The 57,671-nt window shown below is 35.5% G+C and carries 46 protein-coding genes and 1 tRNA gene (2 of these 47 only partly in view); 25 read left to right on the top strand and 22 right to left on the bottom strand.

Annotated elements, in window-relative coordinates; translation table 11 throughout:
* Together rpoC and C1H87_RS05790 are read left to right on the top strand one after the other, a co-directional pair.
* Positions 1-1,715, top strand: partial view of a DNA-directed RNA polymerase subunit beta' gene (gene rpoC / locus C1H87_RS05795; RefSeq protein WP_102754912.1) — the 3' portion only. 2,587 nt of this gene lie to the left of the window's left edge; only the last 1,715 of its 4,302 coding nucleotides appear in the window; its start codon lies beyond the left edge, outside the window; the stop codon is at positions 1,713-1,715.
* A gap of 94 nt (positions 1,716-1,809) precedes the next feature.
* Positions 1,810-2,127: a DUF3467 domain-containing protein gene (locus C1H87_RS05790; RefSeq protein WP_102754911.1), complete on the top strand. Its 318-nt coding sequence runs from the start codon at positions 1,810-1,812 to the stop codon at positions 2,125-2,127.
* A 141-nt stretch (positions 2,128-2,268) separates the two neighbouring features.
* Here C1H87_RS05790 and C1H87_RS05785 read toward each other — a convergent pair whose 3' ends face one another.
* Positions 2,269-2,505, bottom strand: coding sequence for a (4Fe-4S)-binding protein (locus C1H87_RS05785; protein WP_102754910.1), 237 nt, complete (start codon positions 2,503-2,505; stop codon positions 2,269-2,271).
* Between the two features lie 143 nt (positions 2,506-2,648).
* Positions 2,649-4,238 carry a peptide chain release factor 3 gene (locus C1H87_RS05780; protein WP_102754909.1) on the bottom strand — a complete coding sequence of 530 codons (1,590 nt, stop codon included), beginning with the start codon at positions 4,236-4,238 and terminating at the stop codon, positions 2,649-2,651.
* Between the two features lie 1,239 nt (positions 4,239-5,477).
* Here C1H87_RS05780 and C1H87_RS05775 point away from each other — a divergent pair.
* From C1H87_RS05775 to C1H87_RS05740, 8 genes are all read left to right on the top strand, one after another.
* Positions 5,478-19,616 (top strand): T9SS type B sorting domain-containing protein, encoded by a 14,139-nt coding sequence (locus tag C1H87_RS05775; protein ID WP_102754908.1) that lies wholly within the window; start codon positions 5,478-5,480, stop codon positions 19,614-19,616.
* Positions 19,617-19,647: 31 nt separating this feature from the next.
* Positions 19,648-20,580: a PorP/SprF family type IX secretion system membrane protein gene (locus C1H87_RS05770; RefSeq protein ID WP_102758185.1), complete on the top strand. Its 933-nt coding sequence runs from the start codon at positions 19,648-19,650 to the stop codon at positions 20,578-20,580.
* Positions 20,581-20,594: 14 nt separating this feature from the next.
* Complete coding sequence (locus C1H87_RS05765) at positions 20,595-22,490, top strand: OmpA family protein (RefSeq protein ID WP_102754907.1); 1,896 nt, start codon at positions 20,595-20,597, stop codon at positions 22,488-22,490.
* Between the two features lie 131 nt (positions 22,491-22,621).
* Positions 22,622-23,143, top strand: a complete 522-nt coding sequence (gene idi, locus C1H87_RS05760) for an isopentenyl-diphosphate Delta-isomerase (protein WP_102754906.1) — start codon at positions 22,622-22,624, stop codon at positions 23,141-23,143.
* The gene (locus C1H87_RS05755) at positions 23,140-23,550 is read left to right on the top strand and encodes a 6-pyruvoyl trahydropterin synthase family protein (protein WP_102754905.1); all 411 of its coding nucleotides are present in this window, start codon (positions 23,140-23,142) and stop codon (positions 23,548-23,550) included. Before idi ends, C1H87_RS05755 begins: the two co-directional genes overlap by 4 nt.
* Positions 23,550-24,521, top strand: coding sequence for a type I phosphomannose isomerase catalytic subunit (locus C1H87_RS05750; protein WP_102754904.1), 972 nt, complete (start codon positions 23,550-23,552; stop codon positions 24,519-24,521). The genes C1H87_RS05755 and C1H87_RS05750 overlap by 1 nt, the downstream gene beginning before the upstream one ends.
* Before the next feature lie 27 nt (positions 24,522-24,548).
* Positions 24,549-24,818: a hypothetical protein gene (locus C1H87_RS05745; protein WP_102754903.1), complete on the top strand. Its 270-nt coding sequence runs from the start codon at positions 24,549-24,551 to the stop codon at positions 24,816-24,818.
* Between the two features lie 62 nt (positions 24,819-24,880).
* Positions 24,881-24,954, top strand: a tRNA-Thr gene (locus tag C1H87_RS05740).
* Between the two features lie 204 nt (positions 24,955-25,158).
* Here C1H87_RS05740 and C1H87_RS05735 read toward each other — a convergent pair.
* Entirely contained in the window at positions 25,159-25,857 is a 699-nt protein-coding gene (locus tag C1H87_RS05735; RefSeq protein ID WP_102754902.1) for a DUF4369 domain-containing protein, read from the bottom strand.
* A gap of 47 nt (positions 25,858-25,904) precedes the next feature.
* Positions 25,905-27,173, bottom strand: coding sequence for a DUF819 family protein (locus tag C1H87_RS05730; protein ID WP_102754901.1), 1,269 nt, complete (start codon positions 27,171-27,173; stop codon positions 25,905-25,907).
* 1,020 nt (positions 27,174-28,193) lie between these two features.
* On the opposite strand from C1H87_RS05730, the gene C1H87_RS05720 reads away from it, so the two are divergent.
* A complete protein-coding gene (locus tag C1H87_RS05720) occupies positions 28,194-28,859 on the top strand; it encodes a M15 family metallopeptidase (protein ID WP_102754900.1) in 666 nt (221 codons plus the stop codon).
* Positions 28,860-28,866: 7 nt separating this feature from the next.
* Here the strand turns inward: C1H87_RS05720 and C1H87_RS05715 are convergent, their stop codons facing one another.
* Positions 28,867-29,535: a YIP1 family protein gene (locus tag C1H87_RS05715; protein WP_102754899.1), complete on the bottom strand. Its 669-nt coding sequence runs from the start codon at positions 29,533-29,535 to the stop codon at positions 28,867-28,869.
* A 97-nt stretch (positions 29,536-29,632) separates the two neighbouring features.
* Entirely contained in the window at positions 29,633-29,986 is a 354-nt protein-coding gene (locus C1H87_RS05710; protein ID WP_102754898.1) for a DUF6249 domain-containing protein, read from the bottom strand.
* A 140-nt stretch (positions 29,987-30,126) separates the two neighbouring features.
* On the opposite strand from C1H87_RS05710, the gene C1H87_RS05705 reads away from it, so the two are divergent.
* Positions 30,127-30,714, top strand: a complete 588-nt coding sequence (locus C1H87_RS05705; protein WP_102754897.1) for an RNA polymerase sigma factor — start codon at positions 30,127-30,129, stop codon at positions 30,712-30,714.
* A complete protein-coding gene (locus C1H87_RS05700; protein WP_102754896.1) occupies positions 30,695-31,108 on the top strand; it encodes a hypothetical protein in 414 nt (137 codons plus the stop codon). Before C1H87_RS05705 ends, C1H87_RS05700 begins: the two co-directional genes overlap by 20 nt.
* Here the strand turns inward: C1H87_RS05700 and C1H87_RS05695 are convergent.
* From C1H87_RS05695 to C1H87_RS05675, 5 genes are all read right to left on the bottom strand, one after another.
* Entirely contained in the window at positions 31,105-31,608 is a 504-nt protein-coding gene (locus tag C1H87_RS05695) for a cupin domain-containing protein (protein WP_102754895.1), read from the bottom strand. The two genes, C1H87_RS05700 and C1H87_RS05695, sit on opposite strands and share 4 nt — an antisense overlap.
* A 12-nt stretch (positions 31,609-31,620) precedes the next feature.
* Positions 31,621-32,862 (bottom strand): DEAD/DEAH box helicase, encoded by a 1,242-nt coding sequence (locus C1H87_RS05690; RefSeq protein ID WP_102754894.1) that lies wholly within the window; start codon positions 32,860-32,862, stop codon positions 31,621-31,623.
* A 42-nt stretch (positions 32,863-32,904) separates the two neighbouring features.
* Positions 32,905-33,540, bottom strand: coding sequence for an MOSC domain-containing protein (locus tag C1H87_RS05685; protein WP_102754893.1), 636 nt, complete (start codon positions 33,538-33,540; stop codon positions 32,905-32,907).
* Positions 33,541-33,597: 57 nt separating this feature from the next.
* Positions 33,598-34,290: a helix-turn-helix transcriptional regulator gene (locus C1H87_RS05680; RefSeq protein ID WP_102754892.1), complete on the bottom strand. Its 693-nt coding sequence runs from the start codon at positions 34,288-34,290 to the stop codon at positions 33,598-33,600.
* A 109-nt stretch (positions 34,291-34,399) separates the two neighbouring features.
* A complete protein-coding gene (locus C1H87_RS05675) occupies positions 34,400-34,777 on the bottom strand; it encodes a VOC family protein (RefSeq protein WP_102754891.1) in 378 nt (125 codons plus the stop codon).
* Positions 34,778-34,899: 122 nt separating this feature from the next.
* Between C1H87_RS05675 and C1H87_RS05670 the strand changes: the two genes are divergently transcribed.
* Both C1H87_RS05670 and C1H87_RS05665 read left to right on the top strand, forming a co-directional pair.
* On the top strand, positions 34,900-35,310 hold the full coding sequence (locus C1H87_RS05670; RefSeq protein WP_102754890.1) for a hypothetical protein: 411 nt from the start codon (positions 34,900-34,902) through the stop codon (positions 35,308-35,310).
* Between the two features lie 359 nt (positions 35,311-35,669).
* Complete coding sequence (locus C1H87_RS05665) at positions 35,670-35,999, top strand: hypothetical protein (RefSeq protein WP_102754889.1); 330 nt, start codon at positions 35,670-35,672, stop codon at positions 35,997-35,999.
* Positions 36,000-36,090: 91 nt separating this feature from the next.
* Here C1H87_RS05665 and C1H87_RS05660 read toward each other — a convergent pair whose 3' ends face one another.
* Entirely contained in the window at positions 36,091-36,444 is a 354-nt protein-coding gene (locus C1H87_RS05660) for a hypothetical protein (RefSeq protein WP_102754888.1), read from the bottom strand.
* A gap of 492 nt (positions 36,445-36,936) precedes the next feature.
* Between C1H87_RS05660 and C1H87_RS05655 the strand changes: the two genes are divergently transcribed.
* The gene (locus C1H87_RS05655) at positions 36,937-37,164 is read left to right on the top strand and encodes a helix-turn-helix transcriptional regulator (RefSeq protein WP_102754887.1); all 228 of its coding nucleotides are present in this window, start codon (positions 36,937-36,939) and stop codon (positions 37,162-37,164) included.
* Positions 37,165-37,196: 32 nt separating this feature from the next.
* Complete coding sequence (locus C1H87_RS05650) at positions 37,197-37,436, top strand: helix-turn-helix domain-containing protein (RefSeq protein WP_102754886.1); 240 nt, start codon at positions 37,197-37,199, stop codon at positions 37,434-37,436.
* Positions 37,437-37,894: 458 nt separating this feature from the next.
* Here the strand turns inward: C1H87_RS05650 and C1H87_RS05640 are convergent, their stop codons facing one another.
* From C1H87_RS05640 to htpG, 8 genes are all read right to left on the bottom strand, one after another.
* Positions 37,895-38,236 carry a hypothetical protein gene (locus tag C1H87_RS05640; RefSeq protein ID WP_158655134.1) on the bottom strand — a complete coding sequence of 114 codons (342 nt, stop codon included), beginning with the start codon at positions 38,234-38,236 and terminating at the stop codon, positions 37,895-37,897.
* A gap of 188 nt (positions 38,237-38,424) precedes the next feature.
* Entirely contained in the window at positions 38,425-40,272 is a 1,848-nt protein-coding gene (locus tag C1H87_RS05635; protein WP_102754883.1) for a hypothetical protein, read from the bottom strand.
* A 281-nt stretch (positions 40,273-40,553) separates the two neighbouring features.
* Positions 40,554-40,952 (bottom strand): hypothetical protein, encoded by a 399-nt coding sequence (locus C1H87_RS05630; protein WP_102754882.1) that lies wholly within the window; start codon positions 40,950-40,952, stop codon positions 40,554-40,556.
* A 310-nt stretch (positions 40,953-41,262) separates the two neighbouring features.
* The gene (locus C1H87_RS05625; protein WP_102754881.1) at positions 41,263-41,712 is read right to left on the bottom strand and encodes a GNAT family N-acetyltransferase; all 450 of its coding nucleotides are present in this window, start codon (positions 41,710-41,712) and stop codon (positions 41,263-41,265) included.
* A gap of 245 nt (positions 41,713-41,957) precedes the next feature.
* Positions 41,958-42,347, bottom strand: a complete 390-nt coding sequence (locus C1H87_RS05620) for a hypothetical protein (RefSeq protein WP_102754880.1) — start codon at positions 42,345-42,347, stop codon at positions 41,958-41,960.
* Between the two features lie 178 nt (positions 42,348-42,525).
* Positions 42,526-43,269 carry a myosin/kinesin family protein gene (locus tag C1H87_RS05615; protein ID WP_102754879.1) on the bottom strand — a complete coding sequence of 248 codons (744 nt, stop codon included), beginning with the start codon at positions 43,267-43,269 and terminating at the stop codon, positions 42,526-42,528.
* Positions 43,270-43,540: 271 nt separating this feature from the next.
* The gene (locus C1H87_RS05610) at positions 43,541-44,350 is read right to left on the bottom strand and encodes a T9SS type A sorting domain-containing protein (RefSeq protein WP_158655133.1); all 810 of its coding nucleotides are present in this window, start codon (positions 44,348-44,350) and stop codon (positions 43,541-43,543) included.
* Positions 44,351-44,724: 374 nt separating this feature from the next.
* Positions 44,725-46,635, bottom strand: coding sequence for a molecular chaperone HtpG (gene htpG, locus C1H87_RS05605; protein WP_102754877.1), 1,911 nt, complete (start codon positions 46,633-46,635; stop codon positions 44,725-44,727).
* Positions 46,636-46,981: 346 nt separating this feature from the next.
* Between htpG and C1H87_RS05600 the strand changes: the two genes are divergently transcribed.
* Entirely contained in the window at positions 46,982-47,986 is a 1,005-nt protein-coding gene (locus tag C1H87_RS05600) for a 3-oxoacyl-ACP synthase III family protein (RefSeq protein ID WP_102754876.1), read from the top strand.
* A 501-nt stretch (positions 47,987-48,487) separates the two neighbouring features.
* Here C1H87_RS05600 and C1H87_RS05595 read toward each other — a convergent pair.
* Positions 48,488-50,968 (bottom strand): outer membrane beta-barrel family protein, encoded by a 2,481-nt coding sequence (locus C1H87_RS05595; RefSeq protein ID WP_102754875.1) that lies wholly within the window; start codon positions 50,966-50,968, stop codon positions 48,488-48,490.
* Positions 50,969-51,066: 98 nt separating this feature from the next.
* Between C1H87_RS05595 and C1H87_RS05590 the strand changes: the two genes are divergently transcribed.
* Positions 51,067-51,429 carry a CoA-binding protein gene (locus C1H87_RS05590; RefSeq protein ID WP_102754874.1) on the top strand — a complete coding sequence of 121 codons (363 nt, stop codon included), beginning with the start codon at positions 51,067-51,069 and terminating at the stop codon, positions 51,427-51,429.
* On the opposite strand, the gene C1H87_RS05585 is transcribed toward C1H87_RS05590, so the two are convergent.
* Positions 51,400-52,863, bottom strand: coding sequence for a sodium:solute symporter (locus C1H87_RS05585; protein WP_102754873.1), 1,464 nt, complete (start codon positions 52,861-52,863; stop codon positions 51,400-51,402). The two genes, C1H87_RS05590 and C1H87_RS05585, sit on opposite strands and share 30 nt — an antisense overlap.
* Before the next feature lie 122 nt (positions 52,864-52,985).
* On the opposite strand from C1H87_RS05585, the gene recR reads away from it, so the two are divergent.
* The 6 genes from recR to C1H87_RS05555 form a co-directional block, all read left to right on the top strand.
* Positions 52,986-53,603 (top strand): recombination mediator RecR, encoded by a 618-nt coding sequence (gene recR / locus C1H87_RS05580; RefSeq protein WP_102754872.1) that lies wholly within the window; start codon positions 52,986-52,988, stop codon positions 53,601-53,603.
* Complete coding sequence (locus C1H87_RS05575; protein WP_102754871.1) at positions 53,604-54,209, top strand: phosphoribosyltransferase; 606 nt, start codon at positions 53,604-53,606, stop codon at positions 54,207-54,209.
* Entirely contained in the window at positions 54,184-54,792 is a 609-nt protein-coding gene (locus tag C1H87_RS05570) for a haloacid dehalogenase-like hydrolase (protein ID WP_158655132.1), read from the top strand. Before C1H87_RS05575 ends, C1H87_RS05570 begins: the two co-directional genes overlap by 26 nt.
* Before the next feature lie 137 nt (positions 54,793-54,929).
* The gene (locus C1H87_RS05565; protein ID WP_102754869.1) at positions 54,930-56,255 is read left to right on the top strand and encodes a dihydrolipoamide acetyltransferase family protein; all 1,326 of its coding nucleotides are present in this window, start codon (positions 54,930-54,932) and stop codon (positions 56,253-56,255) included.
* Positions 56,256-56,362: 107 nt separating this feature from the next.
* The gene (locus C1H87_RS05560; RefSeq protein WP_102754868.1) at positions 56,363-57,139 is read left to right on the top strand and encodes a 3'-5' exonuclease; all 777 of its coding nucleotides are present in this window, start codon (positions 56,363-56,365) and stop codon (positions 57,137-57,139) included.
* A gap of 124 nt (positions 57,140-57,263) precedes the next feature.
* Positions 57,264-57,671: the 5' portion of a fumarylacetoacetate hydrolase family protein gene (locus C1H87_RS05555; protein WP_102754867.1), read on the top strand. The gene runs 204 nt beyond the window's last position; the window shows 408 of its 612 coding nt (coding positions 1-408); it begins with the start codon at positions 57,264-57,266; its stop codon lies off the right edge, out of view.

The raw sequence follows: 57,671 nt of genomic DNA, 5'->3' as shown, positions 1-57,671 counted from the left end.
TAACTCAAGAGTTGTTAGTGTCATCTGGTCAGTTAATAGAAGATGATATAGCGAAAGCTATTGAAGCATCTCCAATTGAAAGCTTAGAAGTACGTTCAGCATTAACATGCGAGGCCTTACAAGGAATCTGTGCTAAATGTTACGGTCGTAATCTAGCTACCGGTAAAATGGTACAGCGAGGAGAAGCCGTTGGTGTTGTTGCAGCACAGTCTATTGGAGAACCAGGAACGCAGTTAACACTTCGTACATTCCACGTAGGAGGTATTGCTGGTAACATTTCTGAAGATAATAAACTAGCTGTTAAATTTGATGGTTTAGCTGAAATAGAAGACTTAAAGACAGTTAAAGGTGAAGATGGAGAAGGAAATGAAGTTGATATTGTTATTTCAAGAACATCAGAACTTAAGCTTACAGATAAGAAAACAGGTATTGTTTTAAGTACAAATAATATTCCTTACGGATCGTACATTTATGTTAAAAACGGTCAGGAATTAAGTAAAGGAGATGTAGTATGTTCTTGGGATCCATATAACGGAGTTATTATTTCAGAATTTGCTGGTAAAGTAAAATATGAAAACATAGAACAAGGTGTTACTTATCAAGTTGAGATTGATGAACAAACAGGTTTCCAGGAAAAAGTAATTTCAGAATCTAGAAATAAGAAACTTATTCCAACACTTCATATTGAAGATGCTAAAGGAGGAACAATACGTTCGTACAACTTACCAGTAGGTGCCCACTTAATGATTGATGATGGGGAGAAAATTAAAGTTGGAAAGGTTTTAGTTAAAATACCTCGTAAATCTGCTAAAGCGGGTGATATTACGGGAGGTCTGCCTCGTGTAACAGAGTTATTCGAAGCACGTAACCCTTCTAACCCAGCTGTAGTAAGTGAAATTGATGGTGTTGTTTCTTTCGGTAAAATAAAGAGAGGTAATCGTGAGATTATTGTAGAATCTAAATTAGGAGAGATTAAAAAGTATCTTGTTAAATTATCTAATCAAATCCTAGTTCAGGAAAATGATTATGTAAAAGCAGGTATGCCACTTTCAGACGGTTCTATTACTCCAAACGATATCTTGAATATTAAAGGACCATCAGCCGTTCAACAATACTTAGTAAATGAAGTACAGGAAGTATACCGCTTACAAGGTGTGAAGATTAACGATAAGCACTTTGAAGTTGTAGTAAGACAAATGATGCGTAAAGTACGAATTATCGATTCTGGTGATACTATCTTCTTAGAAGATCAATTAGCTCATAAAGCAGATTTCATTAAAGAAAATGATGATATTTTCGGAATGAAAGTAATTGAAGACTCAGGAGATTCGACTAATCTTAAAGCGGGACAAATTATTTCGCCTCGTGAGTTAAGAGATGAAAATTCAATTTTACGAAGAGAAGATAAGAAATTAGTTGAAGCTAGAGATGCTAAACCAGCAACAGCTACTCCAATACTACAAGGTATTACGAGAGCATCACTTCAAACGAAGTCATTTATTTCTGCGGCATCGTTCCAGGAAACAACTAAAGTTCTTAACGAAGCTGCTGTAGCAGGTAAAGTTGATAATTTAGAAGGATTGAAAGAAAATGTAATTGTTGGACATAGAATTCCAGCAGGTACAGGTATGCGAAATTACTCTGATATCATTGTAGGTTCTAAAGAAGAGTTTGACGAAATGATGCAAGTAAAACAAGAATTAAATTATAATTAATTATCATTCCTGCGAAGGCAGGAACCTATAAAATAAAAGCCTTCATGTATATTAACTTGAAGGCTTTTTTTATTGTAAAAACCCTATATATGATATGGCAAACGAAAAAGAAAACCCAAAGCAAGGTCAGATTAATATTGAACTAGATGAAAAAGTAGCAGAAGGAACATATTCCAATTTGGCTATTATTAACCATTCAGTTTCAGAATTCGTTGTAGATTTTGTAAATATTATGCCCGGAATTCCAAAGAATAAGGTGAAAGCTCGAATAATATTAACTCCACAACACGCTAAACGATTGTTAAAAGCCTTAGGAGAAAATATTTCCAGATTTGAAAATGCGCATGGTGAAATAAAAGATTATGAGCAACCTCCAATTCCGCTTAATTTTGGACCAACAGGTCAAGCGTAAGTAGAAAACTACCTGAAAAGTATAAAGATCTAAAAGTTGTCTCATCGAGTGTAGTTGATATGTTGTAAAAATCAGTATATTAAAACAAATCTCAACTACACTCGAACAGACATCTAATTACTTTTTCCAGACATCCCTTTTTTAAGAAGCCTGCTTTTTCTCATTGTTTTTATGATACTTCAAAGCTCCAGATGGGCACCTATTTATCTGCTTAATAACTCTTTTTGTTTCAGTATTGTCCAGATTTACCCAAGGAATAATAGAATTACTAAATACATCAGATAGCTCTCTGGCACAAATTCCAGATAAAATACATTTGCAGGGATCGTAGGTAACAGTTATGTCGCTATTACGGAATTCTTTGGCATCAATATCCATAAGTAGGTCAATTTTTGGGTTAGTATTCTTATTTTAAATGTTGACAGTTAGAAATTCAATAATTTAACAAAATCGTCTAAATGTATAAAAATATCGACAAAATACAAAATTTTAATTTTTTATATACGAAATACACTACAATTCTAGTTGAACTCTGAAGTAAAATGGAACTTAATACTAGGATACTTTTGCTGTGTCATTTGTAATGAAAAAGGGGAGTCTGCTAAAAAAACCAGTTGATCTTGTTTGTCTTTTGCAAGAAAACGTTGTTTTACTCGAATAAAGTCTTTATACTCTTCACTTTTAGGATCTTCAGGATCAACCCAACACGCTTTATGTACATTTAAATTTTCGTAAGAACATTTTGCACCATACTCATGCTCTAACCTATATTGAATAACTTCGTATTGAAGCGCCCCAACAGTTCCTATGACCTTTCTACCATTAAGTTCCAGTGTAAATAACTGGGCCACACCTTCATCCATTAATTGATCTATACCTTTGTATAGTTGTTTAGATTTTAAAGGATCGGCATTATTAATATATCTAAAATGTTCAGGAGAAAAACTAGGTACACCCCTATAATTCAATACTTCTCCTTCCGTTAAAGTGTCTCCAATTTTAAAACTACCAGTGTCTTGTAGTCCTACAATATCCCCTGGGAATGAGATGTCTACAATTTCTTTCTTTTCGGCAAAGAATGCGTTAGGGCTGGAAAATTTCAATTTTTTATTATGCCTTACATGTAAGTATGGCGTATTACGTTTAAACTCGCCAGAAACAATTTTTATAAAAGCCAATCGATTCCTATGATTAGGATCCATATTGGCATGTATTTTAAAAACAAAACCAGAGAATTTATTTTCATCCGGTTTAACTAAACGTTCTTCACTTTCTTTAGCGCGTGGTTTCGGAGCAATTTCAACAAAACAATCTAACAATTCCCTTACACCAAAATTATTTAAAGCAGAACCAAAAAATACAGGCTGAAGATCACCATTTAAATAAGCCTCTTTGTCAAAACTTGGATAAATGCCTTCAACAAGTTCTATTTCATCCCTTAGCGTTTGTGCAGCATCGTCTCCAACAAGTGTATCCAATTCAGAAGAAGCAAGATCTTTAATTTCTATAGTTTCCTCAATGTCCTTTCTACTATCGCCACTAAATAAGTTAACATTCCTTTCCCAGATGTTGTATATACCTTTAAAATCATAGCCCATACCAATTGGAAAACTTAAAGGCGTTACCTTTAAACCTAACTTTTGTTCAATTTCATCTAAAAGATCGAAAGCATCCTTACCCTCCCTGTCCATTTTATTAATGAAAACAATCATAGGAATGTTTCGCATTCTGCAAACTTCTACCAACTTCTCTGTTTGCTCTTCAACACCCTTTGCCACGTCGATGACTACAATAACACTGTCAACAGCAGTAAGTGTTCTAAACGTATCCTCAGCAAAATCTTTATGTCCTGGCGTATCAAGAATATTAATTTTTATGCCATTATATTCAAACGCTAAAACAGATGTAGCAACAGAAATACCACGTTGCCGCTCAATTTCCATAAAATCACTAGTAGCTCCCTTTTTTATTTTATTACTTTTTACAGCACCAGCCTCTTGAATAGCACCGCCAAAGAGCAGTAATTTTTCAGTTAAGGTCGTTTTACCTGCATCTGGATGCGAAATAATACCAAAAGTTCGTCTACGTTGTATTTCCTCTAAAAAGCTCATAATTATGTTATGCAAAATGGGTTGCAAATATAATATTTATAAAATTGTTTTTACAGAAAACCTTTAGTATATGGCTTTTAATATAGAGATTAATATCAGAGAAGTATTATTAATGAATGTCTGTAAATATTGAAAGCAATCTTCGGAATAAAACAAGTTTAATTTTTGTTAAAGCTGACTAAAAACCTTACGGTCATGTCTATTTAAATTATAACTGTAATCGTTTGATTTTAAAATGTTATGGTGTGTTTTTTGAGTATTGAGAAACATCTCCATCGACGAAGTGATACTAAGCAACATTTTAAAGCAGTTAATTTACTTACTTCTATAAGTGCTTTAATTCCGATAATATTTGGTAATTAAACTTACACATCCAGTGAATAGAGAATAATCGGGCTTAAATTTAAAGATGCGCACAAAATATGTAGTGTGCTTAATCTCAAATCATCACCAAACTTAGTAGGGTTTTGCATTGTATTTTTATATTTGCAGAATATTATTAACAAATGTTAATTTTAAGACAAAAACTAATTAATCAATTTAAAATCTAATGAATAGAATGTTTTCTTTAGAATTCATTGTTTTTAAGAAATTATAACGTATCAATAAAACAAATGCTGCTTAGACTGAATAAGTTTTCTTACCTGACTGATAAGTAAATAGTTATTTGTTAAGTTTTTATATGTGGTTTTTATATTGAAAATGAGAAAACAATTAGGGGCTAATACTTGATTTATTTCAAAAATCAGATTTATTACTAGCAGGCAGTCCGCCAAGTGATTTTATCAATATTTTAAAGATATGAGAGTTTTAACATCTTAATTTAGAAGGGTATATATTACAAAATTAACAAATGTTAAACTTTTTTTTGGTTTTGTTTGTGAAAGTTTATAAATAACATATATTTGCATTTCATCGAATAAAATTGCTTTTAATCGATATTATCAAACCAAAACTTTAATAACTAATAATTGCTATTATAAAAATCTCTAACTAATACTCTCAAGAATATGACTTATTTTATCAAGCCTTCTGACCAAAGCGGAAACGATTTTTTAGATCGTCAGATCATTTACAGATCTATTTCTACTCTTACAGTTTTACTTACTAGTAAATTATCTTATTGGTATAATCATTAAACATTAGCTAGATTTTATTGCTTTTATAAATGATATATGCTTTACGCTTTTCATATACAAAAGGTCTAACCACCCTATTAACTAATTATAATTCTCAAAAATGAAAACCTCTACCCATTTTTTGTTAAAAAATAAAATAGCTTTATTTTTTAAAATCTTTGAATTAGAAAAAGAAAAATTAAAACATTCTTGTTTACTGATAGTTGCGAGCTTGTTATTTTCATTTTCTGCAACATCACAAACTAATATAAGTGGTGTAATAAATGATTATCAAGCTGTAACAGGTATAACGGCGCCAGGCTGTGGTCCTTGTGATACATCGCCAGCTTGTCTAAATGCTATTTCTGTAGCTGATGCTTCAGCCTTTGCAATTGGAGATAAAGTTTTAATTATACAAATGAAAGGTGCTACTGTAAACACTACAAATACGGCAGCAGCAGGTACAATTACCGATATAGGTAATGCTGGTAATTATGAGTTTTTTACAATATCGAATATTATAGGTAATGATATTTTCCCAAATGGAGCATTAGTAAATGCTTACGATGTAGCAGGACTTATACAGTTAGTTAGAGTGCCGAACTTTAGTAACAATGTAAATGTAAATGGTTTGGTGTCTGGTACCCCGTGGGATCCGGTTTTAGGTATTGGAGGTGTTGTAGCCATTTTTGTTGAAGATACTTTAACGCTTAATGCTGATATAGATGCTGGAGAAATGGGATATAATGGCGTTACAGTAAGTGCGAATGGTACCTTAGATAATTGTTCGGTTGATCCAGCAACGCAAATGGTTTTTCCATCTACAAATACAGTATCATCACCCAAAGGTCAAGGAATCGTTGTAGACGATCCGAGTGCTAATAGAGGTAGAGGCCCCAGAGGAAATGGTGGTGGTGGCGGTGTTGCCGGAGATTCTGGCGGAGGCGGCGGTTCTAACTACGGAGCCGGAGGTATAGGAGGTAAACGATGGTGTAATGTAGATCCGGCAGGAGCAGATGCAGGGGGACTAGGAGGTGTATCTTTAGCGTCTTTTTTAGCACAAAAAAGAGTATTCTTAGGAGGTGCTGGAGGTGCTGGATATATAACTAATTTAAACCCTGCAATAGCTACAAACGGAGGAGGTATTGTAGTAATAAGAGCAAGGCATATTGTAGGTAATAATCGTACTATTTTTGCTCAAGGAGCAGATTCAACTGCACCGGGAACAGGCATTGATGGCGGCGGCGGTGGAGGTGCTGGAGGTTCAGTTGCTTTCGATATCGAATCATATTCAGGTACAGTAAATGTTGATATATCCGGAGGAGATGGTCAGGATTTAGGTACAACAGTATTGCACGGCCCTGGTGGCGGTGGCGGTGGCGGTGTGTTTCTTCACAATTTATCAACACCACCAGCAAACATAAATATTAATCTGGCAGGAGGAATAGCAGGTGTACATCAAGCACCACAAGATACAAATACTAATGGCGCCCAAGATGGCGCTATAGGAGGTATTGTATCCTATTATAGCATAGTTGAAACTGTCGATAGAGATAATGATGGCGTTCCGGATTTTTGTGATTTAGATAGTGATGGTGATGGTATTTTAGATACAGATGAAGCTGGAGGTTCTGTGTTCGACCCAAGTGGTGATGCAGATGGAGACGGAATAGAAAATTATTTGGATGGTAGTGATCTCACACCAGGTTTTCCGGCATTTGTTGATGCCAATGGAGATGGTGTCAATGATTTATATGATAATGATGATGACGGATTTCCAGATTTTCTGGATTTAGATAGTGATAACGACGGTATATTTGATGTTATAGAAGCAGGAGGAGCCGATGGTGATGGAGACGGATTAATTGGTACAGGTGCATTAGTTGATACAGATAATGATGGTTGGTCAGATATAGCAGATTCAAACAACGGAGGTACACCTTTACCACTAACACAATCTGATGCGGATTCTATTCCGGATTTTTTAGATGTAGATAGTGATGGTGATGGTTGTTCCGATGCTGTTGAAGGATCAGGAAGCTTTGTTGTTAGTGATTTAACAAGTAGTAATAATTTAGCAGATGATGACGAGGGGAGTATAGATAGTAATGGAGTCCCTTCAAATACAGGAAGTCCTCAAGGAACTAATTCATTTGTAACTACAGCATCTACATTAGGAACGATTACAACACAACCAACTGCAAGCTCAATTTGTTTAGCAGATAATGCGACATTTACAGTTGTCGATACCGGAGATGATTTAGTTTATCAGTGGCAGGAAAGAATAGGAGCTGGAGTATGGACAAATTTATCAGATACAGGAATTTATAGCAACACAAGTACAGCAACTTTAACTTTAACAGCTCCTCCAATTGGCCATTCAGGACGAGAATATCGAGTGCTTATAACAAGTACGACTAATGGATGTAAAGATGAAACGTCTAATGAAGTAGCACTTACAATTCAGGCACCACCTGCAAGTGCAGGAACAAATGGTACATTAGTTACGTGTTCAGGTCCACCACCTACAAATGCTGAATTATTTGCAGCCTTAAACGGTAGCCCTGCAGCAGGTGGTGTATGGAGCGGACCAGTAACAAATGTTTACACTTATACTCAGGCGGCAACCAGCCCTTGTACAATAGATAATACAGCAACCGTAACCGTAATAGATAATACAACAGATACAGATGGAGATGGTGTTACAGATTGTGATGAGTTAAGCCCGCCAGATGGTGAATCGGCAACAGATCCGAATGATTTATGTGATTATGTAATAGCTGATATAACCTTAGCACAAAGCGCTGCATGGAATACGGCCGATTGTGATGGTGATGGTGTAACTAATGGAACAGAGGTAATCGATGGTACAGATTTATTTGATGATTGTTCTTATACAGCAGGATCTATTACATTAGTAGTAACTTCTACTGGAGATTGTGATGGTGATGGTGTAACAAATAATACAGAAGCTACCGATGGCACCGATCCGTTAGATAACTGTTCATTCGTATTGGCAAGTGCTACTGTAGCTCCTAACGCTGCATGGAACGCTGCTGATTGTGACGGTGACGGAGTAATCAATGGAACCGAAATAACCGATGGCACCGATCCACTGGATAATTGCTCATTCGTATTGGCAAGTGCGACTGTAGCACCAAATGCTGCATGGAATACTGCTGATTGTGACGGAGATGGCGTTATCAATGGAACAGAAGTAACCGATGGAACTAGCCCATTAGATGATTGTTCATTTATCACCGCGAGTATTACTGCAGTAGTAAGTTCAACGAGTGACTGTGATGGAGATGGTGTAACAAATAATAATGAAGCAACCGATGGTACCGACCCATTGGATAACTGTTCATTTGTATTGGCAAGTGCTACTGTAGCACCAAACTTAGCATGGAATAGTTCGGATTGTGACGGTGATGGTGTAAGTAATGGTACAGAAGTAGGAGCTGGTACTGATCCATTAGATGATTGTTCATTCAATACGGTAAGTATTATTTTCCCAGTTACTTCAACAAGTGACTGTGATGGAGACGGTGTACCAAATAATGTAGAAGATACTGATGGAACCGATCCACAAAATGGATGTTCATTTATATTAGCTAGCGTTACGTTACCAACAAGTGTGGCATGGAATAATACCGATTGCGATCGTGATGGTGTAATTAATGGAAACGAGATAGCCGATGGAACCGATCCATTAGACGGTTGTTCATTCGTACTAGCTAGCGCGACTGTAGCACCAAGTGCAGCATGGAGTGCTGGTGATTGCGATGGCGACGGCGTGATCAACGGAACGGAAATAACGGATGGCACCGATCCACTGGATAACTGTTCATTTGTATTGGCAAGTGCGACTGTAGCACCTAACGCTGCATGGAACTCGACTGACTGTGATGGAGATGGTGTGATTAATGGAACAGAAATAACGGATGGAACCGATCCACTGGATAACTGTTCATTTGTATTGGCAAGTGCGACTGTAGCACCTAACGCTGCATGGAACTCGACTGATTGTGATGGCGACGGTGTAATCAACGGAACCGAAATAACGGATGGCACCGATCCACTGGATAACTGTTCGTTCGTATTGGCAAGCGCTACCGTAGCGCCTAACGCTGCATGGAACGCTGCTGATTGTGATGGTGATGGAGTGATCAACGGAACTGAAATAACCGATGGTACTGATCCTCTAGACTCATGTTCATTTGTTCTAGCTAGTGCGACTGTAGCACCGAATGCTGCATGGAACGCTGCTGATTGTGACGGAGACGGTGTGATCAACGGAACCGAAATAACGGATGGCACCGATCCACTGGATAACTGTTCGTTCGTATTGGCAAGTGCCACTGTAGCACCGAATGCTGCATGGGACAATGCTGATTGCGATGGAGACGGTGTGATCAACGGAACTGAAATAACCGATGGCACCGATCCACTGGATAACTGTTCATTTGTATTGGCAAGTGCGACTGTAGCACCTAACGCTGCATGGAACGCTGCTGATTGTGATGGAGATGGAGTGATCAACGGAACAGAAATAACAGATGGAACCGACCCACTGGATAACTGTTCATTTGTATTGGCAAGTGCCACTGTAGCACCGAATGCTACATGGAACTCGGCTGACTGTGATGGAGATGGCGTGATCAACGGAACCGAAATAACCGACGGTACGGATCCATTGGATAACTGTTCATTTGTATTGGCAAGTGCGACTGTAGTACCAAATGCTGCATGGAACTCAGCTGACTGTGATGGAGATGGTGTGATCAACGGAACCGAAATAACCGATGGCACTGATCCATTGGATAACTGTTCATTTGTATTGGCAAGTGCGACTGTAGCACCTAACGCTGCATGGAACGCTGCTGATTGTGATGGAGATGGAGTAATAAACGGAACAGAAATAACAGATGGAACCGACCCACTGGATAACTGTTCATTTGTATTGGCAAGTGCCACTGTAGCACCGAATGCTGCATGGAACTCAGCTGATTGTGACGGGGATGGTGTGATCAACGGAACCGAAATAACCGACGGCACCGATCCACTGGATAACTGTTCGTTCGTATTGGCAAGTGCCACTGTAGCACCGAATGCTGCATGGAACTCGGCTGACTGTGATGGAGATGGCGTGATCAACGGAACCGAAATAACCGACGGCACCGATCCATTGAATAGCTGTTCATTTGTTCTAGCTAGCGCTACTGTAGCACCGAATGCTGCATGGAACTCAGCTGACTGTGATGGAGATGGTGTGATCAATGGAACCGAAATAACCGATGGCACCGATCCACTGGATAACTGTTCGTTTGTATTGGCCAGTGCCACTGTAGCACCGAATGCAGCATGGAATGCTGCAGATTGTGATGGAGATGGTGTGATCAACGGAACAGAAATAACGGACGGCACCGATCCATTGGATAACTGTTCATTTGTATTGGCAAATGCCACTGTAGCACCGAATGCTGCGTGGAACTCGGCTGATTGTGATGGCGACGGTGTGATCAACGGAACCGAAATAACAGATGGTACAGACCCATTGGATAACTGTTCATTTATATTGGCAAGTGCGACTGTAGCACCAAATGCTGCATGGAACTCGGCTGACTGTGATGGAGATGGTGTGATCAACGGAACAGAAATAACAGATGGCACCGATCCACTGGATAACTGTTCGTTTGTATTGGCAAGCGCCACTGTAGCACCAAATGCTGCATGGAACGCTGCAGATTGTGATGGAGATGGCGTGATCAACGGAACTGAAATAACCGACGGAACCGATCCACTGGATAACTGTTCGTTTGTATTGGCAAGTGCCACTGTAGCACCAAATGCTGCATGGAACTCAGCTGACTGTGACGGAGACGGTGTAATCAACGGAACTGAAATAACAGATGGTACAGACCCATTGGATAACTGTTCATTTATATTGGCAAGTGCGACTGTAGCACCAAATGTTGCATGGAACGCCGCAGATTGTGATGGAGATGGCGTGATCAATGGAACTGAAATAACCGACGGAACTGATCCACTAGACTCATGTTCGTTCGTATTGGCAAGTGCCACTGTAGCACCGAATGCTGCCTGGGACAATGCTGATTGTGATGGCGACGGTGTAATCAACGGAACCGAAATAACGGATGGCACCGATCCACTGGATAACTGTTCGTTCGTATTGGCAAGCGCTACCGTAGCGCCTAACGCTGCATGGAACGCTGCTGATTGTGATGGTGATGGAGTGATCAACGGAACTGAAATAACCGATGGTACTGATCCTCTAGACTCATGTTCATTTGTTCTAGCTAGTGCGACTGTAGCACCGAATGCTGCATGGAACGCTGCTGATTGTGACGGAGACGGTGTGATCAACGGAACCGAAATAACGGATGGCACCGATCCACTGGATAACTGTTCGTTCGTATTGGCAAGTGCCACTGTAGCACCGAATGCTGCATGGAACTCAGCTGACTGTGATGGAGATGGTGTAATAAACGGCACAGAAATAACCGACGGAACCGATCCACTGGATAACTGTTCGTTTGTATTGGCAAGCGCCACTGTAGCACCGAATGCTGCCTGGGACAATGCTGATTGCGATGGAGACGGTGTGATCAACGGAACTGAAATAACCGATGGCACCGATCCACTGGATAACTGTTCATTTGTATTGGCAAGTGCGACTGTAGCACCTAACGCTGCATGGAACGCTGCTGACTGTGATGGAGATGGCGTGATCAACGGAACCGAAATAACCGACGGCACGGATCCATTGGATAACTGTTCATTTGTATTGGCAAGTGCGACTGTAGTACCAAATGCTGCATGGAACTCAGCTGACTGTGATGGAGATGGTGTGATCAACGGAACCGAAATAACCGATGGCACTGATCCATTGGATAACTGTTCATTTGTATTGGCAAGTGCGACTGTAGTACCAAATGCTGCATGGAACTCAGCTGACTGTGATGGAGATGGTGTGATCAACGGAACCGAAATAACCGATGGCACCGATCCACTGGATAACTGTTCGTTCGTATTGGCAAGTGCCACTGTAGCACCGAATGCTGCATGGAACTCGGCTGACTGTGATGGAGATGGCGTGATCAACGGAACCGAAATAACCGACGGCACCGATCCACTGGATAACTGTTCGTTTGTATTGGCAAGTGCTACTGTAGCACCTAATGCTGCCTGGAACTCAGCTGATTGTGACGGGGATGGTGTGATCAATGGTACAGAAATAACTGACGGCACTGATCCACTAGACTCATGTTCATTTGTTCTAGCTAGTGCGACTGTAGCCCCGAATGCTGCATGGAACAATGCTGATTGTGATGGAGATGGGGTAATAAACGGAACTGAAATAACCGACGGAACTGATCCACTAGACTCATGTTCGTTCGTATTGGCAAGTGCCACTGTAGCACCGAATGCTGCCTGGGACAATGCTGATTGTGATGGCGACGGTGTAATCAACGGAACCGAAATAACGGATGGCACCGATCCACTGGATAACTGTTCGTTCGTATTGGCAAGCGCTACCGTAGCGCCTAACGCTGCATGGAACGCTGCTGATTGTGATGGTGATGGAGTGATCAACGGAACTGAAATAACCGATGGTACTGATCCTCTAGACTCATGTTCATTTGTTCTAGCTAGTGCGACTGTAGCACCGAATGCTGCATGGAACGCTGCTGATTGTGACGGAGACGGTGTGATCAACGGAACCGAAATAACGGATGGCACCGATCCACTGGATAACTGTTCGTTCGTATTGGCAAGTGCCACTGTAGCACCGAATGCTGCATGGGACAATGCTGATTGCGATGGAGACGGTGTGATCAACGGAACTGAAATAACCGATGGCACCGATCCATTGAATAGCTGTTCATTTGTTCTAGCTAGCGCTACTGTAGCACCGAATGCTGCATGGAACTCAGCTGACTGTGACGGGGATGGTGTGATCAACGGAACTGAAATAACCGACGGCACCGATCCACTGGATAACTGTTCATTTATATTGGCAAGCGCCACTGTAGCACCAAATGCTGCATGGAACGCCGCAGATTGTGATGGAGATGGAGTAATAAACGGAACCGAAATAACGGATGGCACCGATCCACTGGATAACTGTTCGTTTGTATTGGCAAGTGCTACTGTAGCACCTAATGCTGCCTGGAACGCTGCTGATTGTGACGGGGATGGTGTGATCAACGGAACCGAAATAACCGACGGCACCGATCCACTGGATAACTGTTCGTTTGTATTGGCAAGTGCCACTGTAGCACCGAATGCTGCATGGAACAATGCTGATTGTGATGGAGATGGGGTAATAAACGGAACCGAAATAATAGACGGAACTGATCCATTGGATAACTGTTCGTTTGTATTGGCAAGTGCGACTGTAGCACCGAATGCTGCATGGAACTCAGCTGACTGTGATGGAGATGGCGTGATCAATGGAACAGAAATAACCGACGGCACCGACCCACTGGATAACTGTTCGTTCGTATTGGCAAGTGCCACTGTAGCACCGAATGCTGCATGGAATGCTACTGATTGTGACGGAGACGGTGTAATAAATGGAACCGAAATAACCGACGGAACAGACCCACTGGATAACTGTTCATTTATATTGGCAAGTGCGACTGTAGCGCCTAACGCTGCATGGAACTCAGCTGATTGTGACGGGGATGGTGTGATCAACGGAACCGAAATAACCGACGGCACCGATCCATTGAATAGCTGTTCATTTGTTCTAGCTAGCGCTACTGTAGCACCGAATGCTGCATGGAACTCAGCTGACTGTGATGGAGATGGTGTGATCAACGGAACCGAAATAACCGATGGAACCGATCCGCTGGATAATTGTTCATTTGTATTGGCAAGCGCCACTGTAGCACCAAATGCTGCATGGAACTCAGCTGACTGTGATGGAGATGGAGTAATAAACGGAACCGAAATAACCGATGGCACCGATCCACTGGATAACTGTTCGTTTGTATTGGCAAGTGCTACTGTAGCACCTAATGCTGCCTGGAACGCCACAGATTGTGATGGAGATGGAGTAATAAACGGAACCGAAATAACGGATGGCACCGATCCACTGGATAACTGTTCGTTTGTATTGGCAAGTGCTACTGTAGCACCTAATGCTGCCTGGAACGCTGCTGATTGTGACGGGGATGGTGTGATCAATGGTACAGAAATAACCGACGGCACTGATCCACTAGACTCATGTTCATTTGTTCTAGCTAGTGCGACTGTAGCCCCGAATGCTGCATGGAACAATGCTGATTGTGATGGAGATGGGGTAATAAACGGAACCGAAATAATAGACGGAACTGATCCATTGGATAACTGTTCATTTGTATTGGCAAGTGCGACTGTAGCCCCGAATGCTGCATGGAACACTGCTGATTGTGATGGAGATGGAGTAATAAACGGCACTGAAATAACGGATGGCACTGATCCACTGGATAACTGTTCGTTTATATTGGCAAGTGCGACTGTAGCACCGAATGCTGCATGGAACGCCACAGATTGTGATGGAGATGGAGTAATAAACGGAACCGAAATAACAGATGGAACCGACCCATTGGATAACTGTTCGTTCGTATTGGCAAGTGCCACTGTAGCACCGAATGCTGCATGGAACGCTGCTGATTGTGATGGTGACGGTGTGATCAATGGTACAGAAATAACAGACGGCACCGATCCACTGGATAACTGTTCATTTGTTCTAGCTAGTGCGACTGTAGCACCTAATGCTGCATGGAACTCAGCTGACTGTGACGGAGATGGTGTGATCAACGGAACAGAAATAACGGACGGCACCGATCCATTAGACTCATGTTCATTTGTTCTAGCTAGTGCGACTGTAGCACCAAATGCTGCCTGGAACACTGCTGATTGTGATGGAGATGGAGTAATAAACGGCACTGAAATAACGGATGGCACCGATCCACTGGATAACTGTTCGTTTGTATTGGCAAGTGCTACTGTAGCACCTAATGCTGCCTGGAACGCTGCTGATTGTGATGGAGACGGTGTGATCAATGGTACAGAAATGACTGACGGCACTGATCCACTAGACTCATGTTCATTTGTTCTAGCTAGTGCGACTGTAGCTCCGAATGCTGCATGGAACAATGCTGATTGTGACGGAGACGGTGTGATCAACGGAACTGAAATAACCGACGGCACCGATCCACTGGATAGCTGTTCGTTTGTATTGGCAAGTGCGACTGTAGTACCGAATGCTGCATGGAACTCAGCTGATTGTGATGGAGATGGCGTGATCAATGGAACTGAAATAACCGATGGCACCGACCCACTGGATAACTGTTCATTTGTATTGGCAAGTGCCACTGTGGCACCAAATGCTGCATGGAACTCAGCTGATTGTGACGGAGACGGTGTAATCAACGGAACAGAAATAACCGACGGCACCGACCCGCTGGATAATTGTTCGTTCGTATTGGCAAGTGCTACCGTAGCACCGAATGCTGCATGGAACTCAGCTGACTGTGACGGAGACGGTGTAATCAACGGAACCGAAATAACGGATGGTACAGACCCATTGGATAACTGTTCGTTTGTATTGGCAAGTGCTACTGTAGCACCAAATGCAGCATGGAACGCTGCTGATTGTGACGGAGACGGTGTGATCAACGGAACAGAAATAACCGACGGAACAGACCCACTGGATAACTGTTCGTTTGTATTGGCAAGTGCGACTGTAGCACCGAATGCTGCATGGAACGCTGCTGATTGCGATGGCGACGGTGTAATCAACGGAACAGAAATAACCGATGGCACCGATCCACTGGATAACTGTTCATTTGTTCTAGCTAGCGCCACTGTAGCACCAAATGCTGCATGGAACGCTGCAGATTGTGATGGCGACGGTGTGATCAACGGCACTGAAATAACGGATGGCACTGATCCATTGGATAACTGTTCGTTCATATTGGCTAGTGCCACTGTAGCACCGAATGCTGCATGGAACGCCGCAGATTGTGATGGAGATGGAGTAATCAACGGAACTGAAATAACGGATGGCACCGATCCACTAGACTCATGTTCATTTGTCCTAGCTAGCACCACTGTAGCACCGAATGCAGCATGGAACGCTGCTGACTGTGATGGAGACGGTGTGATCAATGGAACTGAAATAACGGATGGCACCGATCCATTGGATAACTGTTCGTTCGTATTGGCAAGTGCCACTGTAGCACCAAATGCTGCCTGGGACAATGCTGATTGTGATGGCGACGGTGTGATCAATGGAACCGAAATAACAGATGGCACCGATCCACTGGATAATTGTTCGTTCGTATTGGCAAGTGCTACTGTAGCACCGAATGCTGCATGGAATGCTGCTGATTGTGACGGAGATGGTGTAACTAACGGAACAGAAGTAACCGATGGAACAGACCCACTGGATAACTGTTCATTTGTATTGGCAAATGCGACTGTAGCACCGAATGCTGTATGGAACGCTGCAGATTGTGATGGAGATGGAGTAATAAATGGAACAGAAGTAACCGATGGCACCGATCCACAAGACTCATGTTCTTTCGTACTGGCAAGCGCTACCATTGCGCCTAATGCTGCATGGAATGCTGCTGACTGTGATGGAGATGGTGTAACTAATGGAACAGAAGTAACCGATGGCACCGATCCATTAGATGACTGTTCGTTCAACACGGCAAGTATTACTGTAGTAGTAAGTTCAACAAGTGACTGTGATGGTGATGGTGTGCCGAATAATGTAGAAGATACAGATGGTACAGACCCGCAAGATCCATGTTCATTCATATTAGCTAGCGCGACAGTAGCACCAAGCGCTGTGTGGAATGCTGCTGACTGTGATGGAGATGGTGTAACCAACGGTACGGAAGTAACCGATGGCACCGATCCATTAGATGACTGTTCGTTCAATACGGCAAGTATCACGGTAGCGGTAAGCTCAACAAGTGACTGTGATGGAGACGGTGTACCGAATAATATAGAAGATACTGATGGTACCGATCCTCAGGACCCATGTTCATTCATACTAGCAAGTGCCACAGTAGCACCAAGTGCTGCATGGAACGCTGCCGATTGTGATGGAGATGGTGTAACCAATGGAACAGAAGTAACCGATGGCACCGATCCATTAGATGACTGTTCGTTCAACACAGGAAGTATCACTGTTGTGGTAAGCTCAACAAGTGATTGTGATGGTGACGGTGTGCCAAATAATGTAGAAGATACAGATGGTACAGACCCACAAGATCCATGTTCGTTCATATTAGCTAGCGCGACAGTAGCACCAAGTGCTGTGTGGAATGCTGCTGACTGTGATGGAGATGGTGTAACCAACGGTACAGAAGTAACCGATGGCACCGATCCATTAGATGACTGTTCGTTCAATACGGCAAGTATCACTGTAGCGGTAAGCTCAACAAGTGACTGTGATGGAGACGGTGTACCGAATAATATAGAAGATACTGATGGTACCGATCCTCAGGATCCATGTTCATTCATACTGGCAAGTGCCACAGTAGCACCAAGTGCTGCATGGAACGCTGCCGATTGTGATGGGGATGGTGTAACCAATGGAACAGAAGTAACCGATGGAACAGACCCATTAGATGACTGCTCGTTCAACACAGGAAGTATCACTGTTATGGTAAGCTCGATAGCGGACTGTGACGGAGATGGTGTACCGAATAATATAGAAGATACTGATGGAACAGACCCACAAGACCCATGTTCATTTGTTTTAGCTAGCGCGACAGTAGCACCAAATGCTGCATGGAACGCTGCTGATTGTGATGGAGATGGTGTAACTAATGGAACAGAAGTAGCAGATGGCACTGATCCATTAGATGATTGTTCATTCGTATTGGCAAATGCTACACTAGCACCAAGTGCTATATGGAATGCTGCCGATTGTGATGGTGATGGTGTAACTAACGGTACGGAAGTAACCGATGGCACCGATCCATTAGATGACTGTTCGTTCAATACGACAAGTATCACTTTAACAGTAACAGCTACTGCCGATTGTGATGGTGATGGTGTTCCGAATGATGTAGAAGGTATAGATGGAACCGATCCGCAAGATCCATGTTCATTCGTATTGGCAAGTGCTACACTAGCACCAAGTGCTGTATGGAATGCTGCCGATTGTGATGGAGATGGTGTAACTAACGGAACAGAAGTAACCGATGGAACTGACCCATTAGATGATTGTTCGTTTAATACTGCAAGTATTACTGTAACAGTGAGTTCAACAAGCGACTGTGATGGTGACGGTGTGCCAAATGATGTAGAGTCAACAGATGGAACTGATCCGCAAGATCCATGTTCATTTGTACTAGCAAGTGCCACAGTAGCACCAAGTGCTGCATGGAATGCTGCCGACTGTGATGGTGATGGTGTAACCAATGGTGATGAGGTAAGTCCTCCAGATGGAGAAGTACCAACAGATGTATTAGCACCATGTTCTTATAGAACTTCCGATATAACCTTAACAGTAACTACAACAGTTAGCTGTATTGGTGGACTTGAAGTAACAAAAACAGCAGATGATTTTGGTACAGATTTAGGAGATACTATTGATTACACTATTCTAGTAGAGAACACAGGAAATGTAACCTTAACAGGTATAACATTGGTAGATACATTTACGGATATAAATGGTAACCCATTAGTATTAACACAAGACCCTGTTTTCGATGGTGCTGATTTAGGTAGCTCGGAAGGTACTTTATTAGCCGGAGAAATTGCTACATATACTGCTTCATTTGAGATTACACAACAAGCTATAAACGCAGGAGGTATTTCAAATAGTGTGGTAGCATCAGGAACGACACCTAGTTTTGAAACTATTACGGATACAAGTGATGATGGTGATGATGTAGATGGAAACACTGAAGATGACCCTACAGAAACAGAATTAGGTTGTTTAATAGTTATTAACGAATTCTCGCCAAATGGAGATGGTGTTAACGAGCTTCTAGTTATTAACTGTATACAAAATTACCCTAATAATAGTTTAGAGATTTATAACCGTTGGGGTAACATAGTATATAAGAAGCAAGGTTATAACAATGAGTTTGATGGTATATCAAATGGAAGATCTACCATAAATGGTACAGAAAAACTACCAGTAGGAACATATTACTATGTGTTAGATCTGGGAGATGGTTCTAAGCCAAAAGTGGGATGGTTATACATTAATAGATAGAATAGTGAACAAACAACTAAAGAAATTAAAAATGATAAAGCAATCATCATTAACAAGAGGTTTAATTTTAGTAGTGTTTGCTACACTATTATCTTTAAAAGGCAATGCACAACAAGATCCGCAATACACGCAGTATATGTATAATACTATGAGTGTTAACTCTGCCTATGCAGGACAGAGAGATGCTTTAAGTGTAACAGGTTTATATCGTACACAATGGGTAGGTATAGATGGCGCTCCAAAAACTATAACTTTTGGAGCCCATTCCCCATTGAGAAATAATCGACTAGGATTAGGTTTAAACGTAGTAAGCGATAAATTAGGTCCTGCAAGTGAAACAAATGTTGATGTTAATTTTTCATATACAATTCCAGTAGATGAGATTAGAAAAATTGAGTTTTCATTTGGTATTAAAGCAGGGTTTCATATGCTGGACACAGATTGGAGTAAAGGTGTCTTTCAATACCCAGATAGAGTTTTTAACGATAACCTAAGTTTATTTTCTCCAACTATTGGAGCTGGTATGTACTTACATTCAGAAAAATGGTATTTAGGGCTTTCAGTTCCAAATTTCTTTTCAACAGATCATTATGATGGTATCGAAGAATCTGTGGCAACCGAACGCTTACACTATTTTTTAATAGCGGGTTACGTTTTCGATGTAAGCGAAAATGTTAAGTTAAAACCGGCAACTCTGGTAAAAGCAGTATCTGGAGCGCCAATAATAGCAGACCTTTCGTTAAATGCGCTTTTCAACGAAAAAATAACATTAGGTGTAGGCTACAGATGGGATGATTCCTTTAGTGGTCTGGCAGGGTTTCAAATTAGCGATGAGTTATTCATTGGGTACGCATACGATTTAACAACTACAAAGTTGAATAGTTATAATAGTGGTTCACACGAAATAATGTTAAGATTTGAATTAAAACCTGTGGGTAGAATTTTATCACCAAGATTCTTCTAAAAAGATATTAGGACATGAAAAAAAGATCATTTATAATACCGTTATTGGCTTTAATAATTGCTAATACAGCCTTTTCACAAGGAGGCATAAAAAGAAGTGCCAAGAAAAAATATGATAATTTATCTTATGTAGAAACAACAGAGCGTCTTTTAGAAGATGTAGAAAAAGGTAATAGGTCGCCGGAAGTATTACAAAGTTTGGCAAATTCCTTTTATTTTAATGGTAAAATGGAAGAAGCAGCTAAGTGGTATGGTGAATTAATCGCTTTAAATGCAGAAGGTTTAGATCCGGAAAATCATTTCAGGTATGCTCAAGCTTTAAAAGGTACAGGAGACTATGAGAAAGCAGATAAAGTATTTAGCGATTTTAAGGCATTAAAGCCAGAAGACTCAAGAGGGCAGTTATATCAATCGAACTACTTAACGGTTATAGAGAAGCGATCTGATAATTTTGAAATGAAAAATCTGGAAATAAATACAACATTCTCAGATTTTGGTACTTCGGTTTATCAGGATAATTTGATTTTTGCATCTTCAAGAGATGAAAATGAAAAGATTTATAACTGGAACGAGCAGCCTTTTTTGGATTTATTCGAATCTAATCCAGACGGTACTATTTCTGAAGTAAAGGGTGAGGTAAACACAGAATATCATGAATCGTCTACGGCATTTACCAAAGATGGAAAAACCATGTATTTTACAAGAAATAATTTTTATAAAGGAGAATTTAAAAGAAATACTAAAAGGCAGCACGGTTTAAAAATTTATAAAGCAGAATTAATTGAAGGGCAATGGACTAATATAGAACCTTTACCTTTTAATAGCGACGAATATAATGTGGCGCACCCTACATTAAGTGTAGATGAAACAAAGTTATACTTCGCATCAGATATGGAGGGTACATTAGGAGCATCAGATATCTTTGTAGTAGATGTTAAGGAAGATGGTACCTTTGGTGAACCAGTAAATTTAGGTCCAAAAATCAATACAGAAGGAAGAGAGAACTTTCCTTTTTTGAGTGATAACGGAACTTTATATTTCTCGTCAGATGGACATCCCGGATTAGGAGGTTTAGATGTTTTTGCATATAAAAATATAGAGAATATGACTAATCCGCGTAGTAATACTATTAATGTAGGCAAACCTATAAATAGCCAGAGAGATGATTTTGGTTATATTATTAACGAAAAAACGTTAAAAGGTTACTTATCATCAAATAGAGAAGGCGGAAAGGGAGATGACGATATTTACCAGTTTACCAGAAACCCATATCAAAAATATGTAAAAGGTATAGTCGTAGATAAAAGCACAGATGAGGTAATAACTGGTGCAGATATTGTTATCTATAATCATAGAAATGAAGTAGAAAGAACATTAAAATCTGATGAAAACGGGGCTTTTAGTTTAAATTTATCTGGTAGCAACAGCGAATACAAATCAAAAGCAACAAAGTCAGATTATAATGAAGATGTGCAGAACTTTAGTATTGATTCTGACGAAATAGAATTGGTGTTAACGTTAAAGTTGGAGAAGAGCGAAGTAGATTTATATAAACTACTTAATTTAAAACCAATATATTTTGATTTTGATAAATCAAACATTAGACCAGATGCAGAAAAGGAATTGGCTAAGGTTATAAGTTATATGAAGGAGTTTCCTAATACAAAGGTAGATGTAAGATCGCATACCGATTCGAGAGGTTCTGAAGGGTATAATTTGAGATTATCTAAAAGGAGAAATAAATCGACCATAAAATATATTGTTAAAGAAGGAGGAATAGAAGCGAGCAGATTAACAGGAAAAGGTTATGGAAAAACTGAACTAATAAATAAATGCTCAAGAGACGTTAAGTGTAGTGAAGAAGAGCATCAAGCAAACAGAAGAAGTGAGTTTATATTAGTTGAAGAATAAGGATATCTTTACCATATATAAAGAAAAGCATTCATATATCATGGATGCTTTTTTATTTTACATATTTGCTTTGATTTAAATTTCCAATAAGAATATGTTTTTTGATATATACTTGGTATTTTTGCCTTTCTATGGAAGAAAAAGTTATTCTTGTTAACGAAAAGGACGAACAAATTGGACTGATGCCCAAAATGGAGGCACATGAGAAGGCGTTACTTCATCGTGCATTTTCTGTTTTTATCTTTAATGATAAAAATGAATTAATGTTACAACAACGTGCTTTAAATAAATACCATTCCCCAGGTCTTTGGACGAATACTTGCTGTAGCCATCAACGTGATGGAGAAACTAACATTGAGGCAGGAAAAAGACGTTTACAAGAGGAAATGGGATTTGTTGTAGACTTACAGGAATCGGTTTCATTTATCTATAAAGCACCTTTCGATAATGGATTAACAGAACATGAATACGATCATGTTTTATTAGGTAAGTATAACGAAACCCCAATTATTAACCCAGACGAGGTAGCCAGTTGGAAATGGATGCCATTAGAGGAGGTTAAGACAGATATTTCAAAACAACCAGACTTGTATACAGAATGGTTTAAAGTAATTTTTGATAAATTCTACGAACATATAAATATGTCCAAATGAAAGTAACAGTTAGCAGAAAAGCACACTTTAATGCAGCCCATCGTTTGTACAGAAAAGATTGGAGTTTTGAAAAAAATGATGCTGTTTTTGGAAAATGTAATAACCCAAACTTTCACGGACATAACTATGAACTTATTGTAAGCATTACCGGTGAAATTGATAAAGAAACCGGTTATGTTATAGACATGAAAATATTAAAAGATATTATTAAAACCGAGGTTGAAGATGTTTTCGACCATAAAAATTTAAATGTTGAAGTACCAGAATTTCAAGATTTAAATCCAACAGCCGAAAATATTGCTGTTGTAATTTACAATAAGATGAAGCCAAAATTAGCAGCTCATTTAGAGTTGGAAGTTACACTTTTTGAAACACCTCGTAATTTCGTAACCTATTCAGGAAAATAATGAACAAAACATTGTATCCACTTAAATTTAACCCTATTTTAAAAGATAAAATATGGGGCGGACAAAAATTAAAAACCATTCTTAACAAAAAAAGTGATTTACCAAATATTGGTGAAAGCTGGGAAATAAGTGATGTAGAAGGCGATACTTCCATAGTATCCAATGGTAGTTTAAAAGGGCATTCGTTAAAAGAGCTTTTAGAAACTTTTAAAGGCAACTTAATTGGTGATAAAAACTATAAAGTATTTGGAGACAAGTTTCCATTGCTTATAAAGTTTATCGATGCCAGAGAAGATTTATCAATACAATTGCATCCTAATGATGAGTTGGCAGCTAAAAGACACAATTCTTTTGGAAAAACAGAAATGTGGTATACGCTGCAAGCAGACGAAGAATCTAATTTAATTGTAGGTTTTAATCAAGATATGACTAAGGAAAAATACCTAAGTCATTTAGAGAATAAAACACTGACCGAAATTGTTAACTTTGACAAAGTAGAAGTTGGAGATACTTATTTTATAGAAGTAGGTCGTATTCACGCCATTGGAGCAGGGGTGATGGTAGCCGAAATACAGCAAACAAGCGATATTACATACCGCGTTTACGACTGGGATCGCGTTGATGATGAAGGTAATGAAAGAGAATTGCATAATGATTTAGCAATTGATGCATTCGATTTTAATATGCCGGATAACTTTAGAGTAAAATACTCTAAAGAAGAAAACAAGTCTAACGAAATGGTAAGTTGTCCTTATTTTACAACGAGCTATGTTAAGGTTACAGAAACACTTAAAAAGAAAAACGAATACGATTCGTTCTTAATATATATGTGTGTAGAAGGCGATGCAGAAATTGTAGTTAACGGCGTTTCAGAGTCTATTAAAAAAGGCGAAACCCTATTACTTCCTGCAGCAATTACAGACTATGAAATAGCTTCTAAAAATGCAACACTATTAGAAGTTTATGTTTAATTTTACAATCAAATAAAAAGACAAATTATGGCAAATGTTAGAGATCTAAAAAAAGATATTAACTACGTTTTAGGAGATATTATAGAAGCGGTTTACGTTTGGGAATACGAAAACACAGATAAAGACACAAAGAAGAGTGAAGCAATTATCGATGAAGCCATTGCTACTTTTGATGAATTAATTGCAAAGGTAAATGCTAAGGATGTTGATAATGCAAAGGCGCATTTTAAGGCAATTAATGAAGAACTTGAAACCAAAGGTAAAGCCCTAATTGAAAAAATTAATAAATTAGGATAAATTTTTTAACGGACTACTTGCCAATATTAAATTAGATAGTATATTTGCAACCGTTAAATTAAGCCGATATAGCTCAGCTGGCTAGAGCAGCTGATTTGTAATCAGCAGGTCGTGGGTTCGAGTCCCTCTATCGGCTCTTGAAATTTTGAAAAACGCATCAGGAATTGACTTGGATTTTATTGCAAAACAAAAGTTAATTGAGACGAGAAGTTAACCCTGAGTGCAGTCGAAGGGAGTCCCTCTATCGGCTCAAAATTAAGATATGTAGGAGTCTTTAGTTGACTCCATAAAAAAGACCTTTCATTTGAAAGGTCTTTTTGTTTGAACAACTCCGAATAATTTATTCTTCCGAAGCTTTTATTTTATCTATAAACGATTGTAATCTCTTGCCATACTTAGAATTTTTAACTTTAGGAGTTAAGCTATTGTTTATAGTATCTAGAAATTTGATTCTGGCATTGTAAATTTCGGTAAGAGCGAGGTAAGGAGCCACTTCACTGTCTCGGTTATTTAATGCAAAATTTACGGTATATAAATATTTTCTTTTTAATGTATTTTCAGATTCTTTTTCCAAAGCCTTTACTTTTACCGTATCATTGTCTCTTTGAGCTTCAAAATGTTCTTTTATGAGATCTAAATTCTTATTGTTCATTTTAGTCATAATAGTTTGATGCTTTTCTAAAAGCTTTTGCTGAGGTGAGCCATTAATTTTAGCATCGAACACAAAGTTCTTTAATGTGGTATTGATTTCTGTAATGCCTTTATCTGCAAAAAATGTAATTCTATCTTTCTCAGAACTGTTTTTGTCTAAATACAAAAAGAATACTTCAGGAGATTCTATATCGCTATGAAGCTCGAATTGAGGAGTTCCATTTATAACTAAGGAATCTACAGTTACTAAAGCAGTATCAATAACTTTTTTAAGATATACAGTTCCTTTTTTTAAATCCTTAATAGTTCCTTTAACTATTAAATCCGGGGCTTTATCATTACAGGAAATTATTAAAAGAGCAAAAAGGAAGAGTGAGATTTTTTTCATTTCAAAATTAATTTAGGTGCGCAAATATCTAAAAATATTATTTAAAACTACCCTGCAACAGATGCTAATTCCATTAAAGTGGCACAGAGTAAAGCAGAGAATGTACCAATGGCATAACCAACAACAGCAAGCAATACGCCTACCGTTGCTAATGATGGATGAAAAGCCGCAGCAACTACCGGGGCAGACGCAGCCCCACCAACGTTTGCTTTACTACCAACAGCTAAAAAGAAATATGGCGCTTTAATAATTTTAGCAATAACAATAAGAAGAAGGACGTGTATGGCCATCCAAATAAGTCCTACGACTAGTAATCCAGGGTTTTCAAAAATAGAACCCAAATCCATTTTCATACCAATACTCGCAACTAAAATATAAATAAAAACACTACCTATTTTGCTGGCCCCAGCTCCTTCGTATCTTTTTGCTTTTGTAAATGATAAAATAATCCCTAAAACGGTTGCAATCGTTATCATCCAAAAGAAAGTAGATGTAAAAGATGATAAGGCAGAGGTTTTATCATTAAAAACCTCAAAATTGGTAGTTAAAAAGGTAGAAATTTTGTTTGATCCAAGATGAGCTATTCCAACTACGGTAAAAGCAATTCCTAGCATCATTATATAATCTGTTAAGCTAGCGTTTCTTGAAACACTTTTTTCATAGTTAATAACTTTTTGTTTCAGTTCTTCAATAGCCGTATTATCAGCTTTAAGCCATTTGTCTATTTTATCTTTTTTCCCTATTCCAAATAATAAAAACGCCATCCATATTTGCGCTACAACAATATCTACTAAAATCATAGCACCGTATTTTTCCGGATTATATTTAAATATTTCATACATGGCTGTTTGATTTGCTCCTCCACCAATCCAGCTTCCTGCTAAAGTAGAAAGTCCGCGCCAAACAGCATCGGGGCCTGCACCACCAACTGTTTCCGGACTTACTATAGATACTAAAAGCATGGCAATTGGGCCACCAATAACAATTCCTATAGTTCCTGTTAAAAACATTATCAATGCTTTTGGGCCTAAGTTGAATACAGATTTTAAATCTAGGCTTAGTGTCATTAAAACTAAAGCTGCAGGTAATAAAAAATCTTTAGAAATACTATAAACTTTTGATGTACTAGGAGAGATTAACCCCAATGAATTTAAAACAGCCGGGAGTAAATAACACATTAAAAGAGCAGGAACTATGCTGTAAAATTTAGCCCAAAACCCTGTTTTCAATGAGGATGTGTAAAAAACTAATGCAAGCATAAGCATTAGTAGTCCAAAGGTAGCGGTGTCATTTGTAAATAGCGGTTGATTGGCCATAAATTAATTTTAATGATTAAAAATTGCAAGATATGTTAAAATTTAGAAAGGATTTTTTTTAGTTTGGCACGGATATTGTGATATAAAAAGTAATTATATTTTAATTAAATAGTTTATTGAGTGGTTACTTTAAGCTTAAAAATGTAATTCATATTTTTGGTTAGTTAGTTAGTAAAAAAGCATCCTTCTCAGGATGCTTTTTTTATGTTGTTTCCTCTTAAATACAAGGCTTAGCATGATTTGGTAGCGGTTAAGGCTTAATAATGTATTTAGTTAAATGTTTTAATGTCTGCTATCCTTTCTTAAAAAATCAGCAAATTTTTTGGTCATAAAAGTTCCTTAGTTAAAAAATTATATTCTCTTTGTATGATGTTTTTGGTTTTTAAATCTAGCCAAGTATGTCTTTTTATACGTAAATACACCATTTTACCACGAAGTGGAAAATGATTTCTTCATGAAAACCATGAGGAATCAGTTTTGGATGAATTATTTTCTTTCGGAATGATATTGCGTTCTTCAAAATAAAGATGTAAAACTTCGTTTTTTTGCTTTTTTTTACTAAGTCAAAATGTTCTACTAATGACGGGGGATGAGTAAACTTAAGTAGGTCTAAATAAATGTTCAAGGGTATTTTTCAAAAAAGTATAAAACTTTTTTCCATGTCATATAACTAGGGATTACTATCTAATGATCCATTATCAAAGTGTGTATTTCACCGAATTTTATTATGTTTTCATCTGTAAATGTTAAAATTTAATGCATTTAGTCGATTTTATGTGTATTTTATCTTTTTAAATCATTTATAATTTTACTTTTGGAGTGTACTAAATAACACACTTTTTAGTTCAATGGATTAATTAATTAATATTTGCATTATGTTGTTGATATAGTAAACCTAAATCTAGCTTCATAATAAAAAAAGCAAATTGAAAAAAGGACCGAGTTTGAGGGAACTCGGTTTTTTTGTGTTCAATTTTTAATGCATTGAATTTTTATTTACATTAGCCTATAGCTTAAAAAATGAAAAAAATATTTTCATACCTACTTTTGTTTTATTCTGTTCTTTCTTTTGGACAACTGGAAAAAGGATTTGTATATGTTCATGATGTTATTCCAGATTTAGAAGTAGAGTTACGGTATTACACTTCAAATAATTTTGTAGGCAAGCCAATTGACGGTTACCAATCTAATAAGCTCATATTAACAGCAGAAACCGCAAAAAAGTTAAAACTGGTTCATGAAGAGTTACAGGAACAGAATTTATGCTTAAAAGTTTATGATGGATATAGGCCTCAACAGGCAGTGAATCATTTTATTCGTTGGGCTAAAGATTTAAACGATACTATAAACAAACATATATTTTATCCTGAAGTAAATAAGAGGGACTTATTTAAAGCAGGTTATATAGCTTCAAGATCTGGGCATAGTCGAGGCAGTACCGTAGATTTAACTATAATAGACGGAAACACAGGCAAAGCTTTAGATATGGGTAGTCCTTATGATTTTTTTGGACATGAATCTTGGGTAGATTACGCAAATATTACCGATAAACAAAAGGCCAATCGGCAATTGCTACAAACGGTTATGCTAAAACACGGTTTTAGAAATTACTCAAAGGAGTGGTGGCATTTTACATTACGATGGGAGCCATTTCCCAAAACTTATTTTGATTTTCTAGTTAAATAGATAATCATTACAAGATTCCTCCTATTTTAAATACTATTATAAATATTAGAATAACAAGGAACATGGGTAATAATACATTTCCAATAGCTTTACCTACATTGAAATTTTGTATCACCATAATACCAATTACCGTGATGACCATAGACCAAATAGCTATAACAATTTCAATAATAGCTACCGTAATATAAACAATACGTACGGTCTCTGATGTTGGAAAAAAATTGTCGGATAGTGCGTTAGGTCCATAAATAATTAATAGGAGAATAGATAGAATTGTAGATGCTATTATCGGGATATTAGACCAAGCAATAACCATCCTAAAATCTTTAGTGCTAGCGTTTCCATTTAAAAATGCACGTCCAAAATAATGTAAAAACCAGGCCGAAAAGTGATATACTCCCAAGGTTAATATAGCTCCGAAAATTAACATGCCGAAAAAATAACCAAGTCCGTTAGCATCCCAACCAATATTTTTAGGTATTACTCTTTCGAAAGTGGTTGTTAGTGCAGAAATGATCAATAACAATTGAACATATTGTGTTGGGGCACGTTTCTTTAAATAAGTAAAAACTAATTTGGGCTTAAACCAAATTTCGAATAGCAGATTATTTAAATCTAATGCTTCAAACTCTTTAAGTTTTTCGAATTCATCAAATTTACTTGTATTGTCACTCATTTCTGTAAATATAAAACAAAAAAGGGTTAAAAAAAGTCATATAATATGTACTTTTTTTAACCCTTTTTAATTTTTTTGATTGACGATTTATTTCATATTATTCTTTATCTAGATTTTTAGTCATATTAAAACCTGTAAATAACCCAATACCAGCCATTAAGAAAATACAGCTTACATATAGCGGACCTTCTTCCATGTTTGTATAAATATTTAAAATAGATGCTATAAATACACCTAAACCTATTCCCATTAGTAATAGAGCTAGGTTTAGTATTAATACTTTCCAAATAGGAGCTGTATAGCTTTTACTCTTTCCTTTTACAAAAATGGTAGCATCGGCACCTTTTTCTATAAGCGCTAAACGTTCTTTGTTGCGTGTTGAAAAGTATAAATAAAATACTCCGAAGATGGTTCCAAATATAATTGGTACTATGATTAATTCTGATGCCATAATTGTTTGTTTTTAATTGATTAATTTTAAACTGTTCATAGCTTATGACGATACGTTCTTAATTTAGGTTACACTTTTTTTTAAAAATAATTTTTTGTTTGGGTGTAACCTTAAACAAAAAGAAGTCGTCTTATTTTAAAATGACCATCAACGACCAACATTATATCAATCTAGTTATAAGTGGCGATACTAGTGCTTTCGAAGTATTGGTGGAGCGTTATAAGGATTTGGTGTTTACCTTAACTTTGCGAATGCTTAAGAATAGGGAAGAGGCCGAGGAAGTGGCGCAAGATACTTTTGTAAAGACGTATAAATCGTTACACAGGTTTAAGGGGGATTCTAAATTTTCGACCTGGATTTATAAAATAGCTTATAATACGAGTTTAGATAGATTAAAAAAGAATAAAAAACATTTTAATGATGTTGCAATTGATGAATTTACAGCACATCAATTAAAAACAATAGATGATGCGTTAGACCGCTTAGAAAGTGAAGAACGCAAAAAGTCTATTCAAGATTGTATTGCTTTGTTACCGGGAGACGATAGTTTTTTGCTAACTTTATATTATTTTGAAGATCAATCCTTGGAAGAAATATCGAAAGCCATGGGGATAACACCTAATAATGTAAAGGTTAAATTGTTTAGAAGTAGAAAAAAGTTAGCCACAATTTTAAGAGCTCGGTTAGAACCTGAAATAATTGAATATTATGAACGAGAACGCAGATAAGTATTTAGATGACCTAACTAAAAAAGTAATTAAGGAGGAACCTTTAGAGCGTCCGTCTTTTAATTTTACAGCATCTGTAATGTCTCAGGTTACGGCGTTAAGTAGAGATGATGTTACGGTTTATAAACCTTTAATATCTAAAACAGGGTGGCTTGCTATTTCAACAGTGTTTTTAGCTTTAATTGGTTATTTACTTTTCGGTATCGAACAAGAGTCCTCAAGCTGGTTGAGTTCTTTGGATTTTAGTGCCTTGTTTAATAATAAGGTTACAGATTTATTATCGGCAGTTTCTATACCAAAAACACTTGTTTATGCCATTGTTCTTTTTGGACTTATGTTTGGCATACAAATACCGCTATTAAAAAACTACTTTAATCGAAGGTTACAGAATTAAAACCTTGTAAAAGCGGTAACGATGTCTTTGTGTTCGGGGTATTTCGAAATTAGTACGTCTCTTTCGGGAAGTTCGAAATCATTAAAATCAAATCCAGGAGAAACGGTACAACCCACTAAGGCATAAGCATTTTTATCAATAACCTCGGCTGCAAACCAATCTTGTGCTTTTACAACAAATTGGGGGTTTTGCCCTTCTTCTATATCATTTCCTATAATGGTATTAGAGTATTTGCCATCATCAGAAATCATATGGAGTTTAATAGGTGATCCTTTATAAAAATGCCAAATTTCATCTTGTTTAATTCTATGGAATGCAGAAAAAGAATCTGAAGTTAAGAGAAAGTAAATAGACGTTGCATAATTTCTTTGCCCGGAAAAACCTACACCAAGATTTTCTTTATTAATAACTCCGTTACTTCTGTAAACTTCTTTAAAATAGCCACCTTCTGGATGAGGTTGTAATTGAAGTTTGCTAACGATTTTTTCTATATCATTCATATACTTATAAGTTTAGTACCAGCGTTTCTTTTTCTTTTTAGAAGCTACACTTTTACGACCTTTTTTATGTTTGCTACCTGTTTTTTTAGATTTATGAACAATAGGTTTTGCTTTAGGATCTAAAGGGTAGGGGTGATCTTCAACCACATCTATTTGAATCTGAATAAGCTGCTGTATTGTTTTTACATAATTCTTTTCATCTGCCGAACAGAATGAGTAAGACGCTCCTGTATTTCCGGCTCTGGCAGTTCTTCCTATTCTATGCACATAGGTTTCGGGTACATTGGGAAGGTCGAAATTTATAACAGCATCTAAATTATTAATATCGATACCACGGGCAGCAACATCTGTGGCTATTAAAATGTTAACCTGATTCGATTTAAAGTTTTTTAGGGCTTCTTGTCTTGCATTCTGACTTTTATTACCATGAATACTATCTGCCTTATAACCATTTTTTAATAAGGTTTGCTCTAATTTTTCAACACCAAATTTGGTACGTCTAAAAATAAGGATACTACCTTTTATGGTATTTCTAAGCAAATGCAGACACAGCTCAATTTTATTACGTTTAGGCACATAATAAAGTGCTTGGTTAATGTTTTTTGATGTTGATGAGTTAGGAGTCACTTCAACACGTTCTGGCGATTTTAAAATACTGTTTGCTAATTGCTCTACTTTATAGGGTATGGTGGCAGAGAACAACAAAATTTGCTTTTCTCTGGTACAAAGGCGTTCAATTTTTTTAACATCATCAATAAACCCCATATCCAACATTAAATCGGCTTCATCTAATACCAGGGTTTCTACATAATCCAGATTAGCAACATCTTGTTTGTGCAAGTCCAGCAAACGACCCGGTGTGGCAATTAAAATATCCACACCTTTTTTTAGAACGTCTATTTGAGGTTCTATTGCAGTACCGCCGTAAATCACAGTACTTCTTAAGTTGGTATAGGTGCTATAGTTTTTAAAGTTTTCTCCAATTTGAATGGCTAATTCGCGAGTGGGGCTTACAATTAAAGCACGGATTTTTTTTCCTCGTTTTGAGGCATCCTGTTTATCAAATAACAACTGTAAAATAGGCAAGGCAAAAGAGGCTGTTTTTCCTGTGCCTGTTTGAGCCGAAACAATAACATCTCTTTTGTTTAGAACTAACGGAATTGTTTTTTCTTGTACAAGTGTTGGGGAGTCATAACCGGTTTCTGCAATAGCCCTTAAAATAGGCTTGTTTAATTGTAAGTCTTTAAATGACATATTTAAATTTTATGCCGCAAAGATACATCAAAATAAACTCTGTTATTTTAAGAACCTTCTTATTTTATCTCGTTTTCTTAAGGGTAGTGCTTCATTATCTATGGCCAATTCAATTAGCGACTTACTTTTATTTTTCGAGAATAATAAATCAAAAAGTTGCCATGTGCTTATGCTGTTTTTTGCCTGTTCAACAAGTTTAAAAGTATCTCCGTTTTTTACAAGTCCTTCTTTTAAAATACGTACATAAGTTCCCGGAAAGCCATATTCTATAAACTCTTTTAAGGCATTTTGGTTTCCAAATTTAACACCAAATTTAAAACAAGGTTCACGTGGCTGAGTAACTTGAACCAGTGCTTCACCTACTTCATAAATATCGCCAACATAGATGTCTTTTTCGTTTAAATCGGAAATAGTAAGGTTTTCACCAAACATACCATGGTTCCAATCTAAGTTTGGATATTTGTTTTTCCAGTAATCATAATGGTTTTCTGAAAATATATAACAGGCTTTAAACGTTCCTCCATGTACTTTTCTATCTGATACTTCATCGTCTTTAACCCCTTCCTTTCCTAAGAGGATAGGCGTGTTGGTTGGGTTTTTATAAATACCAGTTGTTAATTCTTTTTCGTTCCAGATGATTGTAGTTGGTTTGGCGATGTTGGTAGAAAGGACTTTCATATACAATATTGTTTTATAACAAAAATAGTATAAAGTAAATTCTAGTGAGTTTTTATCTTATTTTTCTTTGTAAGGACAGGTTTGAAAATACGTTTGAAGACTAAAATTTCTGTCTTCAAATTTTTCATGTAAAATTTTAAAATGTAGAATCCTGTCTACTCTAAAGGCTCTATAATCTTGTCTTAAATAACACCAGGCAATTAGAATCCATTTATGATAAATGGAGTACATAGCGTAAGGTTCTACTTTTCTAAAGGTAATTTTGGTGTCGCTTTCTTTTTTGTAATTAATTTCAATAAAATTAAAATTGGTAATGGCCAGTTGTATTTCGGAAAGCGCATTGCTGGAAATGTTTTCGTAAGTTGGGTTGAAAATATGAATCTTGCTTTGCAATAATTCACTCTTTTCCTGAATAGACGTTCTAAAAACCGATTTTATTTTGGTTAACGCTTCATTAAAATCATTAACAAAGGAGGTGTCTTTAGATTGATTTATTAAATGCTCTGCAGTAATTAATGCATTGGCTTGTTTTTCTGTGAATTGTACAGGGGCAACGGAATAGCCCTCCATTAAGGAATAACCTCTGCCTTCTATGGTAGTAACGGGTACGCCTGCTTCTTCGAGCTTTCGAATATCTCTGTAAATGGTACGTATGCTTACCTCGAACTTTTTGGCAAGTTCGGTAGCTGTTAAAAGTCGTTTCGATTTTAACAGGGTTAATATGGCTATGAGTCTTGATAATTGAGACATAATAACAAAGATAGTGAACCGCTTCGCAATCCACTATCTTTTGTGCCATGTACGGCATTCGTTTTTTGATTGAATAAGCTTTAAAAGACTTCCGAATTTTATTGCGTTTTTACGACATAGAATGTAATGCTATTTTATTGCCTTCTGTATCTGTAAAATGAGCTATGAATCCATTTTCGTCAATATCCGTTTTTGGCATTACAACTTTACCACCGTTAGCTTCTACTCTGGAAAGCGGTACGGCTAAATCGTCTCCGCCATTTAAATAAAGAATGGAACCATCGGTAGATGGATTCATCCCTTCACCTTGAATAATAGCACCACCAACGCCTCCATTTTCTTTATCATGCGTGAAAAGACCATATTTGTATTGATCTCCTGGCATGGGATGATCTGTAATTTCGCTGTCCATAACTGCGGAATAGAATTTTTTGGCTCTTTCGTAATCTTTTACTGGAATTTCAAACCAGACAACTGCGTGTTTCATTTTAAAATTGATTTTTATTATTAAACTTAATGCAAAGATATTTGGCTTAGTGTCGAAGTATGTCAGGGGTTGTTTTTTGTTGAAAAAAAATTATTTGGAACAATTCTTGTTGCTTTTATTGCATGGAAAAAACAATTACAATTGCCCTCTTCTTTTTTGTATCTATCGTATTTAGCCAGGAAAATAAAATTACCGAATCGGACTTAAAAGGACATTGGGTTCAAGACCATTTAATTAGAGAAGTTGGTTTCGATATCAAGGTTTACAAACGCTGTAATTTTAATGAAAAAAGAACTACTATACATTTTAAACAAAATGGAAAGTATAATACAAATGTTAAATATAAACCAAAGAAAAGTCCGAGTGGCGTAGCCCCCAAAAATCTGAAAGGAGTTTATTCTTTAGATGTAAAGCAACAAGAAATAAAGTTTTATAGTTTTTTAGGTGATTTTAGAGAAAGCTGGAACATAATCTGGATTGATAAAAACACGTTTGGAGTAAAAATAAAGCAATCGAAACAGGTTTACGATTAATTACTTTCTTGATGAGTAATTAAATGGCTCTGTTAAAAACCGATTTGCTATTTCGTTAAATATTAATGGATTGTTTCGAGGTGGGCCGTAGTTAATTTTGGGTATAATTCAGTGTTGCTTATTGTGTACATTCTTAAATTCAATGTTTTAATAACCTTTCGACTTTAGTTTATGCTGAGCATTGTTGATGTACTCAAGGTGATACGTAACATATTTAGTGTATTTATTTAGACTGTTTTTAAATAGAATACATACTAATATAATGACTATATGTTTGTACATTCGTACTTTTTTGTTTTACAACATTTTTAAGTACAATTTATTTAGTACATTTATAATCTTAACCTAAATCTTATATTATGAAAAAGAGTAGCCTACTACTTTCTAGCCTAATTTTAACTATTTGTTTATTTGTTTCTTGTGGAAGTTCCACAGAAGTTTCTCCGGAAATGCAAGGATTTATTACTGCCATTAGTAGTACCAAATCGATTGATAAAGCAGCAGAAAAATACGGATATTCGAATGATGAAATTCCTTTAGGGTATTACGAACTTGGTGAAGCCAAAGTAACCTCGTCTACAGTGCAGGGTACTAAAACATGTTATGCTTTAAATGTAAAGCATGGTTTAGTTGATAGCGATATTAATGTTTGCTGGGAAGGCGCAAAGATTATTAGTATTACAGAGTAAACGTATTCTTGTTTAACAACTCTTAAAAAACCACATTGTGAAAACAATGTGGTTTTTATATTTTTAGCTAAAAATTAATTCAACGTATCAACTAAAATAGTTGAGCGGATGCTTTCTGTTCTTTACAAACAACTGTTGCTACGCTATTTGTTTTAATAAACAGTTCTACGTTTTCTATAATTATTTTGGTTGTAATTAACGTTCTATCGTTAAAATAAGAATCAGGAAATAAAGCAAAGAACGCATCGTATTTTTTTCTTGATAAGATATCTTTTCTGGTATCATGCTCGGGATTGTTATAAATAATGGGCACAACCTTTAACCCAGTTTTGCAATGTTTTTTAACTGCATCTGTTAACCCGGATTTATCCAATAACATAATTAATGTAGCTATAGTGGAGAAGGGTGGTGTTATGAGATTGTCTGGATGTGTATAAACTTTCATAGACTAAATATTGTTTTTCTCTATTAGTAATATGTATAATATAAGTTGAACCCGCCTGACTAGTACAGGCGAGATTACCTCGCTAGATACTGAATTACTGAAACATGCTTCAACTACATTTGTAGGAGAGATTAACACAGGCAAGTTCAGTACAGAACAAGTTCAGTACTAGGAGTTATAGCCTTTAACGTAGTGACACAAAAAAGACGTGGAATTCAACTTATAGTATCAGAGGTACTGGTATACCGAGCAACAATAAGTGAGCCCACGTCCATAGACGTGAGCATCTTACTTATCTTCTCGTTGCTTAAAAATTACCAGTTTTCTGATACGAGATTCAAAGCGATGACTTCTAATTTTTTTATATGAAGAATCGCAAATATAAAACTTACAGTTCAATACAAACAGAACTGATTAAAACAAATATATAAATAATTACTGAATTGTCAAATTTGACAATTATTATTTTGAAAAAAGCCACAATTTCACAGAGTGAAGAAAACAAACAAAGCTTATTATAAAGCATTTGGAGAGCATCTAAAATCATTACTTGAAAAGTATAATAAAGATGTTATGACCGTTGCCTCAATAGGCAAAATTGAGCCGAAACAAGTATATCGTGTGTTAAAAGGGGAGCACGGAGCTTCTATGAAAACAATCTTGTCTTTGGCTGAAGGCTTAGAAATCCATCCCAAAGAGTTGTTTGATTTTGAGTATTAACAATAAATAAAATCTCTTAAGACAAATTTGAGATGGAAAGTATACCTAAAAAAAGGTTGTTAATGTCATTTGGTGAAACTTTGTCTAGAATTCGAAAAGAAAAAGACATTAGTTATAGGGAATTAGCTCAGTTGTGTGATGTTGACCATAGCCAAATTAGTAAGATTGAAAAAGGAAAGATAAGTCTTCAAGTAGTGACGCTATTCGAATTGGCTAAAGGATTAAATATTGAGCCTTCTGAATTATTAAATTTTGAGTTTGAATATGAATGAAACTTTAGTAAGAAGAAAGATCGTTGTATGGGCTAGATTTATTACACAAAACAGATAGAATCGAGTACTGATTCAGATGATTAACAAAACAATTATAATAATAGAAAATGAAAGCATTTTAATTAGTTTAGCTTTATCTATTATACTTATGGTTTTTGGATTATGGCTAGGTAAAGTATTCCTATATAAATATAAATTAAAAACATTTAATGATATTAGGGGTTTCGGTGTCGCTATTGCAAGCATTTTAGGAGGGCTATACCTATTAATTGATACTTTATGGAGCTTGTAAATTAAATGATAAGAAAGAATAGTCGAGTGCATACAATGCTCTAAGCATTCGTTATAAGAGAGTGCTAGCAAAGGAACTGTTTTACAATCAGAGAATATTATTTTTATTTTTCATTTTTTTAGGATTATTCATAGCGCTTTGTGTGAAATTTATTTTCACATAGACTTCATTCATCTTCGAATTCTTCTTTTCTTCCTGAAATGTCAGCCATTAATTTATCTCTTAATTTAGCTTGTTCAACCAGCTCTTTTTTTGTGATTTCCAAATCTTTTAAATCTTGAAAATTTGTTTTCTCACCATTTAATATTTTTGCTTTAAATGAGTTGTAGCTATTATTTATTCGACTTCTTGTTATTGTTGATTTTATGTTATACCCAAACCTTTGAGCATTTGAAGTCATTGCTATTTCGATTTCGTTATGTTTTTTTATTTTCCTTTTACTTTCAACGAAGTTAGGAACATATTTTATAGCTAAGAACATGACGATTATTAAAATTACTAGTTCCATATTTTTTGTGTTTCTCCTTCTGGCAGATAACTTGGCATGAAATCAGTTTCAATGCTGAAATGGCTTTTTTGATATAATTATATTACAACAATAAGATAAAAAGGGTGGGTAGTTAAGATATTGAAAACTCTTTAGTAGACACTCGTTGCAAACGAGCGCTAGCCTAGCAGTATAATCCGCAGTCTTTTTTATTTTTTTCTTAATGCTTTTAAAATTCGCTCCTCATTAATTACGATATCTCGGAATAAAACGTGTGGAAATTCTGTATATTTTGATGTTTTAAATGCCTCTGAAATATTCGATAGAGTAGAAGCTGTAATAAGTGATAAATTCATTTCCGTATCCATTTCGCAATCCGTTATAAAATCATCGCTAAATTCTGGTGCAACAAGCAGAATTTTAACAATTCGTAAATCGTTTTTTAGTGCTAAATTTTGATAAGATTTTAATTGCCTCGATACTGAACTGAATTTATTATAACCTCTTTCTTTGCTGGTTTTACACTCTATGATAATAATTTCGTTATTTCCTAAATTTAACAGAATATCCATCATATCCTTTTTGGTATTTAGATTCTTTTTGAAGAGGTCATCAACATTAAACCCTAAACCCTTAAAAATGACTTTGGTTAAATCTTCAAATTTGATTCCGAGTTCACTTTCTTTTACTATAATTCCGTTCTCTTTTAACAAGTTTAGATTTCTGTAAGCGACATTTTCAAAATTCTCTAAATATAAATTCTCAACATCTTTATAGTGTTCGAGAATATTTAAAATATCATTTCCCCGTTGTTTAATTCCATTGTTTTTGATGAATTTAGAGATATCTTGTTTTGTAAGCAGATCCAAAATATCTCTTGGTTTAATATTATAATCGAGTAAAAAATCTGCTTTGAGAACAAATTCGTCTTGCAATTCAAATTGATTTTTCATCTGTACGTTGAATTTAGGCAAGGATAAGTTTAATTCAGTTAGTAATTTGTCAAAACCGTCTAAAGAAATTCCTACTTTTTCGTCTCGCTCAATATTTTCAAAATATCTAATTAAACTACTTATTTTTTCTTCTAATGTACTTCCTTTTAAGTTTTTTATGTTTAAACTTTTTTCGCAAAGTTCATTTAAAGTCTTCTTTTTTTCGGTTAATGTACTTCCTGATTTATAAATGTCGTCTAAAAGTAAATTTGTGAAAGAAACACCTTCTTTTATGATTTTTTCAATTTTTTGAGAATATGGTAGTTTTCTGTCTATGTTATGCTCTCTTGCAATTTGATTTATTATAGGCTCTCTTAAGAGTTTAAGTGTTCTTCTATAAAACTTCTCTGCCACTTCTTTTTCTCTGATTTTACGAAGCATTCTAACCATTTCGTCTGCTACGTAAATTGTATTTTCCTTGTTGGAATAGAAAATAACACCAATGTTTTTAAGTCCTTTTATTACATCTTGAATATCAATTTTTTTGATTGGCAAGATTGAATAGTTTATTAATTTAACTTCTTCTTGTGAAAGCCCAAGTTGTTTAGAAAGTGTTAGAATAATTGAGAGCTCATCTGATGATATTTTTGCTTCTCGATTGTTTGCAATATCATTGTGATAGGCTGTATGCAAACAAGCTTTGTAAATTTTATAATCTCTTTTACGTGTTGTACTTAATTCAGATTTATCGTTTACAAAATCTACATTAAGTGATTTAATTTTACCTTTTATGTGTTTTATTTCATTTTCATATAACCTTGAAAACCAATCTTGCTTCATAATGCAGTTTCCGTCACGAATAATAATGTCAATTAGAATATCTAATTGTGACGTGATTTCTTGAAACTCACATTTTATGTGTTCTTGAAACTCATTTGCTGTTAAGGAAAAGATTTTTGAGATGTTTTGATTGTCAACCGATTTTAAACCTTTATCAGAAGAACTTAAAATCTTTTCGATTTCTTTATTATTTTTTGGGTTTTTAGATATGATATTGTCTATTATTTTGATAAACGAGTTTTTTTCTATTGAACCAAGTTTATCTAATATCTTTTCTAATTTCATAAGGTTTAATTTTTAGCTCTGTTGTTTTTGATGACTAATCAATGGTTTTGGTGTTTTTAAACTAATGCTCATTCGTAATTATTACAGTTAATAATAAAAGCGGGTGGTTATTTAGTGTCCATTATACAAGTATATAGATACAAAAACTCAAAAATAGACATAATGGCAAGTCCCACGGATTTAAAGCGAAGTCGATCGCTAGCAATATAGTATAATAACAACATATCTCTACGAAATCGCAAAGTCCGTAGAGATAATGTATAGATTAAATAATTTTAGAATTAAAGACTTTTATAGCTAATAATTAAATAACTATCGTTATTGTCTTTGTCATTAGAATCTTCGGATGTAACAGTAACGATTGTAGTGCCACCTGCAGATGAGATTATAGGATCGTTAACTACAGCTTTAACAAAAGGACCGTTGGGGCCAGATGTTGAATACTCAAATAATGCACTTATGTGTAGCGCTTGCCTGGTTGCTCCGATTTCATAACTGGTAGAACCGTCTTGCGTTTTCATGGGTACACCTTCTCCAGAACCTGAGAAAATTACTGTTGTTTCGCTTTGAAGCACTTTCCATGTGAGTGTTACTCTTTGGTAATAAGCTGCATGTGCATTGCAGACGATTAAGCCTGTGGAATCACTGCCAAATGTAACCGAAACGGGATTAGTTGCCATAATAGAATAGTTATTAAATTAATAATTTTTTGACTTTGAGTTACGGTGAACTCATCATGCTATCATTTAAAACTTAGGAAAGTATTGTGTAGGAATATTCATAAATATAACAATATCTTATTATTATCCTAAATATTTGAAAGTTAATTGTCTTGTTGTGAGCGTTTTTTTTAAAAAAAGTAGTGAATTAAACCTGTTATCATAACACGCTACTTTTACTAACTTTTAAAGGAATAGAAATTCCAACAGCAAAAGCTCTGGCATACTGCGCTAAAGTTGGTAGTATGTAATAGCGTTGTATAGTAGTTTTTTAATTTGCAGCTAGCTTTTTCTCCATAAAAGTACTTAGCGGGTCTTCTTTATACGCTCCAAACTTACTATAGATGGTATAGCCTAGTTTTTTGTACAAACCTATGGCATCCTTTGAGTAAGGCCCGGTTTCCAATTTTACCAGAACTATTTTTTTTGAGATTAAGAGCGCTTCCAATTTTTTAATTATACTTTGCGCCAGACCCTTTCCTCGCTGTGCAGGTGGTACATAAATACGTTTTAGTTCTCCGTAATCTGAAAACAATTTAACAGAACCTATAGCTACGACTTCATTATTTTCTATGGCACCATAGAAATAAACATTTTCACTTTGCAGCGTTTCAATACTATCTAAATGGCAACTATCTGGAGGGTATAACTTACTTTGATAAACATCTAGCTCATTAATTAAGGTTTCAGCTTGATTAGGGTTTATAAGTTCTATTTTCATGTTGGAGAATTAGTTTTTTACTTATGATTAGTAACAACCTGATATAAAACCTTTTTTATACCCTATGTTGCTTTTTTGTGAAGAGAACGAAATTATCAATTTTTTCTGTCAGGATCAATAAAAAACGACCTTGTTTTACAAGGTGGCTTTAGGTAATTTATAATGTTTGAAATGATTTTATAAGATGTTTGAGAAAGCAATAAAAATAAATCTATTAAACTTAATAGTTTGCTAGAGTATGGTTTTTAAACCCATTTTACGTTTAGTTTTTCTAGTTCAGTATTTAAGTCAGATAGCGAATCTGGGTCAATAATTCGTGTGTCGATTACCAGTTCCTCTTTGTCGGTTTTCAAAATATAATCATTTGCGAACTTTTTAATCTGCTTAATCTCATTTAGCTTTACTTTGCTACCAAGCGGATACATAACTTTTAAAACTCCTTTTTCTATACTCAAGTATTTATATTGTTTTTGATACAGGTAAACCAATAAATACATGAGTGAAAACCCAAGCCAGCCATAATCCTTCCAGTTTAGCTCTTCGCCAATAAAAGATATAACTAGAAACCAAACAAGCCACACAAGTGCTATAATTAAATTTACAATAACATGTCTTTTTTTGTAAGCTATTTTCATTTGTAAATTGTTTATTGTTATAGATTTAGATTGCTATTCTAAATTTAATCAATATTTTTTACAAAGTCAAGAGGCTAGCTTGATGAGATGCTCTCCTTACTGAAACAAGTTCAGTACATGTAGAGTGAAAGACATGCTACTTGATCATCTAGTAACTACACTTAAGTTGTTAAGTAATTCACTTTTTAGATTCCAGTTTTTCAAGCCTCGATTGCAATTCTAGAAGCATTTTGTTTACAGTACTCAATTGTTCTTTTTGTTTTTTTATTTTTTTCTCCTGGGCTATAGTATAAAGTGTTAATTCTTCAATTTTTTTAAGTAGGTTCATGTCCATTTCTGCTTGCATTACTCCATTTAGTTCAAACTCTTTAGCGGATGGGATTTCCGGGAGGTGACTGTTTTGCTTTATAAAGGTTTCTACTTCTGTTAGGCTTCTCAACTTATAATCGTTACTAAAAACATAATCTGGAGCTGGAACGGTAAGATCTATTTTTACTTCTTCGGCATGAATTTTTCCTTTAACGGTTAGTTTCATATCTGGGGTAGAAGTTCCGATGCCAATGTTTCCATTAGCAGAGAATCTCACCCTTTCATTATAACCTGCACCATCAGTATTACTGTTAAAAATCAGGTCGCCTGATCCCCAGATGCTTTTGCTAATTGATTGCACCTGCCATAATTGATAGCGAGTTCTGTTGTCTGTTGCATATCCGGAAGATTTGAAGAAAAGGCTTGACGAGTTGATTAAGTTATTAGAAGAACTTGCACTTACAGAATTTAGGTAGATATTCCCTAAAACATCCAATTTTTGAGTAGGATTCGTTATTCCAATACCAACATTTCCATTAGGTAATTCTGTGACTTGAGCATTACTAAAAGAAATAATGCTGCTTAGAGCTAGTATAAAAATTATTTTTTTCATTTTTTAACTTATTTTGTTACTAATAAAATTAAGAAATGTTTTTTGATAAAAAGTAAGGCTTAACCTTACACTTTATAAGGTGAAACCTTAGGGATATTAATAATGAATTAGAGCTCCTAAAGAACAAGAACCACTTTGCTTTAGCAAAGTGGTTCTTGTTTAAAAGTTTTATTTAATGTAATTATTTATTATTGTCAGTAACCTTGATTATTTGAAAGATATAAGGTATATACTTTTCTTAAGAGAAAAGAAAAATAAAACAATAATTGATTTATTTTACAATTAATTTAGATGTAGCCGTACCTATTTTAATGATGTACATTCCAGATGATGGGAAAGTATTATAATCAATAGAGTTTGAATTTGTTTTATGTACAAGCTGTCCTAGTAATGAATAAACTTGAATAGTATTGTTTTCTAAGTTCTTTATAGCTAATGACTCACCTTGTTGTATTGGGTTAGGACTGATTGCTAATTTTTCAGCCTTTACTTCTACATTTGATAAAGTTGCATCTTCTGCAGCCAAACGTAATTCATAAAATTCTGTAAAGCCAAACCCATTTTTGTCAAATTTAAGATCTGTTGCATTTTGTAACATAGTATTGGAAAAACCTAAAGCTACAAGATCAACTCTAGTAAGAGTACCATCAATAGACCAAGCGGCATCTTCTACGCCTCCCCAAACTTGAGTTTCGGTTTGCAAAGTACCATCATCATATGATAAAGTAATATCAAAGTTACCTTGCGCTCTATCAATAGGAGTTGCGTTTGCTCTTGCATAAGGATCAAAATACTTTAATGACTTTCCTGTTGGAATTGCAAAAGTAATGGTGTAATAGTTTTCGGCGTTGGATTGTTGAGGAAAATAATAGTCTGTATTTGAAGATACAACAGCGCTTGGGTAATCACTTGTAGGATTGTCAGGATTGTAAACGAAAGACGCTGCATCAGTGTCATCTATCATATAACTAGGTTGATTTCTTTTATCAGTGTAATGAGCAGCACCACCACCAGCACTACTGATAGGTACATTAACTAATTGAGCAAAAGATGTTTCAGCAAATAATAATACTGTAGTCAACACAACAATTGTAAGTAATTTTTTTTTCATTGTAATATATTTTAAGATTAATAATTCTTTCATCGTAAATTTAAATTGAATTAATACGTCTTAAGGGTGTTAAATTGTTCTTATGATTCGTCTTTTTGTTCATAATCAGATACATGCTACTTAAAGTAAGTAGTTGCTCACGAATATAAGTCTGTAAAGTGATGATACTTATCTAGAGAAGTTGGTAATAGGTAATGGTTTTTATTTAGTTTGGGAGTTAATTTGTTTATTTGTCTAGGAAAGAATTACTTAAAGAAAAACCACCTTGCTTTCGCAAAGTGGCTTTTCTATCTCTCTATTTGAGATGTTATTATGAGATTCCCTCAAAGGAGAGAATGACAGTATTACTTTATCATCTCATAACTACGCTTAATAAAGTTTGTTAACTCTTCACCTTTTAATAGGCCTTGAGATAAACGTGCCAAATCTAAACTTTGGTTAATTAAGCGCTCTTGTTTCTTTTTGGTTTTAGTGTTTAAAATTTCACCAACCAATTCAGAATTTGTATTAACTATTAGGTTGTACATTTCTGGCATATTGCTCATACCAAACATACCACCACCTCCGGTAGCTTGCATTTCTTTCATTCTACGCATAAACTCTGGTTGCGTGATAATGAAAGGCGAAGCATCGCTATCCATAGCTTCTAGTTGTACCATGAATTTTTCAGAAGGAATCACTTCTTTTAAAAGTTCGTCTAATGTTTTCTTCTGGTCTTCATCTAATTTAGAAATGGTCGTATCGTCTTTCTTAATTAAATTATCGATATGATCGCCATCCACACGAGCAAATGTTATATTTTCTTTAGTAGATTCCAGTTTTTGTATTAAGTGAGATACAATAGGCGAATCTAATAACAGTACTTCGTAATCTTTAGCTTTAGCAGCTTCAATGTAACTGTGTTGCGCATCTTTATCGGACGCATAAAGAATAACTAACTTATCGTCTTTATCGGTTTGCTTCGCTTTAATTTTGTTGAATAACTCTTCGTATGTATAATGCGTACCATCTACTGTTGGGTATAAGGCAAAGGTATCAGCTTTTTCAAAGAATTTTTCTTCGGAAAGCATACCGTACTCAATCACGATTTTAATATCGTTCCACTTGGCTTCAAAATCTTCACGGTTATTGTTAAACAGCGATTTTAATTTATCGGCTACTTTTCTGGTAATGTAAGATGAGATCTTCTTTACAGCACCATCGGCTTGTAAATAACTACGAGATACATTTAATGGAATGTCTGGAGAATCGATAACTCCACGAAGCATCGTTAAAAACTCCGGAACAATACCTTCTACATTATCGGTTACAAAAACCTGATTTTGGTATAATTGTATTTTATCCTTTTGAATTTGCATGTCGTTAGACATTTTTGGGAAATATAATATCCCAGTTAAATTAAACGGATAATCTACATTTAAGTGAATGTTGAATAAAGGCTCTTCAAATTGCATTGGGTACAATTCGCGGTAAAAGTCTTTATAATCTTGATCTTCTAAATCTGCCGGTTGTTTAGTCCATGCCGGATTAGGGTTATTAATAATGTTATCTACAGTAATTTGTTTATGAGGTTCTGTAGTTTCTTTACCTTCCTCATCTTTTGTTGTTTTAGGCGTAAAGTCCGGATCGTTTATTTCCTTGGTTCCAAATTTAATTGGAATAGGCATAAACTTGTTGTACTTACTTAATAAACTGGTAATGCGGGCTTCTTCTAAAAATTCTGTAGAATCTTCTGCAATGTGAAGAATGATTTCTGTGCCTCTTTCTGTTTTATCTGATGCTTCTAATGTGAACTCAGGAGAACCATCGCAAGTCCAATGTGCAGCAGGCTCATCTTTAAATGATTTAGTAATAATCTCAACTTTTTCAGCTACCATAAAGGCAGAGTAGAAACCAAGACCAAAATGACCAATAATACCGGAATCTTTAGCAGAATCTTTGTACTTGTCTAAAAACTCTTCGGCACCAGAAAAGGCTACTTCGTTAATGTATTTTTCAACTTCATCTGCCGTCATACCTAAACCTTGATCTATAATATGAAGTTTTTTGCCGTCTTTATCAATTTTAACCTCAATTTGCGGGTTGCCATATTCTACTTTAGCATCACCAACATTTGTTAAATGTTTTAGCTTTAAAGTGGCATCTGTGGCATTACTAATTAGCTCACGTAAAAAGATTTCGTGGTCGCTGTATAAGAATTTTTTAATGAGGGGAAAGATATTCTCAACCGAAACATTAATATTTCCTTTTGTCATAATGAATAGTTATTTTTTCTTTTCCGCCTTTTGTCTACGCTCAAGATAAACTACGGCAGAAAATTGTTTATGTTATAGATTTATTATACGTTTTGGGTAAGTCAAAAAAAGTACCAAGAACAAAAATGTGACAAACTGACACAGCTTTTTTTAAAAAGGCAGTATTTTAAGTATGAAACCCTAAATTACAAAACCCACAACTCAAATTTTTTCTTAAACTAATTTATTGATATTTGAAGTTTGGTTTTTAGAATTTAAGCATTGAATTTTGGCTTTTTGGAATTTTTATAATTGGAATTTAATATCACTTGTTGTACTTTGGGTTACTTAAAAGACAAAAAAGCTTATGTATAACTCGAAAATAATTGGTTTAGGGAAGTATCTTCCGGATAATGTAGTAACGAACGACGACCTGTCTAAATTAATGGATACCAATGATGAATGGATTCAAGAACGTACAGGTATAAAAGAGCGTAGGTGGATAAAAGAGGGAACTAACGATACTTCTGCAACAATGGGGGCTAAGGCCGCAAGAATTGCCATAGAACGCTCTGGTTTAACTAAAGACGATATTGATTTTATTGTATTCGCTACGTTAAGCCCGGATTACTATTTTCCGGGGTGCGGTGTACAAATTCAAGATATGTTAGAGATGCCTACAGTTGGTGCTTTAGATGTTAGAAACCAGTGTTCGGGATTTGTATATGCCATATCTGTTGCCGATCAGTTTATTAAAACGGGGATGTACAAAAACATTCTTGTTATAGGTTCTGAATATCATAGTAATGGGTTGGATAAAACTACTCGTGGGCGTGGTGTATCGGTTATTTTTGGAGATGGAGCAGGGGCTTGTGTATTATCTCGGGAAGAGGATAACACCAAAGGGATTTTGTCTACCCACTTGCATAGCGAGGGGAAGTATGCCGATAAATTAACAGTTACTTCACCAAGTATAGCACATTGGGTGCCCGAAATTTTGGCATCAAACGGAGAGGATATCTCTTATTTCCCGTATATGGATGGTACTTTTGTATTCAAAAATGCTGTGGTGCGTTTTAGTGAAGTAATTATGGAGGGGTTAATGAAGAACGGTTTGCAAAAGGAAGATATTGATATGCTAATTCCGCATCAAGCTAATTTGCGAATAGCCCAGTTTATCCAGAAAAAGTTTGGATTAAGCGACGATAAGGTATTTAATAACATTATGAAATATGGTAATACCACAGCAGCATCTGTTATTATTGCTTTAACCGAAGCTTGGGAAGAAGAAAAAATAAAGGAAGGAGACCATGTTGTTTTAGCAGCTTTTGGTAGCGGTTTTACCTGGGCAAGTGCCATTATTAAATGGTGATAATTTTACTTTTAAAAGGTCTTTATATTTAAATAATAGTTTAAAAAACATAAAAAAACCCAAAACTAAAAAGTTTTGGGTTTTTTGCTATTAATCAACTCAACTAACACTAACGTGAAAATCTATTATTATATATGACGGAAGAAGTCCTGTATTATTGCACAAATTTTTGACTTTAACTTGATTTTAACAGTAATAATAAGAGGAATGAAGAAAAAACCCGAAAATATACATTTTCGGGTTTTTTAATAATATACATCTTTAACGCGAAATTTTTATAATGTAGACGACTAACTCTAAATAATTATTTTCTTTCGTTTGGTTAGATTGTATATTACGCTTAACGTAATGCTACCCTTTTTATTGTATAAAAAAATAAAAATGTTGAAAATTAGGGTTTTACATAAAATCAAACCCCCAAAGTAGGATACTTTGAGGGTCTTATTTAACACCAGGTATTTTTTACTAACCATCAACTATATACAAGGTATTAAATGTTTTTTAAAGGAAGCCACCGCTTCCAGACTTTTCGTCCTTATCTCTATTTTTACGTGATTTAGCACGGAATTTTCCACCACCAAATCTATAGGTTAAACCTGTAGATACGGTATGGCTTTCCCAGTTAAAGAAAATGTCTTGATTATAAGGTTTAGAGCCTTCTCCAGAAAAATGCATGGTATTGAATATATCGTTGAAATTTAAATTAAACGAGCCTTTTCCTTTGGCAAAACTTACCCGGGCACCAAGGTTTATAAAAAACATCGGATCTATATCAAACTGTATGGTTTTATTTTGCCCTCTATAAAATACGAAAGCTGTTAAGCTTATTTTTTTACTCATCTTAAAATTGTTAAACATTTTAAGGTTCCAAGCTACATTATCTACCTCTTCGATTTCTGTCACAATATTGTTTACGGTTGCTGTTTCAATTGGAGCATTCAGGCTTTCTGCAATACCTTTTTGAGTTTGCGAATAAAAGTCGAAACTACCATTGATGCTCCACCATTTAGTAGGGCGGTAGTTAGATGATATTTCAAGTCCGTAGGCAGAAGTATCGTCAAAATTATCGTGAGTTAAAATAATTCTACCAGAACTAACATCACTTTTGTCAATAAATAAGGCTCTATTAATTTCATCGGAAATTGCACGATAGAACACTCCAGCAGTAACGCTGCCTTTACGATCTTTTAAATTTCTTGTGTAATTTAATTCTATAGAGTTTGTAAACTGAGGTTCCAAGGCCTGATTACCAAATGAAGAAACCAGCGGTGTACTCCACTCTTTAATAGGGTTTACTTGCCCTATACCTGGCCGATCTACACGACGACTATAGCTTAATTGATACGAATTTTTATCTGAAGGCGAATACGTTAGGAAAGCAGAAGGGTATATTTCAAAATAATCGTTATTAAATACAATAGGAGTTGTTATGTTCGAAACCACGTCTGTTTGTAATGCTAATGCATCAACATTAACACTTTCGGCTCTTAGTCCTACTTGGTACGTCAACTTCTCAAGTTTTTGGCTAAAAGTAGCATATGCCGAGTAAATATCTCTGGTATAATCGAATACAGTATTAGGTGTTGGTGCCAGAGCACCGGAGTTATTATATGTTTCTCCAGTTGAAGCAAAATTAATATCGGTGTTGAACAATCTGGCTTGAAGTCCAAGTTCTAATTTAGACGAGTCCGATAAAGGGTTTACGTAGTCTAGATTAACGGTAGTTCTCACTCTATCTGTTTTGTTAAAATCCTTATAATTACTTTGATCCCCTAAAAAGATAAAATAGTCAACAGGGTTGTCTTCATCAAAGATGTTGTGATCTACTTCTAACTCAATATTATGACCTTCTTTTTTAAAATCTAGCTTATAATCAAAATTATATTGCGACGAGTTGTTCTCGCCATCTGCAATAAGTCTTTGGCTTTGATTAAACGCACTGTCATTAAAAAAAGCTTGCGTGCTGCTTGTTATACCATTATCTGCAACATTTTGATTTGTGAATAAGGAAACCGTGTTTTTGTCATTAATGTAAATATCTACACCTACTTTAAATAAATGCGATTTTCTGTTTGTTAAAAACTCAAAAAACTGATCGGAGTTGTTTTCAGATCTAAACACATGACCATTGTTAACGTTTTTTGCGATATTATTACTATAATTAGTATATACGTTAAACTTACCCGTACGATAATTTAAATTAATAGCACTGTTGAATTTTGCTTCTACTTCATGAGACAATGTTGTGCTAATATCACCATTAAAACCAACCATGGTGTTTTTATGTAAAACAATATTAATGATGCCACTCATACCTTCTGGGTTGTATTTTGCAGAAGGGTTGGTAATTAATTCAATAGATTTTATTGCTGTAGATGGAATTTGTTTTAGTAATTGAGCCGTTGGAATGTTAGATAATTTACCATCTACCATAACCCTTACATTCTGGTTTCCTCTAAGGCTAACATCTCCAGATTGTGCATCTACACTAACAGATGGAATACCTACCATTAGTTCCGAAGCTGTTCCGGTAGCAGCTAGATCTTTACCTATAGTTATTATTTTTCGATCTACTTTTTGTTGAATAGATGAGGTTTCTGCGATAACTGTAACTTCATCTAAACCTTCGGCTTCCTCTTTCAATAGGATGTTGCCCAAATTAACTCTGTAATTACCTTTGCCTATGGTAACCTCTTTTTTATGCGTTTTGTATCCTATATATTGAATACTTACAACGACTTTACCTTCTGCTACTTTTTCAATTTTAAAAGTTCCATCATCTGTAGAGATGCCTCCGGTTATTATTTTACCAGCAGTATTTTTAATAATGATATTAACGTATGGTAAGGGTTGTTTTAGTTTAGCGTCTAATACTTTTCCGGATATGGTACCGGTTTTGTCAGCATTTTTTTCTGGATCTGTTGCATGTGCCTTTGCAGATATTGTAAACAATATAAGACACACAAAAATAAATTTGTACATTTTTAGTCTGATTTTTTGATTGATGATGCAATTAATAAGTAGACGCTTTTGCTAGGAATCCGTTACCATTATTCTTTGTCTTAACATTTTTTTAACATATGAAAAAGAAAACATTAGTATTGGGAGCTTCTTTAAAACGAAATAGATATTCTAACTATGCCATTCAACGATTGGTAGCCAATGAATTTGAGGTGGTAGCCTTTGGTTTGAAAAAAGGTGAGGTTTCTGGAATACAGATTGAAAATGAGCTGATATTATATAGAAACATACATACAGTAACGTTATACCTAAACCCAAAGAGACAGAGAGATTATTACGATTATATAGTATCGTTAAAACCTGAACGTGTTATTTTTAATCCAGGTACCGAAAATTCCGAGTTTTATAAAATTTTAAAAGAAAACGATATTGCTTATGAGGTAGCTTGTACTTTAGTTTTGCTTGCTACGAATCAATATTAAACCTAAAAACGTAATAAGCCCGTTAATTATTAAAAGTTCATAGCCAATTACGTAACCTCCAATTTGTTCTGGTGGAATTTTTCCTATTAAATAAGAAAGCACCACAGATATAATGGTGATAAGCCAAACGTATTTATCTTTAACTTTAAATTTGGTGAAAATACCGAAAGCAAATAGCCCGAGTAGCGGGCCGTAGGTATAACCAGCCACTTTTAAAAGATTATCGATTACGTTGCTGTCTAAAATATACTTAAAAGCCACAATTACGAAAACAAGAATAATACTCATTAAAACATGAATGCGTTTTCGTAAGCCTTTTTGTTTAGACGCTTCCATTTTTTCTATGCCTAAAAAATCCACACAAAAAGATGTGGTTAAAGATGTTAAGGCACTATCAGCACTACTATAAGCAGCGGCAATTAAGCCCAGTAAAAATACAATGGCGAGCGATATACTCAAGCCGCCGTTTAAGGCTATTTCGGGAAATAGTAAATCGGTTTTTACTTTTCCGTCTAACATGGGTGTAGCGATGTTAAATTTATTGGCATAAATAAACAGGAGAGCCCCAAGTAGCAAGAAAATAAAATTAACAACAATTAAAACCAAACTAAAAGAAACCATATTTTTTTGAGCATCTTTCAGCGTTTTACAAGTTAGATTTTTCTGCATCATATCTTGATCTAGTCCAGTCATACAAATAGCAATAAACATCCCCCCAAGAAAGGATTTTATAAGATGATTTTTTGTTAAAAAGGATTCTGTGAAAAAGATTTTATTGTATTGGGCTAGTTCGTTGGAAGCTAAAAATTCAGAAAGCGTCCAATCTAATTTATCGGTAATAAGAATAATAGCTATAACCACAGCAACAAGCATGAATAAGGTCTGTAAAGTATCCGTCCAAACAATTGTTTTAATACCACCTTTAAAAGTATATAGCCATATTAATAAGATTGAAATCGTTACTGTACCCCAAAAAGGGAAGCCATAAGCATCAAAAACAAATTTTTGCAACACAATGGCAACTAGGTATAAACGAAAAGAAGCTCCTAAAACTCTCGATATAAAAAAGAAAAAAGCTCCTGTTTTATAACTCACTACTCCAAATCGACCTTCTAAATATTGATATATTGAAGTTACATTAAGTTTATAATAAATAGGAAGCAATATATAGGCTATAACAAAGTAACCCGCTAAGTATCCAAAAACTACCTGCATGTAGCTAAACTGGGAAACTTCAACCCAACCTGGAACAGAAATAAAGGTAACTCCAGAAAGCGAGGCGCCAATCATTCCAAATGCAACAACAAACCAGGGCGATTGCTTTTTTGCCTTGAAGAAAGTTTCATTTGAGTCTTCTTTGCTAGTTAAATAAGATATAAAAATGAGCACCCCAAAGTAGGCTGCTATAAGTAGCATGATTTGTGTTGCAGACATCGAAAAGATATTTTAAGTGTTGAAAGTACAAATATTAAGTCTCAAATTCCAAATGAAGTTTGTAATTTAAAAGAGTTAATTTAAATTAGTGAAATTCAGGTGTAAATGTTATTTTCGCGAAAATGGAATATTCTTCTAAACTTTTGGAACGGGCAGTTAACGAGATGTCGCAATTGCCAGGCATTGGTAAGCGAACGGCCCTACGCTTGGTATTACACATGTTAAGGCAGCCAAAAGAGCAAACCTTAATGCTTTCTGAAGCTTTACAAGCTGTGCGCAACGAAGTTAAATTTTGTAAATCGTGCCATAATATAAGTGATCAAGATCTTTGTGAGATTTGTACCACCCCAAATAGAGATTTAGGGGTTATATGTGTTGTAGAGGATATTAAAGATGTCATGGCAATAGAAAATACGAGCTCATTTAAAGGGCTATACCATGTACTGGGAGGCAAAATCTCTCCTATGGATGGCATAGGACCGCATGACCTAAATATAGAGTCATTGGTAAAAAAAGTTAAAGAGGGTACAATAAAAGAACTGATCTTTGCGTTGAGCTCGACGATGGAAGGGGACACCACCAATTTTTATATATATAAACAAATAAAAGAATACGAAATTTTAACATCTACAATTGCAAGGGGGATATCTGTTGGTGATGAGCTGGAGTATGCCGATGAAATTACTTTGGGTAGAAGCATAGTAAATAGAATTCCGTTTGAAAACTCCTTAAAACACTAATTGGAAGTAACAACATTAAATAAAGATGCTTTTTCTAAAAAGAGTACCGAATTGGTCTCTAAAATAGATTTTAACCCAGATATCATTGTAGGTATACTGAATGGTGGAGGTCATGTTGTTAACAAAATTAAAGGCGAGAAAAGATTTGAAAATGTGCAGTTTGAATCAATAAAACTTCAAAGAGATAATAAGTTTAAAAATAATTATCTCATTAGGTCTATACTGAAATCTTTACCATATAGTATTACGAATTGGCTAAGAAACTATGAATCCAATAAAGCAAGAAAACTAGTTAATACCTTAAATTTAGAGTATCTGTCCAACTGTGGTATCGATTTTAAATTTAATTCAAGTTCAGGAAAAACCATTAATAATATTCTTGTAATCGATGATGCTATCGATACAGGAAAAACGATGTTTATTGTTAAGAGTCATTTAGCTAAAGAATTTCCGAAAGCAAAAATAAAAACAGCTGTCATTTCATGGACCTTAGAGAATTCTATTGTAACTCCAGACTATTATTTGTTTACAAAAAGGTTGGTAAGATATCCTTGGTCCAAAGACTATAAAGAAAAAGATTTTGAAAAAAAGAGCTCTGGTTATTGATTTAGATGGAACGTTATTTACAATAAATACGTTTCATTTCTTTATAAAATACCTCATTGGGTTCTGTATACAGCATTTTAAAATAGTCTTACTCGTTAAATTGAGTTTTGCAATAATTACCAGATTATATGCATCGCATGCAAAAATGAAATATAAGATATTAAGGCTACTCAAAAATAGAAACGATATCGATTACAACGCTTTTGTAAACTCCATTTCGCCTAAAAAACGATTTATTCCACAACTTCAAGATCCTATTTTTGATATTAAAATATTGGCAACAGCGGCACCATCGTGTTACGCGAATATTATAGCAAAAAATGAAGGTTTAGTTTGTTTGGGGACAGATATTAAAAACACAAAGTTTAACCAAGCTTTTGAAAACAGTAAAACCAATAAAAAAGAAAACGTTTTAAAATACTTAGAAAATCAAGGCGTTCATAAAGTTGATACCTTTATTACCGATCACATAGATGATTTACCACTTATAAAAATAGCGGCAAATAATATTCTTGTAAACCCTAATGTAGAATTACAAGAAGAACTAAAACAAAATTCAATTTCTTTTGAAGTAATAAGCTAAAGGTTTTAACTTTACCGAAAACAAAATTTTAAGTAGTGGTTAAAAAAACACTATTTAATAAAGATAATTAAAAATAAAAGCGCTTTTTTTATTAATTTTGCAAACGAAATTAAAAAAACAAGCATTACGTTATTAATATGGCAAAGTTTGAGCTTAAATTACCGAAAATGGGAGAGAGTGTTGCAGAAGCAACAATAACATCTTGGTTAAAGGAGGTAGGAGATACTATTGAACTGGATGAGCCTGTTTTAGAAATAGCAACAGATAAGGTTGATAGTGAAGTGCCTAGCGAGGTCGATGGCGTTTTAGTAGAAAAGTTTTTTGAAGTAGACGATGTTGTTCAAGTAGGGCAAGTGATTGCCGTTATAGAGATAGAAGGTGATGAAGATGTAGAATCTGCTGCTCCAGACGAAGAAGAAACACAAGAGGAAGAAAAAGCTGTTGAGCATGTAACGGAAACTATAGCAATAGCTAAAAAAACGGTTGAATCTATAGTTTCGAATGGAGAACGTTTTTATTCTCCGTTAGTTAAAAATATAGCAAAAGAAGAAGGGATTAGCCAACAAGAGTTGGATACCATTTCCGGTAGTGGAAAAGATGGACGCGTTACCAAAAATGATATTCTTGGCTACATAGAAAATAGAGTAGGCGGGAATAATCAAGAACCTGTAGTTCAAAAAGTTGAAGCACCTGTGGCTCAATCTAAGCCTGTACAAATACAAAAAGTTGAGGTTGCACCAGTAGTTTCTAGTGGAGAAGATGAGATAATAGAAATGAGTAGGATGGGCAAGCTTATTGCACATCATATGGTTGAATCTGTTCAAACATCTGCTCATGTACAAAGTTTTATCGAAGCCGATGTTACTAAAATATGGAATTGGAGAAAGAAAGTAAAAGACGGTTTCATGAAACGTGAAGGAGAGAATTTAACTTTTACACCAATTTTTATGGAAGCCGTAGCCAAAGCGCTTCGTGAATTTCCTATGATGAATATTTCGCTTCAAGGAGATACCATAATAAAAAAGAGAAACATTAATTTAGGTATGGCGGCAGCTTTGCCAGATGGTAATCTAATAGTGCCAGTTATTAAAAATGCCGATCAACTTAACTTAGTTGGTATGACAAAGCAAGTTAATGATTTGGCTAATAGAGCACGAATAAATAAATTAAAACCAGACGATATACAAGGCGGTACATATACCGTAACCAATGTGGGAACATTTGGTAGTATTATGGGCACCCCAATAATAAACCAACCACAAGTTGGTATATTGGCGCTTGGAGCTATTAGAAAAGTACCAGCGGTTATCGAGACTCCAGAAGGCGACTTTATAGGAATTCGTTATAAAATGTTCTTATCTCATTCTTACGACCACCGTGTGGTTAATGGCGCACTTGGCGGACAGTTTGTAAAAGCTGTAAAAGATTATCTGGAAGCTTGGGATAGCGATAGAGAGATATAATTCTTTTTAAACATATATATTTTAAACCCAACTATAAAACAGTTGGGTTTTTTATTCCTACACTTTTGCAATTTAGTATCTTTACAACTTTAGAAAAACAAAATTAAATGCAACTAAATCTCACAAGACCTATTTGTTTTTTCGATCTAGAAACAACAGGGGTGAACATATCCAAAGATCGTATTGTAGAAATTTCTATCCTTAAAGTTTTTCCTGATGGAAAAGAAGTTAATAAAACATGGTTGGTAAATCCAGAAATGGACATACCAAAAGAAGTTACCGAAATTCATGGTATTACCAATGAGAAAGTTGCAAACGAGCCAACGTTTAAGGAATTAGCCAAAGAGATTCATAATATGGTTAAAGATTCGGATTTAGGTGGATTTAACTCTAACAGATTTGATATTCCTCTATTAGCAGAAGAAATGTTGCGTGCAGATATGGATTTTGATATGAAGAACCGTTTAGCAGTAGATGTACAAACTATTTTTCATAAAATGGAGCAACGTACATTAAGTGCCGCATATAAATTTTATTGTGATAAAAATCTTGATGGAGCACATAGTGCAGAAGCAGATACTAACGCAACTTACGAGGTCTTAAAAGCGCAAATTGCTAAATATGAAGAGATAGAAAACAATACTAAGTTCTTGGCAGAGTTTAGTTCGAGAAAAAAGTTTGCAGATTTTGCCGGTTTTATTGCGTACAATAAAGATGGAGTGGAATGTTTTTCTTTCGGAAAACATAAAGGAAAACTGGTAACAGAGGTGTTAGAAAAAGAACCAGGATATTTTGGATGGTTGTTAAATGCTGATTTTCCTTTGTATACTAAAAAAGTACTAACAAGCATTAAACTTAGAAGTTTTAATAATAAATTGGAGTAACTAGTTGGGTAGTATTCAGTAGGCAGTGTATTTATCGTAGCTTTTCTTTGCGAATCTTAGTGAGTCTCTGTGTAACAAAATTGAATACCTATAAACCAAGCAATCTAAAATTTAAAGTCAAAAAATGAAACTCATTTGCATCGGTAGAAATTATACCGAACACATTGAAGAATTAGAAAATGAAAGACCCACAGATCCTGTGGTTTTTTTAAAACCAGATACTGCAATTTTATTGAAAAAACAGCCCTTTTTTATTCCTGATTTTTCAGATAATGTGCATCATGAAGTTGAGATTTTGGTTAAAATCAATAGAGTAGGAAAATATATTGATAGAAAATTTGCACATAAATATTACCAAGAAATAAGTCTTGGAATTGATTTTACGGCGCGCGATTTACAAAGCCAATTAAAAGCAAAAGGATTGCCATGGGAAAAAGCCAAAGCTTTTGATGGATCTGCGGTAGTAGGGCATTGGCTACCAGTTAGCGACTTTAAAGATGTCAATAATATTAACTTTTCATTGCAAAAAAAT

The organism is Flavivirga eckloniae, from assembly GCF_002886045.1.
GTDB classification, from domain to species: domain Bacteria; phylum Bacteroidota; class Bacteroidia; order Flavobacteriales; family Flavobacteriaceae; genus Flavivirga; species Flavivirga eckloniae.
Note: the sequence above shows the minus strand (reverse complement) of the source record. Positions and strands in the feature narration are given on the sequence as shown.

Bases quoted from the DNA above. Each gene is read 5' to 3' on its own strand.
- C1H87_RS05565 (WP_102754869.1), top strand. From the start codon at position 54,930: ATGGCAAAGTTTGAGCTTAAATTACCGAAAATGGGAGAGAGTGTTGCA.
- C1H87_RS05680 (WP_102754892.1), bottom strand. From the start codon at position 34,290: ATGTCTCAATTATCAAGACTCATAGCCATATTAACCCTGTTAAAATCG.
- C1H87_RS05615 (WP_102754879.1), bottom strand. From the start codon at position 43,269: ATGAAAAAAATAATTTTTATACTAGCTCTAAGCAGCATTATTTCTTTT.
- C1H87_RS05790 (WP_102754911.1), top strand. From the start codon at position 1,810: ATGGCAAACGAAAAAGAAAACCCAAAGCAAGGTCAGATTAATATTGAA.
- htpG (WP_102754877.1), bottom strand. From the start codon at position 46,635: ATGACAAAAGGAAATATTAATGTTTCGGTTGAGAATATCTTTCCCCTC.
- C1H87_RS05635 (WP_102754883.1), bottom strand. From the start codon at position 40,272: ATGAAATTAGAAAAGATATTAGATAAACTTGGTTCAATAGAAAAAAAC.
- C1H87_RS05690 (WP_102754894.1), bottom strand. From the start codon at position 32,862: ATGTCATTTAAAGACTTACAATTAAACAAGCCTATTTTAAGGGCTATT.
- idi (WP_102754906.1), top strand. From the start codon at position 22,622: ATGGAAGAAAAAGTTATTCTTGTTAACGAAAAGGACGAACAAATTGGA.
- C1H87_RS05695 (WP_102754895.1), bottom strand. From the start codon at position 31,608: ATGAATGATATAGAAAAAATCGTTAGCAAACTTCAATTACAACCTCAT.
- C1H87_RS05765 (WP_102754907.1), top strand. From the start codon at position 20,595: ATGAAAAAAAGATCATTTATAATACCGTTATTGGCTTTAATAATTGCT.
- C1H87_RS05715 (WP_102754899.1), bottom strand. From the start codon at position 29,535: ATGAGTGACAATACAAGTAAATTTGATGAATTCGAAAAACTTAAAGAG.
- C1H87_RS05560 (WP_102754868.1), top strand. From the start codon at position 56,363: ATGCAACTAAATCTCACAAGACCTATTTGTTTTTTCGATCTAGAAACA.
- C1H87_RS05720 (WP_102754900.1), top strand. From the start codon at position 28,194: ATGAAAAAAATATTTTCATACCTACTTTTGTTTTATTCTGTTCTTTCT.
- C1H87_RS05650 (WP_102754886.1), top strand. From the start codon at position 37,197: ATGGAAAGTATACCTAAAAAAAGGTTGTTAATGTCATTTGGTGAAACT.
- C1H87_RS05665 (WP_102754889.1), top strand. From the start codon at position 35,670: ATGAAAAAGAGTAGCCTACTACTTTCTAGCCTAATTTTAACTATTTGT.
- C1H87_RS05735 (WP_102754902.1), bottom strand. From the start codon at position 25,857: ATGAAAAAAATCTCACTCTTCCTTTTTGCTCTTTTAATAATTTCCTGT.
- C1H87_RS05730 (WP_102754901.1), bottom strand. From the start codon at position 27,173: ATGGCCAATCAACCGCTATTTACAAATGACACCGCTACCTTTGGACTA.
- C1H87_RS05700 (WP_102754896.1), top strand. From the start codon at position 30,695: ATGAACGAGAACGCAGATAAGTATTTAGATGACCTAACTAAAAAAGTA.
- C1H87_RS05675 (WP_102754891.1), bottom strand. From the start codon at position 34,777: ATGAAACACGCAGTTGTCTGGTTTGAAATTCCAGTAAAAGATTACGAA.
- C1H87_RS05600 (WP_102754876.1), top strand. From the start codon at position 46,982: ATGTATAACTCGAAAATAATTGGTTTAGGGAAGTATCTTCCGGATAAT.
- C1H87_RS05710 (WP_102754898.1), bottom strand. From the start codon at position 29,986: ATGGCATCAGAATTAATCATAGTACCAATTATATTTGGAACCATCTTC.
- C1H87_RS05785 (WP_102754910.1), bottom strand. From the start codon at position 2,505: ATGGATATTGATGCCAAAGAATTCCGTAATAGCGACATAACTGTTACC.
- C1H87_RS05745 (WP_102754903.1), top strand. From the start codon at position 24,549: ATGGCAAATGTTAGAGATCTAAAAAAAGATATTAACTACGTTTTAGGA.
- C1H87_RS05670 (WP_102754890.1), top strand. From the start codon at position 34,900: ATGGAAAAAACAATTACAATTGCCCTCTTCTTTTTTGTATCTATCGTA.
- C1H87_RS05620 (WP_102754880.1), bottom strand. From the start codon at position 42,347: ATGAAAATAGCTTACAAAAAAAGACATGTTATTGTAAATTTAATTATA.
- C1H87_RS05685 (WP_102754893.1), bottom strand. From the start codon at position 33,540: ATGAAAGTCCTTTCTACCAACATCGCCAAACCAACTACAATCATCTGG.
- C1H87_RS05660 (WP_102754888.1), bottom strand. From the start codon at position 36,444: ATGAAAGTTTATACACATCCAGACAATCTCATAACACCACCCTTCTCC.
- C1H87_RS05775 (WP_102754908.1), top strand. From the start codon at position 5,478: ATGAAAACCTCTACCCATTTTTTGTTAAAAAATAAAATAGCTTTATTT.
- C1H87_RS05625 (WP_102754881.1), bottom strand. From the start codon at position 41,712: ATGAAAATAGAACTTATAAACCCTAATCAAGCTGAAACCTTAATTAAT.
- C1H87_RS05640 (WP_158655134.1), bottom strand. From the start codon at position 38,236: ATGGAACTAGTAATTTTAATAATCGTCATGTTCTTAGCTATAAAATAT.
- C1H87_RS05755 (WP_102754905.1), top strand. From the start codon at position 23,140: ATGAAAGTAACAGTTAGCAGAAAAGCACACTTTAATGCAGCCCATCGT.
- C1H87_RS05595 (WP_102754875.1), bottom strand. From the start codon at position 50,968: ATGTACAAATTTATTTTTGTGTGTCTTATATTGTTTACAATATCTGCA.
- C1H87_RS05750 (WP_102754904.1), top strand. From the start codon at position 23,550: ATGAACAAAACATTGTATCCACTTAAATTTAACCCTATTTTAAAAGAT.
- C1H87_RS05780 (WP_102754909.1), bottom strand. From the start codon at position 4,238: ATGAGCTTTTTAGAGGAAATACAACGTAGACGAACTTTTGGTATTATT.
- C1H87_RS05585 (WP_102754873.1), bottom strand. From the start codon at position 52,863: ATGTCTGCAACACAAATCATGCTACTTATAGCAGCCTACTTTGGGGTG.
- C1H87_RS05590 (WP_102754874.1), top strand. From the start codon at position 51,067: ATGAAAAAGAAAACATTAGTATTGGGAGCTTCTTTAAAACGAAATAGA.
- recR (WP_102754872.1), top strand. From the start codon at position 52,986: ATGGAATATTCTTCTAAACTTTTGGAACGGGCAGTTAACGAGATGTCG.
- C1H87_RS05705 (WP_102754897.1), top strand. From the start codon at position 30,127: ATGACCATCAACGACCAACATTATATCAATCTAGTTATAAGTGGCGAT.
- C1H87_RS05770 (WP_102758185.1), top strand. From the start codon at position 19,648: ATGATAAAGCAATCATCATTAACAAGAGGTTTAATTTTAGTAGTGTTT.
- C1H87_RS05630 (WP_102754882.1), bottom strand. From the start codon at position 40,952: ATGGCAACTAATCCCGTTTCGGTTACATTTGGCAGTGATTCCACAGGC.